Source organism: Streptomyces sp. NPDC002403, from assembly GCF_053593015.1.
Genome location: NZ_JBSFBQ010000029.1, coordinates 1 through 55,350, shown reverse-complemented (window position 1 = coordinate 55,350; position 55,350 = coordinate 1). Strand labels below are relative to the sequence as shown.

The window sequence follows — 55,350 nt, the reverse complement described above, 5'->3', positions numbered from 1 at the left end:
GGTCTCCAGTGTCGTGGGCCTCACCGTCCTGGACGCCTTGCGCAACGAGGACCTCCAGGGCAACGCGGTACGCGTCGGCGGGCACTTGAAGCGCCGGCTCGAAGCCCTGGCCGACCGCTACGACGTCATCGGCGCCGTCCACGGTTCGGGCCTGTACCTCGGCCTCGAACTCGTCCGGGACCGCACCACCCTGGAACCCGCAGCGGAGGAGACCGCCGAGCTCTGCGACCGCATGCTCGACCTCGGGGTGGTCGTCCAGCCCACGGGGGACCACCTCAACATCCTGAAGATCAAGCCCCCACTGTGCATCGACACCGCCGCGGCCGACTTCTTCGCCGACATGCTCGACCTGGCCCTCATCCAACTCGGCCAGGGCCACACCTTGTGACACCGGGCTCGACGCCGGCGGTTCGCGATGCGGCGCCGAGGCGATGCTCGGTCTGCCGGCCGGCGACCCCGCCGAAGCACCGCGCTCGATCTCGTACGCCGCTCCTTGCCCCGACATCATCGACGGTACTGATCGGGGCTGGGTGTCGTGACTGGCAGCCCGGACGGAGCCGTCTCGTGCATCGAGGCAAGGACAGCGGCGCTGGGATGCGGCGGGCGCCCCACGTCCACGGCGACGTCACTCTCCGCAGAGGAGGTGCTGGCGGAAGCACGTCGCGCCGACCGGTGAGAGGTCGTCAGCGGTGGGTACGGCTGCGCGGTGGCGTACTCGGCCTGTCCGGGTGTGCGGCTTCGCTGTCGTCTGCACGTGTGCCTCCGACAGCTGACATGCAGATCCAACCTTGAGCACCTGAAGAAGAGAGAAGATGATGGAGACCATCGTCGTCGGCGCGGGTATCGCCGGCATCACCGCAGCTCGGCTGCTCCACGCCGCAGGACGACGTGTGGTCGTGCTTGAGGCGCGAGACCGTATCGGCGGGCGGATCTGGACGGACCGCACGGCAGGGTTCTCCGTCGACCGTGGCGCCTCATGGATCCACGGCCTCACCGGCAACCCGCTCACGGGCCTTGTCACCGCGCTCGGCATGGAGACACGCGAGTTCACCGTGGGGAGCTTCCAGGCCGGCGGGCGGCCGATCGCCGACCACGACGAATCGCGGCGTCTGCTGGACGACGACGCGACACGGAGGTGGACCGTCGACGTCGACACGGCAGATGGCCTTTTCCAACTGACCGTCGCAGCGTCCGGCCCGGACGAGAGTTACGCCACCGCGGCCGAGCGCACCCTTGCCGCGACCGGATGGGAACCCGAACGCGCCGAGAGGGTGCGCGCGTTCTATCGGCATCGCACGGAGGAGCAGTGCGGCGCGGAGATCGAACAGGTCGCCGCTCACGCCCTTGACGAAGACGCCATCGAAGGTGACGAAGTGATCTTCCCGGGTGGCTACGACGTGCTTCCCCGGGCCCTCGCGGAAGGCCTCGACGTGCGTTCGGGAATGACCGTGACCGCCATCACCAGGTCGGCTACGGGAGTGCGGGTCGACACGGAGGACGAGTCGTTCGACGCCGCCCATGTGATCGTCACAGTGCCGTTGGGCGTGCTCAAAGCAGGGGCGATCGATTTCACGCCCGCTCTGCCCGACGCCGTTGCGGGACCGATCGCCCGACTCGGAATGGGCGTGTTCAACAAGGTCTTCCTTCAGTTTCCGGACCGGTTCTGGCAGGACGACGTCTACGCGATCCGGCAGCACGGCCGGGCCGGCGTCCCCTGGCACTCCTGGTACGACGTCTCCGTGGTGAGCGGCAAGCCGATGCTGCTGACCTTCGCCGGCGGCGCTTGGGGGCGGGAGATCGAGCAGAAGACCGACGAAGAGGTGGTCGCGTCGGTACTCAGCTCCCTCCGTGGGCTCTACGGCGACTCCGTCCCCGGGCCCGTGGCGCACTGGGTCACGCGCTGGGGCACCGACCCTCTCGCCTTCGGCTCATACTCCTACGTCGCCGTCGGCTCCTCGCACGACGACCACGATGCGATGGCAGGACCCGTCGACGGCGTTCTCCACTTTGCGGGAGAAGCGACCTGGGGGCGCGATCCGGCTACTGTCCACGGCGCGCTCCGGTCAGGGCATCGCACGGCCGAGCGGATCCTCGGTTCGCCGATCTCCCTGGCCGAGCTCACACGGGGCGTGAACCCTTCGGGGTGACGCAGCCGATCCAGCGGTAGGACCCACCATCGCGAGCACAGGCCCTGGGGTACGACGTCCCGTCAAGTCTTCGTGCCCGGAGCGGACAGCCGAGGCCCGTGACCGCGGGCACGCTCGCCACCCTCGGCGCACAGGTCTGTCCCCTCCCCGGCCTGGGCTTCGGCACTTGACGGGAGGCAGGACCGCCTTTGATTCCCGCGCATGGATGCATCATTGTGCTCGAAACAGCTGTACGGCTTGCCGTATATGCAAAGAGAGAGGTGCTTCGTGGACGACATCGACCAGGCGATCCTGCGGGAGCTACAGGTCGACGGCCGCATCCCCTACTCCGACCTCGGGCCGAAGGTGGGGCTGTCGCCCTCGGCCGCGAGGCTACGGCTGCAGCGGCTGGTCGACAGCAAGGCGGTCCAGGTCGTCGGAGTGACCGATCCGATGACCATGGGGCAGCAGACCATGGCTCTCCTGGGTCTGCGCGTCGACGGCGATCCCCGGGCGGTCGCCGATGAACTGTCCCGGCACGACGAAGTCGTGTACACGGTTTTGACCGCAGGGAGTTTCGACCTGTTCGCCGAGGTGGTCTGCGGCCGGCCGCACGATCTCCTCGACTTCGTCAACGACGTCGTACGCGCCGTCGAGGACGTCGCTTCTGTGGAGAGCTTCCCCTACTTCGCGATTCACACCCACCGCTTCTTGTGGCACAGCGACTGAGCTTGTCGTCTAGGCACTGCCCGGCGGATCATGCGACTGTCGGATTGCTGGCTCGTCGTTCCAGGCATGGGGCCGGGTGATCTGACGAATGCCGAGTGGTACCGGTCGGAGCCGCACTTACCGGCGTCGGGGCAGCGTGACGGGCGGGCGAGCGATCACCGCCGGGTGATCAACGGGATCTTGTTCCGTGCGCGAACGGGCATACCGTGGCGGTACCCCCCGGAGCGTTTCGGCAGCTGGAAGACCGTCTATGAGGGGCACCGGCGCTGGTCGGCGGACGCACGTGAGACCGGATTCTGCGTGCCATCCAGGCGGACGCCGACCTCGCGGGCCGGATCGACTGGAGCATGGTCAGCGTCGATTCGACATCCTGCCGTGCCCATCAGCACGCGGGCCCTCGACCCCGAAGCGTCATCCGCCGGACAGCGCCTAACCCGTGCCCTCGAACGGGGTCTCGTACTTGTTTCCCTCACCTGGGGATTCATTGGACGTGAGGGTGGCCTCCGCCTGATTCTGCGCTCCGACCAAGGAGCGCACGTGAAACATGCGGGGGCCGCGCGTGACGAGTCTGCTGGGCGGCGCTGGAACCGCGGCCCGTTGACGCAGGTACCTCCGCATCCCACTATCACCACATGGTCACAATCGCCGGACCCGCACCCGTGATACCCGCCTTCATGCTCGCTGTCAGCGTTGTCTTCATCTGCCTTGGTGTCTTCTTCCTCTCCGCGCGCGATGCCGCCTGGGCCCGCGACCGGGTCGAGAGGCAGCGCGAGAGCCGGGTCGCGACGCATCCCGGTCCGTCGCCATGGACGTACGGCCGCGAAGCCCGGCTCACCCGCCTCCCCGCTCTCGTCTGGGTGGTCGCGGGCTCGGCCATCGCCGTCATCTGCGCCATCGTGCTCGCCCTCGGATGAGCTGCCCTTACCCAGGCGTGGAGCAGCACGCCAGCTGCGTGCCGGCCTGGAAGCAGCCAACTGCAAAAGATTGAACGACAAGTTGAGAAGGCCGACCGGCTCGGGGCCGCAGGGCGTCCACGGTGAACGGGGTCCGGTCGGTTGTCCTGCTGTCCCACGATTCCTCGTCGACCGCGTTGCCCTCCTGCGGATTCCCGGTGGTGGTCCCACTGCCCATCGGCCACAGCATCCTTACGAATTCGGCCCGCTGATCCCTGATCAACTGGTGCACCTGACCGGGCCATGGCCCGGTCAGGTGGCGACGCTACCGATGAGATTCCGAAGCCCACTCAGATCGGGTCGCCGGGCCGGATTTTTGGCGAGGCACGCCGCGGCGATCTCACCCACCACAGGAGGAAGCCCGGACGGATCGGCCTCGGTATACACGATGCTGTGAAGCACACTCTGGGGCGAGGGTCCCGCGAACGGGCTCGCGCCGGTACAGGCCATGACCAGCACGGAGCCGAGTGAAAAGATGTCGCTGGCGGGTGTGATCACATCTCCTGCGATCTGCTCGGGGACATGTAGGCAGGAGAGCCGACCGGCCACCCCGTCTGCGTCATCCTGGTGCTGCCTGTCGCGTCATCGGTGGCCAGTGAGATACCGAAATCGATCACACGGACACCCGCGTCGTTGCGAAGCGCCCACGGCCGTCACGGTCAAACGAGGTCGTCGCGGGTGTCGCCCACGACGACCACGATCCGATCGGCCTCCCCGGCATGCGCTTCTGATCCACAGACCGGGGTGAGCAGACAGTCGCCCGCAGGCGTCGGCTCCCATGCGTCCGGACCGGTCCGCAAGGACGTAGCCTGTCTCGGCCGTCGGCCCGGAATCCGGGTTCGTCGATGCCGTCGGACCCGCGAGCGGTATCGACGGCGGCGACGTGCTCTACCGGATCGTGAGCAGGGCGGCTAGCCTCCTTCCCTCCGCACGCCGATGAGCCAACAGGAAAGGACAACATGTCCATTCGTTCTCGGGTCGCAGCCGTCGCCACATCTGTCGCGCTGGCCAGTGCAGGGATGCTCGGCCTCGCGTCTCCTGCCTCGGCCGGCACCACGGCGCTCATCTGTCCGAGCTATCCGCAGTTCATCGACGGCAGCGGCGGTCACAAGGGGGCGAGGATCTCCTGCACCGGCGGAACGTCGTTCTTCCTCGCCATCAGGTGCGAGACGCTGGATGCCAGCAAGTACAGGTACTGGCACTACGGCAACTGGGCTGCCTCCGGCGGCACGTCAACGGTCTGGTGCGACCTCAACGCGAAGATCATCGCAACTGAGCCCCGCACGTCATGAGCTCTCCTCTGAAGGGTCCAGATACCGCGGGCTGACGGGTCGGCCGCAGCCACTCTTCGCGGCAGCGGCAGACCGAGGAAGGGGCGACCATGCAGCGATCGGGCACAGCCCCTACGCCACCGCTCCCCGCCGGTGCTGTGCTTCATCAGGATCGCATGCGCTATAGTCGATCTTGAAAGTTCGCGGCAACTCGCGGTGGCTGACACTGCGTTGGTGGTCCAAGGAAAGACGCCCCGCTTCCCGCGGGGAAATGCAGGTGCAAGGCCTGCCCAGCGCTCACTCACGAAGCCCTTCCCCCACCAGGGAAGGGCTTCGTCATGTCGCCCTGATGCAACCTCCGGAGAGCGTTGCCGACGAGGCTGGCGTGGATCGGCGCCTCGACATCGGTGAGGGGCTCCAGGAGGAAGGCGCGGTGCTCGGTGTACGGGCGACTTCGGCAGTCGCCGATCGCCGGGTCCGGGTGCTGCAGGAACCTCCCGGTGGACGTAGGAGGCCAGCACCTGGCCGCCAGGGCGCGGGCCCGGGTCACGGAACGCAGCCCGTAACTGCGCGGCCGCGAGAATCGGAGCAATTGTCAGTTCCTGTGAATCACTGCAGGGAGCCTCAAGTGGCCCGCAGCCATTGATCGAGGACTGTGAAGTCATTGCTGGTGAGGCCGCGGGACGACACGATGCGGTGGAGGAGGGCCGGGGTGGGGTGGTGGGTGGACACCCAGTCTCGGTCGGCGTCGGTGATCTCGTCGTCGACCCAGACGAACGGGCGTCCGTCCGCCCATGCCACCAGGGTTCGGGTCTTCCAGTGAAGCCCGAACCACTTGTCCTCGCGTTCATGCGCCTCGGAAGGTTCCGGCCAGGTCACGACCGGCAGGGGCGGCAGGCCGAGCCGCGGTGCCATGTCGGTGTTCGCCTCCTCCTCCCAGGTGGTGGCCCAAACCAGCTCGCACGGCAGTGCCGCGAGGCGAGGCCCGATGCGCGCGTCTAGCCGCGCCAGGTGCGAATCTGTCGCGGTGCTTGACGGTTCGCGCTGCGAGCCGTCGCCGAACGGCAGGAGAGGTCCGTCGACGTCCAGGAACAGCAGCGGGCGTTCCTTGCGCTCACTCATACCGCAGCCTCCTGCTCACGCTCGATCAGGACGCCGCGTTCGAAGCGGGCGCCGCTGCGGACGAGGGCGACGAGGTGGGGTGCGGTGATCGCGCGCCAGCGGGCCCGGGCGGACTCGGCGAGTTTGAACACACAAACCACCAGACAGCGACCGGCCTCGTCCCGCTCGCCCACCAACCCGGCTATGCGCAGGTCGACTTCGGCTTCCAGGGCCGCGGCGAGCATCCGACGGGCGCCCTCACGGACGATGTCGTCTGCCAGGGAGCCGCTCTGGGTGGTGCCGTCCTCGTTGACTGCTCCCGGCACGGGCGTGCCTTCCCGGCCCGCGCTGCAACGCGGGCCCACTCGATGACCAGAAGTCGATCACTCGGGAAGGTACGCCCTCCGCGGCCCGCGAGGTACCCCTCCCGAGTCCGATCCACAGGTCTTGAGCATTGCTCGCGAAATCGAGCCGGCCATCCCGTCAGGGCACCGCCCACCGTCCAGAACCGTGCCGGGGCGCAGAGCCACGCCGGTTACGGGCAGGTCCGTCCCGTGCTCGGTGACGACTCTGCCGTACCAGGCGTACAGCACGACGGTGTCGTCGGTACGGCGCAGCACGATTCTGTGACCGCCGTTCTCCAGACCTGGCGGTTTCTCATGAGACACCGTGATCGGACTGTGGGCCGGACACACACCCAGTTCTGAGGTGCAGGCCGTATGCGCCCTCGACCGGAACTGGTCCGTGGACATGCCGTAGGCGCCGCCGGACGGCTGTGCGACCGCTCACCGTGGCCCGTCGGACTCGGCGGCGCCCCCGAAGACGAGCTCGGCTCACGGTCCACGCCAGACGTTGGCGAAGGCCGCCTTCTCGATGGTCCGCCTCTGGCGTACGGCCTCCAGCTCCATCACCGCGTCGTGGACGGCAGCCACCACGGTCGTCACCGCCTCGTCGTCGAGGCCGGTCTCATCGTCGGACCGTTCGTCGTCGATGCCCACGACCGAGGCGAGGGCGGCCAGGACGGGCTCCTTCTCTTTCCAGCGGTCGGCTGCATGGCGGCGCGCGGCCGTATCGACCGGTTCCACTCGTTCCGAGCCGAAGGACAACCGGCCGCTTCGCTGTGGTTTCAGCTCACCGTTCTCCTCCAGCGCGGCCTGGTACGCGGCCGAGAGGTCTCGGCCCCGGCGCCACAGCCAGTCCTCGATCCGCTCGTAGGGTGCCTGCCGAGTGAGCCCTGCCGCAGCCTCGCTCATGAACCGATCGTCCAGTGTCGGCGGCACACCCGGCACGATGCGGTCGCCGTCCACGGCGACCGCTTCAGCGCCGATGAGATCGATCAGCTCGGCTCCCGCGAGTGCGAGGGACAGGTCGCCCTGTCCCACGGGGTGCCTCAGGTCCATGGCGGTGATGAACAAGTCTCTCGCCGTGGTCATGAACGGCTCCCCTCGGAAACATCGACAAAGGTGCGTCCCCACCGACCGTGCCCGCGTCCGAAGCCGGCCCGGCGACGGGGTGACTGTCACGACCAGTATCGCCCCGTCCGAGCGGCCGGAACCATTTCGCAAGGCGGCGCGAGTGGGGCGCAGCAGCAGCGAGTCGTTGCGGTTCGCGCCGGCCAGAACCCATCCCAACGGCAAGGCCTCCGCAGTCGACCAGTACCGAACGCTTCAGCCCGCCCTTGTCGCTTGGGCAGCAGTCCTGGAATGAACCCGATCCCGACGCAGACTGCTACCCCGGTCGCACCGCCCAGCTGGTCAGCCGCGCGCTGAACACCCGACGCGATCCCGGCTTCACCCTCGGTGATGCCGATGACTGCGACGTACTGCAGCCCCACGATGCCGAACCCCATCCCCGCCGCGATCAGGAGCATGGTCGGGACCATCGCACCTCCGCCTGCCTGCAGGGCCGAGACGAGCGCGATCGCGGCCATCGCGGCCGTGGTGAACCCGATGCCTGGAAGCACACACACGCGTGCTCCCCAGCGGCCCAAGAGACGCGGCGCCCAACAGGCCGGTGCCGGGCAGCACGCGCCGCCGCCCGATCAGGTCGCCCAGCCGGCCACCGAGCGTCAGCACCCCGCCACCGGTGACCGTGTACCCGACCACGACCCAGGTCAGGGCGACGAATGTGCGGCCCGGCCGCCTCACCAGCGGAACTCTGCTCGCAAAGAGCGGCGGTCCGTTGGAGTGCGAGGCGCCCCTGACGCCAGCGGGCACGCTGCACGCTGAGCCGGGCATCGGGGCGTCGGCCATTGACGATGGTCGGTGAGGGCGGGGCGAGGTGGCCGTGGGCGGTGTGGTGGGCGCGGGCGTGACGGATGAGCTGCTCTTTGGTCTGGTCGCGGGTACTCCCGGACCATGCCGGTCTCGCCGAGTGCGTCGATCCGTTCTGCGCGAGGCGTCCCGAAACCGGTGGGCGCCGCCGGGAAGCAGGACGGGTATGCGGGACGGTCCGTGTCGGGTGCGGCTCCTTGAAGGGACCGCGGGAATGTGTCACGGCGTACGGCGCCGCGCCAGCCGTTTGACCTGGTACGAACCGAACCCGGCGTGGGCGAGGGCAAGCAGCGTGACGGCCGCCAGCAGCACCGGCGTCGTCGTGACGTGGCCGAGGAGTGTGAGGACGTACGGAGTGAACATGCCGAGGTACGCCGCCGTCCAGAACCGGGCTGTCCAGCGGGCGAGTTGGTGGGGCGGGGCGAGGGCCGCGGTCCGGGTGAGGCCGTGGGCGAGGGCCAGTCCGTAGCCCGCGCCGAGAACGATCGCGGCGAGGAGGGCGAGGGGCTTGTTCCCCGTCGCGGCGGCGACTGCGGCGGTCGCCGTGCCGGCCGCGACGACCAGGAGGCCCGCGGTGGGCGTGGACCGGGCTCGCCGTGCGGTGAGCAGACCGGTGCCGGGGACGACGGCCGTCGCGACGCCCGTGAGGATCAGGCCGGTGTGGAGGGTGCTCGGCAGCGTGACGAAGCCGATGGTGGGGGCCGCAAAGACCCAGGGCGCCAGCGGCAGGACCGTACGCCGGAAGCGGCGGCCGGTGTGATCGTGGGCGGCTTCGGAGCTGTGGACCGGGACCGATCTGCCCGTCTCCGGTGCGGCCAGTGCGAGCCACCCCGCCACCGCCCCGAGGACGACGTGCGGGACGTACGCCGTCACCATCGGCCAGGGCGCCCACTGCGCGATGAGCGCCGCCACGAGGCCGCCCGTCGCGAAGCCCGCGGAGACGAACAGGCCGGAGCGGCGCGGCGAGTCGGAGAGTTCCTTGATCCAGGCGCTGCCCGCGGCCAGCAGCGCGCCCGCGCTGACACCGGTCAGGAAGCGGCCGGGCAGCAGCAACCAGGCACCGCCCCACGCGCCGCCCGCCATCAGGAGCAAGGTGGAAAGGACGTTGAGGGCGAGGGCCGTGAGCGCCACCCGGCGCCGTCCTCTGCGGTCCGCGAGCGGGCCCGCGACCAGCAGGGCCGGGATCAGGCCGACGACGTACACCGCGAACAGACCGGTCACCGTGGACTCGGTGAGGCCGAGGTGGCTGCGGTAGGCGCCGAGCAGGGCCGAGAACTGGTTGGCGCTCCAGCCGGAGGCCAGCATGATCCATGCGGCGCGGGCGCCCCGGGTGCCGGTGGCCGCGGGAACGGCGGCGACGGGGGCGGTGACAGGGGGTGTGGTCATGCTTCCATTCGTACGTGCCCGACCGTTCGGCCCGCGCCGTACATTCACGATTCGTGAACGGCCCGCGCCGCCTGCCCGGCTCCCCGTCTACCCTGGTCGTATGGCGCTTGACCTGCGACTGCTGTCGTCGTTCCTGGCGGTCGTCGAGGAGGGACACTTCGGGCGGGCCGCAGCGCGGCTCTTCCTGTCTCCGCCCGCCGTCACCCAGCACGTACGCCGCCTGGAGAGCCAGGTCGGCGCGCGGCTCCTCGACCGGTCCGGCTCCCCCGTCGTACCGACGCCCGCCGGGGTGCGGCTCGCCGGACACGCGCGCACCCTCCTCGATGCCGCGAATGCCGCACTCGACGACCTGACGGACGTCACACAGGGGACTGACAGCGGGCGGCCACTGCGGGTGGGAATCATGGGTCACGGTTCGGCGGAGCTGACGCCCGCGGCCATCAACGCCTACCGGCGGGCCCGGCCCGAGGTGCGGGTGGAGATCCGGCAGCTTGACTTCACAGAGCATGTGACCGCGCTGGTGGAGGACCGGGTGGACGTGGCTTTCGTGCGGCCGGGCCCGGACGACGAGCGACTCGTCGCGGACGTCCTCACCACCGAGCAGCGGATCGTCGTCGTGCACGAACGGTCGCCACTGGCCGACGCCCGGTCGTCCGGGGTCGGCGTAGCGGACCTCGCCGAGCTCCCACTGTTCAGCGTCCCGGGGCACACCCCGCACTCGTTCACCGAGTATCTGTACTTCGACGACCGCGCCCAGCGCCGCAGCTCCGAGTTCGCCGTCACCCCGCAGGAAGTGCTGACCGGCGTGGTCACCGGGCGGTCCGCAGGCTCTGGCCTGCGCTCATTCGCGCGGTACTACGCGTGGCCGGGCGCCGTCTTCGTACCCGTCCTCGATGCGCGGTGGGAGAGCAGCCATCTCGCGGTGCGGGCCGGTGACGACAACCCGGAGGTGCGAATCTTCCGGGCGCTCGCGGTTGCCCTCGCGAAGGACATGGGCCCCGGGATCAATTCCCGTCCGCTGGGCTCCGATTGACGAGCACGTCGTCCAGGAAACCGGTCATGTCAAATGCGTCACTCGGCGCTGCCGGTGCCGCGGTCGGCGTTCTTGGCGGTCAGGACGTCGTACTTGCCGCCGGCCTTCTTCTGGTCTGCGGTGGCGTGACCGTTGGTGTCCAGGTAGCTGCCGGCCGAGTACAGGTTCCGCAGGGTGGTCAGATCCCCGCCGGCCACCGGCGTGCCGGTGGCCTTGCCCTCGGCGGACGCGATCTCCCACGTCCCCGTCCCGGTGCCACGGGCCGGGCTGTCCGCGGTGGACACCCCGTAGACGGCGCTGTTCGCGGAACTCGCGTCGTTCGTGTCGAGATAGCCGCCGCCCCCGGTGCCGTATCCGTTCTGCAGGTGGACACGTTCGCCGTACTTCAGTGCTTCAGCCATGAGAGAGCTCTTCCACCCTGATGGGGTGGGTGTGCCGAGCCGCCCGCGAGGCGAGCGACCCGACTGATCATCCGCACCCCGACGTCCCGGCCGTTGGGCATCCCCCCACCGATGCACCCGATCGAGTGGCACAGCCCCTCAGCCCGTGTCCGGAAATGTGCACTGACCAGGCCGAAAAGCCGCATGCCCCGTCCAGAACCACGCCCAGACCCGTGGGACGCCCCGGAGGAGGTCTGCGGTGCGTCGCCTCGGTGTCACATACGCACGTACTCCTCGGTGTCCTCGGCGAAGTCCTCCAGTGCCTGGTCGGTGAGTGTGGGACGGGTCTGCGCGATGGCCTGGAGGTAGTCCTCCGTGCTGGCCGGGGCACCCTGTCCCTGGGCTACTTCGCGTTCGAAGGCGATCTGGGCGCCCTTGCGGGCGGCGAACTCGATATCGGCCGGTGTGAACATTTCGCTCGCCTCCACCAGGCGGTGGAGATCGACATGGCCGGTGGCTGGCCCGAGGTATCGCCGCCAGACCGCTGAGCGGGCCTCCGGATCCGGCGGGCCGACAGGGATGACGTAGTCGAAACGGCCGGGGCGGAGGAACGCCGGGTCGAGGGAGCGCACGGAGTTCGTGGCACAGATCAGGAGGCGGCCGTCGTGGTCACGGAAGCCCGGGATCAGCTTGAGCAGTTCGTTGGTGACGCCATGACTGGGATCGGCAGCCGTACCGGAGCGGACAGAGGCGATCTCCTCGACCTCGTCGATGAAGAGCACCACCGTCTCCAGCTCGGCCAGCTCGCCGAACGCCTCCCGCAGCGAGGCCGCCAGTCCTCCCTCCCCGGTCGAGGCAAGCCGGGAGGGGAAGAGTTCCACGAACGGCCACTGCAGCCGCGAGGCGACCGCCCGGGCGAAGCTGGTCTTGCCGGTGCCCGGCGGCCCGAAAAGGATGACCGCCTTCGGCGGCCTCACCCCGTACTGTTCGGCCAGCTCGGGCCGGGCCAGCGGCAGCACGATCCGCCGCTCGATGGATTCCTTCGCCGCTCCCATTCCCGCAAGGCTGTCCCACAGCCCCCCGGGAAGCATCCGTCCCCCCAACTCTGCGAGCAGGCCCGCATCGCTCGCACCGAGGTGCTCGACCTTCTCGTAGAGGACGAGCCCGGCCCGGGAACGGTAGCCGGAGTTCTCCAGCGCGGCGCTTCCCGTCGCCCCCGGCGTCAGGAGTGCCCCGATCCGGCGGACGCCCTGCGCCCGCAGGCGGCGCTCAAGCTCGGCGACCAGGGAACTCCCGATACCGCGGTTGCGCCACGTCCCGGCAAGGGCGACCAGGGTGATCCAGCCCCTCTCGCCGCACGCCTGCGCCACGGCCACGCCCACCAGCTCGCCCCCGACCACCGCCACCACGGCCGGCCCTGCGGACCTGGCCGCAGTCACGACCTCCGATACAGGGAAAACGGCAGGCGCCTCGTCCACCTGCTGGTTCTGGTCCCAGATCTGGATGGCACGGTCCAGATCATCGTCGTGGAAGTCCCGCAATCGCCACGCCGGCATCGCCGCCACCTTCGCGAACGGGGGCCAGCACCGCTCCCCGGGATGGGCGTGGTGCTCCCCGGCCATGAACCCTTTGCTCCATTCTCCGCATGCACGCCGCCCGGGCGCACATCGAATGGACCCCTCGCGGGCGCTGCCCCACGCGGAAGCCGGGGCGGGACCGGCGGGTTTCCCCTCGGGCAGTGAATCGTCGAGCAGCGCCGTGTCTGCGGGGCCGGGGTGCTGGAAGCCGGGCGGGTGGCCGAGCTGGAGCGGCTCGGAATGGTGTGATCCGAGCAGGAGGCGACGGGGGCGGACGGGGTCGCCGTTGCTACGGAGTACGCCGCCGCCCACGGCCACTCCCTCCCCTCGACCGCAGTCCGGGACGGGCTTCCCATCGGGGTGTGGGCAAAGAACGCCCGGGCCGCGGCCCGTAGGACACGGGAGAAGGAGGAGCTGCCCCCGGCCGAACCCGACATGAGCGAGGAGCTCCAGAAGGAGGGCGCGGCGCTCGGTGTACGGGCGGCTTCGGCACTACCTGTCGCAACTCACCCTGTCTCTCTGGAAGAACAAGGCGCGAGAGGGCGTCTTCGCTTCGAATGCCCTCGTATACATCAATTCTTGAAGTGGTGCGTCAGGACATGCCTACGCGGCCCGCTTGCCGTCCCTCGTTCACGTCCTGGCTCCAGCCGGTCCTGGTCGAGGTGCTGGGAGTCGTTCCTGGGACAGCGGAAGCCAGTCTCCGGCGCCCTCTTTCGAGGGAAAGATCACCACTCTGTCCGCACCGTCCCGGATGGTGCGGACATACTTCCGATCATGAAGATCTGGAAGAGGGCAGCCGTGGGCATTGCGGCATGGTCCCTTGTGGCTGCGCCCAGCCTGCTCGCTTCGACTCAGGCGACCCATCCGGCCGCGATGGCCCACACCTCCTCTCGAACCACTTTGCTGGACGTATTCGTGCCGCCCGTAACCTCTCCCACCGCGGAGTCGGTCTGGATGGTCGGCCAGGCGGTTGAGGTCACCTGGGACACTGCCGACCCGCCACAGCACATCACCAACCCCAAGGGCGCGATCTACTTGAGGAAAGGCGACAGGACTGGCCCCATGCTTGATGAGGGCTTCAGCATCCTGAAGGGAAGGCAGGAAGTGGTCGTGCCGGACGTTCCTCCTGGGAACGACTACAGGATCGTCCTCTTCGGCGATTCCGGTAACTTCTCCGCCCCGTTCACGATCACGGAAGCGCCGACCGACTCCTAACCAGCTGATGCACGGTTGGCGTGAGACGTCGAGACCTTGATGGCCGATCATGGTCGGGTGGCAGGGAACGCGGCTCGCACAGTGATCACGAGTAACCGGCGGATCACGAGTCCGAGGCCGGAGTGATAGCCGAACTCGCTTGCGACGTAGGCCCGTTGCGGCAAAAAATCACCAGACCAGGCTTGCCTCCCGACCACGGAAGCGGGCCATCGGCGCTGGCGCAGACCACGGGCTGGTGTTCGTCGACCGGCTACTGGCTACTCTCGTCCATCTTTGCCATGGGACAACTCACGACGTGCTGGCCTGCTGCTTCGGCGTGGACCGCTCCACCATCACCCGGGCCATCACCGAGGTGCGGACCTTGCTCGCCGAATGAGGCTGCACCGTCAGCCCCGACCTGCGGCTGGACACCGTCCAAGCCATCGCCGGCCTGCTGTCCACCAGCAGACAGTGGACCTGAGCTCGACACGGCCGATGTGAACGCGGGCCACGCCGAAGACCTCGATGTCTCACCGCCAGCCGTGCAGCAGCTCGCCAGATGCCCAGGCGAGACGCGCGGTCGAGGCGTCCGCAGCCCATGCTTCGCCACTGATCCGGGGCACCGGTACGACGCCGCCGACGCAGAGCCATCACCGTGCCGCAGCTTCCGCCGTCCAGTCAACGCCCATGCACAGACCCGGCAGAGGGCACCATGCTGTCCGAGCTGTTCGGAGAGATCCGATACCCGACCACGCCATTGGCGGTCTACTCTGCCGAGACGATCGAGGCCCACCGGGCTGTCATCGCCGGTCGTCGCGCCGCCCTCCCCAGCGAGGAGTACCGGACCCCGGCCGAGGAAGAGCCGGACGTCTTCCTCCCCCACTTCGAGAAGCGCAAGGTGTTCATCGGTGCCTGCGCACGCGCCTTCGGGACCCCGTGCGTTCATGAGGGCGCCCCGTTCACTGAACGAAGCACGCTGATTGTGCAGTTCAGGTCACAGGTGAGGCAGTCGCCCAGTACGGTCTGCGGTCGTGATGAACGATTGTGTGCCCGAGCGGGATCTGTCGAGGTTGGCCGTTCCTCGGTGGGGTCGGCTGGTGGCGACCGATGACCGGTACGAGCCCTATCGGCTCGTTGGCGGCGACGGTGCGGCCGTGCCGTCGGTCGCGGTGTTCTCCCAGGAACTGCTCGCAGCCGGGAGAGCGGCGGCTGGCTCCCGGCGTCGGCGCCCCGAACCCGGTGACCGGGAAGACGAGCCTTGGGCTCGGCTATGCCCCGTCCACCGTTGCCCACAGCGAGACAGTGCTGTGCAGGTTCTACGGTCTGCACCGTGATGCCCGGTCTGGGCCGCTGATCAACCCGTTCCCACTGGACCTGGCGTGCCGCTCCGGTCGCATGCACTCACATGAGGAGTATCGCCTCCTCAATGCCACCATCCTGGCCGATCCTTGGCCGGCGGCCCTGGATTCCTGTCATTGCCCGGACTCCACCGAGCGGGCCGCAGCAGTCGGCGTCCAGCGGTCAGGTCGGGGGGCTCAGTGCCTGGTTTCCGTTCTGGCAAAGAGTTCGGCGCACTCGCCGGCGAAGGAACAGAGCTGATCCACGACCTGCCGGTACTCCTGCGGATCCCGCGCCGTGTTCGGCGTGGCATCGGCCCACTGCTGCCACAGGCCATCGGCGGCAAGGTATGGGGCTGCTCGCTCAGTCCCAAGGACGGCATCGAGGTGAAGCAGAGTACTGAGAGCCTCGGTCTGGTCCCAGCGGAGGTCGGGTTGAGGCAGGTAGCGATCAAGGTAGCTGCAGACCAGATCGGCGTCCGCGCTGGTGCCGAAGGTGGCAAGAGCGATGCAAAGAGCCCCGCGGTAGGGGCCTCCGCTGGCCAGCAGGAGTTCGCCGATGCGGCTGCGGAACTCGGTCCTGCCGGCTACAGCAACCAGCCAGCAGGCAGTCCTGCGCTCTCGCCACCCGCCCTCGAAGAGGATGCCGAGCTCAGCGGGAGTGATCTCCCCGGCAGCCTGGACCAGCTCCCTCACGAACAGCTCGCGCTCAGGCCCGCTCAACCGCAGTGAGCTTCCACCCAGCCGAAGGTACCGCCGACCGGGCGTGACGAATCGTCGGACCAGGTCCATCAGCTCGGGGTCGGTGTCGGCATAGCGCATGGCTGCATCCTTGCCGAGCGAGGACGCAGCTGCCAGCGGTTTACCCAGGGGCCCCGAGCAGCGATGGCCGGCTCGGAGAAACTCGTGTCAGATGCTCGCTCCTTCGGCCGGATCCGGCACAGCGGGCACGACTGGCCGGGATCCACGACGACCTGATCGCCCGAATCACCGGAGCAAGCCGAGAGGGATGGCTCGGTGAAATCGAAGGGCTCCAAGTCAGCCTCGCCGGCGCAGGGGAGAAGCTGGCCCCGTTCGATGCCGGACGGCTCCCTCAACGTCAGGTGACTGATCTCGGCATGCCTGACTCAGCCAGATCGCGACACAAATCAGTACAGCAGGACGACCTTCAAACTGCTGACCCTTCAAGTGTGGTGTCGTGGAACTGGCGGATGGTGATCTCTACGGAAACGACGTCTCGTCGGCCGATTCCCTCGCGCCTCGTGCCGGCGACGTCACAGGCCGAGGCCCAGCAGACATGACCGATACCCTGGGCGGCCGGGCACCGTGATGCTGGTTGATTCGATCATCGTTGGCGTATCTGTCGCCATAGACGGTTCCCCGGCACCCTGATCCAGTTGCATCCGATGGGTCTGGGCGGGCCGGATCAGGGTAAACGTTCCGTCAGTCCTCCAGGCGGACCGGCATCAGGATCGAGAAGGTGTCCTCGTCGTCGGGCCTGCGGATCGCGATCGGCGCTGTGGGGGTGCCGAGCTCCAGAATCAGTCGGTCCCGGGCCCCGGCGGTCAGCGCGTCCAGCAGGAACTCACGGTTGACAGCGACGCGGTTCGGGTCTTCGGCACCGTCGGCGCAAAGGGTCACCATGCCGCCATCCTCCACCCCGAGCACGCTGAGGTCGTACGCTCCGGCTTCTCCCGAACGGACAGGACCGGACGTCAGGGCCTTCCGGAAGGCCGCCACCTCGACGACGGTGCGACGCCCTGCGGCCCGGGGAAAGAGACGACGGTAGTCGGGGAAGTCGTGGTCGAGGCACTGACCGGCCGCCTGCCTGCCCCAAGCATCCAGTTCCACGCGGTCACCATCGACAGAGAGCCGCACGGGCCCCTCGCTGTCCAATAGGGCCCGCATCGCGTCGGCGAGCGGGGTGGGCACGATGACCTGCACCCGACTCCCGTCGTGCCCGGCGATACCGGCCTGCGCGACAGCCATCCGGTACCGGTCGGTGGTCACGACGTGGAGGCTCTCGCCCTCGATGTCGAACAGAACCCCGCCGAGCATCGGCAGTTCCGGGTCGGTGCTCGCCGAGAAACGAACCGCGTCCAACGCAGCTGCCAACTCGGGTCCGGCGATGGACAGCCGGACAGTGGCGACGCGGAGCGAAGTCATGACATTCTCCCTGTGATCGAGAAGCGCTCGGAGTGCGGAGAACTCGCTGCGGGCTTCGGACAGTCCCTGTTCGAGGCGGCGAAGGTGCGCCTTCAGCAGTTTCCGGACCAGATCGGTGTCCACGCCGGACCAGCCGGCCAGCACCAGCCGGACGTCCGCCAGCGGCATCCCGGCCCGGCGCAGGCTGGCCAGCAGCCGGGCCTCTTGGAGCTGCTCGGGTTCGTACCAGCGGTAACCGCTCGCCGGATCCACCCAGGCCGGGACCAGCACACCGGCACGGTCGTAGAACCGCAGGGCGCTCACGCCCAGGCCGCCATCGCGGGCCATCTCGCCGATGCTTCGCATGTCGTTCTCCACACCCAGCACTCTGGGCCCTGCACAAGGTCGAGGGTCAACCCTGCTCCGGAGCGGATCGTTCGACAGCGGAAGACGGGTGCTGCGGGTCGACGGCACTGCACCATGCTTTGAAGGCGGACGACAGGTGCTGCACCCGTGGGCCGATGGCCGGTTCCATCTGATCTTCAGCGATGTCCAGGACCTCGCGCTGCCCGTACCCGTCCGACACTGGGCCATGCGATGTCGTCAACGGCGAGAAACGGCTCGCCGGCAACGGTCGCAGGGGTCGCCCCGGTGAACGCCCTGACGTCCCGATGCAGGTGCGACTGGTCGGCATAGCCGGTGTCGGCCGCGACTCGGGCCGCGCGTTCACCGGCGACCAGTCGGTGGGCGGCATGATCGAAGCGGACCAGTTTCACGGCCTGCTTGGGCGGCAGGCCGAGCTGCGACCGGAAACGGGACCACAGCCGTTTTCGGCTCCACCCGACCTCGGCCGCCAGTCCGTCGACCCGGGTCAGGCCACGGCTCACGACGATCTGACGCCAGGCCCAGGCCACTTCCGGGTCCACCGGCGGCACTGCCACGTGCCGACGGGCGAGCAGCGCGTCCGTCAGCAGGAAGCGATCCTGCCACGACGAGACCTCGCCGAGTTGCTGGCACAGCCTTGACGCTTCCCGGCCCCACAGGTCACCCAACGACACGACGGCGCCGCCGAGGTCGGCGGGGGAAGCGCCCAGAATCGCTTGTGCGATCACCGGGGACAGGCGTACCTGCACGCATTCGACGTTCACTCCCCACGCCCGGACCGCTCCTGCGGACCCGAGCCCGGGCCCGGCAACCATGCTTCCCCGCTGCTGCCCTGCGGCACAGTCAAGAACGGGCGAACCGGCACCGAACTCCAGGAGCAGCGTCACAGCCGGGTGCGGGACTATACGAAGCGCTTCCAGGTCATGGACACGGAACCCTGCCATGGTGACACCGGCCACCCGGCTGGGCAGCTCCGGACGTTCGACGCCCCACATGGCCGCACCGCGCTCGAAAGCCCGCATGTTCCCATGCTACGTGAGCCGGCTATGGGGAACATTCGTCCAATCCACCGGCACATACCGGTGGAGACAGTGGGCTCATGACTGTTTCTGACGGCGGTTCGTACGTGAACGGCGGCGCCCAGGCCGCCGAGAATTCAACCCGGTCGCTGGATGACAGCGACATCTACGTGTGCCAGGACGGCCCCCGTGACGCACCCGCGATGCTGCTCATCCACGGGTCCGCATCCTCGGCCCGCTCGTGGAACCCGATGGTTCCGCTGCTGGCCGGATCTCACCGCGTCATCCGGATCGACCTGCTCGGGCACGGCCGGTCGGCCAAGCCGGCCGACCGCAGCTATGCGATCCCGGACCAGGCACACCGGGTTGGTGTGGCACTGGACAGGCTCGGCGTCGAGCACGCCGTGGTCGTCGGCCATTCCAGCGGCGGCGTGGTCGCCACCGCCCTCGCCGAACGGCGTCCCGACCTGGTGACCGCACTCGCGCTCGTCAACACCGGCCCCAGCCTGGACGCCTTCATCGCACCGGAACCCGCCGCCGCAAGCGGGCCCTCGCAGTGGCCGCCGACCGACGAACAGCTCCGGCAGATCGCGAGCACGGGGTTCAGCCGCGCGGGCTACCGGATCCCGGAAGAGCTCCTGGACGATGTGCGCGGTATGACCTACCACACGTTCACCACGACAATGCGGGCCACCCGCTCCTACCTGGAGCAGCAGGCGCTGCCGGATCGGCTGATAGCCCTGGGCAAGCCATTGCTGGTGATCTTCGGCGAGGACGACCGCAGGTGGCGATCCTCGTCCGCCTCCGATTTCCGCGCCGCTCCGGGCGCGAAGGTCGAGTTGCTGCCAGGTCTCGGGCACTCGCCCCTGCTCGAGGATCCGCTGCGGACCGCCACTCCCCTGCTGGCCTTCACTGCGATCCACGCCGTACGGGAGGACTGAATGAGAACGAGAGGTGCCCTGCGAATTCTTGTCTCGGGCGCCGGCGTCGCCGGTCCGGTTCTGGCCTACTGGCTCACCCGGCACGGCTTCTCCGCCACCGTCGTCGAGCGCGCGCCGACTCTGCGCAGGACCGGCGGCCACGCGGTCGACCTGTTTCGGCCCGCGATGAACATCTCGGAGAAGATGGGCGTGCTCCCGCGTATCGAGGAGCGGTCCACCGGCACGAACCGAATGACCGTCTACCCGGAGGGCTCACGGCGTGCCGTCCGGGCGGACCTCTCCAAGGTCTTCAGCGCCGCCTCCGACCGGCACGTGGAGATCATGCGCGACGACCTGAGCGAGATCTACTACGACGCCGCACGGGAGGACGTCGAGTACATCTTCGGCGACTCGATCACCGCGATCTCGCCCGACGGCGAGGTTTGGTTCGAAAACGCCGCGCCGCGCCGCTTCGACCTCGTCGTCGGCGCGGACGGGCTGCACTCCAACGTACGCCGCCTCGTCTTCGACGAGGAGTCCCGCCTCAACGCCTTCATCGGGGCCTACCTCGGGGTGCTGACCCTGCCGAACGTCTCCGACCTCGACGGCGAGCTCCTCATCCACGTCGGCGTCGGCCGCACTGCCGGTATGTACGGCGCGCGGCACCTCGGCGAGGCGCGGGCGTTGTTCCTGTTCCGGAGCGAGCGCGAGCTCGACTATCACCACCGTGACGTGCCCCGGCAGAAAGAACTCCTGCGCGGTGCCTTCTCCGGCATGCATGTCCACGTGGACCGCTGGCTGGTCGAGCTCGACCGCACCCCGGCCTTCTACTTCGATTCGATCACCCAACTCCGCATGGACACTTGGTCGCAGGGGAGGGTGACACTCGTCGGCGATGCGGGCTACTGCCCCGGTCCGGCCGTCGGCGGCAGCACCAGCCTGGCCGTCGTCGGCGCGTACGTCCTGGCCGGAGAGCTGGCACGGGCGGGCGGCGACCACGGGCGCGCCTTCCCCGCCTACGAGCGCGTGATGGCGGAGCACGTCCACGGCAGCCGCGCGGTCGGGCTGAGCGCGGCGAAGACCCTGATCCCCACGTCCCGCCTCGGCGTGTGGGGACTGGCCCAGGGCGCGCGCCTGATCTCCGCCCTGCCCGTGGGCCCCAGCCGCGCCCTCGTTCGCCTCACCACCAAGAGCGCGCGCCTCCACAACTCCGTGACCGTCGACGACTACTCGCCGTCGCCCGCCGGATAAGGAGGTCAACAACGACACCAGAGCCTCCCGGCCTTGCTCGGTCGGATGAGCATTCCCGAGCTACCGAGAGGCCCTGCCCTCATGCGCCGACCGGCCGTAGATCACCCGCGCGGGAACCCTGTTCGACCCGCACGTTCCAAAGCCGGTTGGGACAAGGCTTCTCAGTCCGCGGTCTCCGGCCTTCTTCGGATCTGACGGACGCGAAAGTGTTCACCGCGCTGTTGGAAGGACTGATGGCCAGGGCCACGCAGCAGAGGAAAGCGGGCCTGTCGCTGGTCGACGTGGATTCCACGGTCATGGCGACACGACTGGCTGCGGCTGCAGTGCGGTGTGCCACGTGAACGCTGGGCCGCTAGTGTCACTGAATGCCTGAGGGGATCGCCTGGATAGGCGCACACAGCTGCACGAACGCGGGCGGCGTGCCCGGGATGCGAGGTCGCATCTCCCTGACAGCGGCCCGCGGTATCGGGACCGAAGAGTTCCTGATGGCTCTTGGTGCTGACCTTGGGCAGCTGGAGGACGGAACGCCGTACAAGGCTTGGCGGACGCTGACCGCCAACGGAGGCACGGCCCTGGCCTGTGCCAATCGGGCGATGTACGGCATGCACGGAGAGTGGGTGTACGTGCTGGAGGACTGGGGCATGTCGACCTGGTACACAGGCTTCAGGAAGGTCGAGGGAATGGCCCCCTACCCGGACGAAGAGATCATCTGCCTGACGATGAACTCCCACTGCCCGCCGAGGCGGATCGTTCACGCGCCGGGGGACGGCGACGACAGGCAAGCCGAGTTCGGGGAAACCACAGGTTGCGGATCGGCGCTGGACGAAGCGCTGCAGACCGCGGGCGCGGTGCTCCTGCCACGGCCGGATGCCCGTGACGAGGAAGCAATCGCGCGCTATGAAGCGGGGAACGAGGCGCTGCCGCGGGCGGTGTTCGCCGCTGCCGGGAACTGCACGGGACTCGTGATCGACCAGGCCGCAGTCGAAGCCGGTGATCTGCCACTGGCCGTCCTGCCCATGGTGATGTGAACTGGCGCCCGGCAACGACAAGGGGCGCACCGCGACATGCGGTGCGCCCCTCGGCCTGCGGCGGGCCGCTTCCAGACGTTCGGCGTAGTCCGCCGCAAGGTTCCCCGGCAGCGACTTGTCGAGCGTTCCGGCAACACGGCGCTGCGGCGCCCAGACCGCCGCATCGTCGACGAGACGACTGAGGTCCGTCATCTGCACCTGCTCCGGCCGGTCCCACAGGACCAGCGCCTCATCCGGCGTGAGTTGATGAAGATCTCCACGGTCTCCTGCTGCTGACGGCGGTCTCCTCCAGCTCCTCGCGGGCGCGGCTGCTACTTCCTGCCCGGTCGGCCGGGGAGTGGGGCTGGACCCACCCCATTGTGCGTCCAGGCCCGTACCGGGGCGGACAGGCGCTTCGTAGCGTCGTAGCCATGGAAACCAACACGCACCCCACGACCGAGGCAATGCCCGACCGCACTCCCCGCACGCTGCGAGCCTTCGGCACGGCGATGAACAGCATCAAGGTGTACGGCGCGCTTGGCGCCGTCGCCTTCCTGGCGGTCGCTGTGGCAGCGAGCAGCGGTCACATGGTGAACACGTTCATGTGGGTCCGGGCGGTCCTGCTCCCGGTGTCCGCCGTACTGATCTACCGGATGACGGTCTCCGCCTCCCGGGGATCTCGACGGGCTTTCGAGCGCATTGGCACCCTCGCCGTGATCATGCCGATCGCGATCATCGGCGTCGACCTGATCCCCGGTGTCTGCCCGCTGTGGTACGCCGCGATGCAGGCCGTCTGCATGCTGCCCGTCATCCGCGTCGCCTTCATCACCCGCGGCTCCGCACTGCGCGCCGCCTTCCCCAAGGGACGCCGACCTTGAGAGCACCATGACCACGGCGCAGCTCGTGACGGCGTGAACGCGGTCCAGCGGCGCCAGGCCCTCCACCGCTCAAGGTCCCATCTCCTTCGCAACGACTCGGTGTACAGCCGTCATCATCGCCAGTTCGGTCTCCATGGATGCCAAGGCCGCCATCACGTCGAGCTCCCGCACCGACATGGACGGTTCCCCCGGCTCGCCTCGCCACTCGCACTGCCGGGCGTGCGCAGCGAGCGCCGGGGCGTGGTGCGGGGCCGACCCGGTCTTCTCCCCCGGCGCTTCGAAGCGGGTGCAGTCGGCCCGGCGTGATGTCCGGCGACGGTTGGCGGTGCCTGCGTCCGTGACTCCATCGCTGCTGGGGCTCCGGCGTAACCTCCCCTGGTAGATATCGCTGACTGAGTCGGTCCCTCGGCAGACTGTGGAACTCCGGCTGACGGACCGCGCGTACTCGGTGTCAGTGCTCTGCGATAGACACTCCGGTAGCAGCGTAAGCGCGACCGCGGAAGAGGGACCCACCATGGCAGAAAACGCAATCTCGGACACCACGCGGGGAGAGAGCGTGACGGAACCAGAAACCGGGCTGACCGGGCGCATCGGCGTCGTCGGCGGTATCGAGTCGCTGGTCCTCGACGGCCGCCGCCTGTGGTTCGGCTTCGACTTCACCTCCGACCAGGTGCTCTCCCCTCTGATCGACGACGCTGGGGCCATGGCGCGGTACGCCGCACGGCACATGCGCCAGCGCACAGGTGCCCACGACGAGTCCTACTGGGCCCAGCTCGTCCAGGCCGCCGTGGAGAACTCGGACTTGGTGCGGTATGACCAGCAGCGCACCTTCACCACGCAATCACTGGAGGCAGGGGACGCCGGCCCCGCACACGGGCACCTGCTGTACCTCCTCGACGCGGCAACGGAGGACCCTGACGGCGACCTTGTCCGCACCGGGGCCGGGTCCCATGGGCCGGCCACCGAGTCCGGTCTCCGGCCCGCCGCGGTGACCCCCGATGACGAGGACGGGGAGCCGGGAACGGCACTGGCCCGGACCACGGTCGGCAACTGGTCGCTGCTGTTCGCGCCGTACGCCCGCAGCGCACATACCGCCTGACCGCCGACTCGGACCCGTCGCTGTGTCGGCCTGCGGATCAACCGGACCGTCTACGACTTCGAAGCCGACGGGGTCAGAACCCGACGCACCAACTGAGCAAGGCACCCGACAGGAAGCCTCCGCCGCGGCAAGAAGGCGGATGCACTCGGTGCCCGCCTCCCGTTCCAGCGCGGTGACGCCGAGGACACCCACCGAGCCCTTGGCCGGAAAGGGCGTCCGCCGTCCAGACGCTGCACGGACCGTATGACCTCCGCGTCGCCGTCGGTGACGCGGAGGATTCGAGATCAGTCAGCCGTGAACCCCGTCGCCGACATCCATGGACAGAACGTCTAAGGCTTGTGGTCCGGCACTGACTCGGGCAGTCCTGCATACCAGCCCTGGACGGCCAGCCAGAATCCGGCCAGCACTATGGCGACGAGCGTGACGCGGCCTGCGTACCCGACAACGGACAGTCCGATCATCCACCGCCGGGGCAGCAACCACGCTGACAGAGCGGCTACCACTCCGACGAGAACGGTCAGCGGCAGCTCCGCGTACAGCACGCTCCAGTCCGGCCCTGCTTCGAATCCGGCGCGCGCCCGTGGTTCGGCGTCCGCGGCCCATCCCAGCAGCCCGACGAATCCACCGGCCAGGGCCACCCCGGTACCGCTCAGTGCTTCAAGACGTTCCCTCATGATCACTGGAGACGTCGGCCGGCTCGTGGGGGTTCCCGCGGAAGGATCTCATCGTCGGTCCCGGGGGCCGGGCACGACAGCCTGGACACGTGCTGCGAGAAGCAGGTTCTCGTAGGTGTGGTGGCGGCGCGTAGTGGTGCGGTGGTGCAGCAGGCCTGCCGCGCGGGCGTGTTCCCCCGCGTCGACGAGGGCGCGGGCGAGGGTGTCCTGGATGATCTCGCGCTCCACCCGCACCCCGCCGATCTGTTCCGTTTTCTCGCCCAGACCGCTCAGCAGGTTCACCGCCGCGCGGGGACGGCCCGCGGTGATTTCCGCCAGTGCCCGCACCACGGGGGCCAGGACCTCGTGGAACTCGGGGCGTGCGTCGGTGGCGGCCCGGCGGGCCAGGATGTGCAGGTCGTCGGTGGCGGCCTCCACGGCCAGGGCCAGAGCCAGGTTGAAGGTGTGGAAGACGTCCGCCATTCCGCCCGGTGCGGCGAGCAGTTCCCTGACCTGGTCCGGATCGCTGCGGCCGGCCGGGGACTGCCCGGCCAGGAGCAGGCGCCAGTTCGTCGCGGCCAGCATGCCGACATCCGTACGCGCCAGTGCCGCATCCGCCCGCCGGCGCGCATCCGGGAAGTCTCCACAGGCGATGGACTGCAGAGCGGCGTGCCAGCTCAGGTGCCGTGACTGCATCGCCTGCGGGTCCGCCCGCAGCCACTGGTCCAGGAAGTCGGTGCAGGCGCGGCCGGCCCCGAGTTCGTGTTCTGCGTGGGCCAGGGCGTGCGCGGCCACACCCGAACGGGGATACAGAGTCAGTGCCCGTCCGGCCAGTTCATGTGCCTCGCGCACCCGGCCCTGCTCCGCCCTGGCCGATGCCAGCCAGCTCATCCAGGGCCAGCTCTCCGGGCCGGCCACCGTCGCGTGCTGCTCCATCAGTGCATTGCCGTGCGCACGGTAGGCGGCGTCCCCGCACTCGAAGAACGCGCCCACCATGAGGCCGGCCAGCTCATCGGCGGGCCACCGGTCGAAGTGCCCCACCAGGTGGTCGGCCGTCATCCGGTACTGCCGGTGTGTGTGAAGGAACACTCCGTACACCAGGCTCGCCTCCCGTTCACCGGCGGCCGACGCGTCCTTGTGCGCGATCACCAGCTGTTCCTTCAGTACGGCGTCGTCCCAGCGGTCTCCGGTCGCCAGCGCCAGCAGCGCCCGCGCCACACCGCAGTCCGGGTCCGACCCGACCCACTGGCGCAGCAGAGGCAGCGCCTGCCCGCTCAGGGAGAGCAGCGCTTCCACCGCCCGCTGGTCCATCGGCGCACACGCTGCTGCTCTGCTCACCGTCGTCCGGCGGTTCACATGCCCGTTCACACGCTGGACATGAACACGGCTGTGCAGACAATGCCGCTGTTGCCGCAGTGATTGCGCGGCAGGCTCAACGGCAGGCCGACCCGATTTCCGCTGCCCACCCTGCTCCCGGCCACGGTGACACCCTCGGCCCGGGCGCTGCCCTGGTTGACACAGGTGTTGCCGAATGCCGCGTTCCCAACCCCGATCACGCTCGCGTGAGCGGCACCCGCCGGAAGCAGTACCGCCCCCGCAACCGCGCCCAGCACCACGGCCCGCGCACCCGCGCGCCCCGCACCGCCGCCTGTACCAATCGTCTCCGCACCCATCGTGCTCCTCCTCTACCCGGGTTCCAGTCCCGGTGTCCGTACAGGTCCTGCCCGGCCGGACGAACCCGGACCGCACTCCCACCAACGAAAGAGTCCGGCTCCCGACACGTGGAAACCCGCCGGGATCACTGAGAACGGTCCCAAGACGGTCCTCGGGTTGACCACGACCCGATACCCCACCCCGCAGCCCATGCCATGAACCTGGGCAATCGGGCCGGAGCCCCCCATCGGCGGCGGGACGTGCCGGCGCTCGGCCGACCGGGAGGGCCCGGCTCGTACGGCGCGCCGCCGGGTCTCCCGCTACGGGTGCAGCACAACCTTCGTATAGCCCTCGATCCGCTTGTCGAACTTGTCGTACGCCGAGGGAGCCTGGTCCAGGGGCAGTTCATGCGAAACGACGAAGTTCGGCTGCGCCCGGCCCTCGATGATCATGTCGCGCAGGTACCGGTTGTAGCGCTTCACGTTGCACTGCCCCGTACCCACGCGTAGGCCTTTCTCGAAGAGCTTGCCGATCGAGACGAGGAGCATGCCGTGCTTGGCCTGCTCGTCGGGGCCTCCTGGGTCGGACGGAACGTAGAGGCCGGGCACGCCGAGCGCCCCGGTGGCCCGGACCGTGCCGACGAGCGAGTTCAGGACTGTCGCCGGTTCCTCTCGGTCGGTGCCGCGCGCCGCCGCCTGGTAGCCGACGGCGTCGACGCCCTTGTCCGTGCCGATGCCTTCGGTCTGCTCCTTGATCTGCTCCACGGGGTCGCCCTCGGCGAAGTTGACCGGAATCGCACCGATCTCCCGGGCCTTTTCCAGCCGCTCGGGAACGCGGTCCACGACGAAGACCTTCTTCGCGCCGCGCAACAGGGCCGAGTAGGCGGCCATGAGCCCGACCGGCCCGCCGCCGTACACGGCGACGCTCTCACCTGGGCGGACCCCGGCGAGTTCACAGCCGTGGTAGCCGGTGGGGAAGATGTCGGCAAGCAGCATGAAGTCGGTCTCGTGCTCGTTTCCCGGCGGCAGCTTCAGACAGTTGAAGTCGGCGTACGGAACACGTAGGTATTCCGCCTGGCCGCCGGGCCAGGGCCCCATGGCGACATACCCGTAAGCACCTCCCGCAAAGCCGGGATTGACGGTCTGACAGAATCCGGTGAATCCCTCGACGCAATTGGTGCAGAAACCGCAGGCGACATTGAAGGGCATGACCACGCGGTCGCCCGCCTTGAGCGAGGTGATGCCCTGACCGGTTTCCTCGATGATCCCCATGTTCTCGTGGCCGAAGACGATGCCGGGTTCGGCTGCGGTACGACCCTCGTACATGTGCAGGTCCGAGCCGCATATCGCGGTGGAGGTGACCTTTACGATCACGTCGTTCGGGTGCTGGATCCTGGGCTTCTCGATGTCTTCGACCGCCACGGTGAACGGTTCCTTGTATACGACGGCCTTCATGGCTGCCACCTCCGCTCGGCGATGCACGTCCTTTTTCGCGCCGCCCCCATCTGCTGTATTTCGCGTGACCCATCTCTCATGATTCTCCGGCCCGAGCAAATGGACAACCCAGTAATATCGGGATGAATATTCACCACTCCGATATTCCACTGAAATCGGAAAGGAAAGGCGCAAAGTGGCTGCACAACGCCTCGGGACCCTGCTCGTCCCCGTGCCCGGCCTGTCCGGCACCACGTACCCGCCAGGAACGACGGTGACTGTCCGCGGTCGCGGCGCAACTGTCGATGCCTTCATCAACGGCGACTGGCTACCGCTGTCGTGGTGGGAATTCTCCGACGGCCTCCGCGAGGACATCGCCGACCGCTGACCCCGGTGCGGACGGTGGTCCGCGTCGGCGCCCCGGGCTCGTGATCATTCATCGATGCCGGAGCGCTCCGCGCCCGCGACGATGTGGCGCTGGAGTACCAGGAAGACCACCAGCAGGGGCAGGATCGAAACAGCGGCCGCGATGAACAGCTCGTGCAGGTTGACCGTCTGAGCCGTGGTGAAGGTGGCGAGCGCAACCTGCACGGTCCAGGCGTCGCGCTGCTGGCCGATCACCAGTGGCCAGAGGAACGAGTTCCACGAGCCGATGAAGACGATCGCCCCCACGGCGGCGAAGACCGGCCGTGTGTTGGGGACGACGATCCGCCAGTACGTACGCCAGTAGCCGAGCCCGTCCACCCTGGACGCGTCCTCCAGCTCCCGGGGAAAGCCCAGGAAGTACTGCCGGAAGAGGAAGGCTGCGAACGCGCTGAAGAGGGTGGGGACGATCAGTCCGCGCAGGGTGGAGATCCAGCCGAGCGACGAAACGAGCACAAAGCTCGGGACGAAAGTGACGGCGGACGGGATCATCAGGGTGACCAGGAACGCGTAGAAGACCTGGCTCGCATAGGGATACTCGATGCGGGCCAGCCCGTAGCCGGCCATCGAGGCGAGCAGCAGGGTGCCGACGGTCGTGAGTACGGCGATCACGGCCGAATTCCACAGTGCGTGCAGCATGGGGACACTGCTGTCGTTGAACAGTTCCCGCAGGTTGCCCCACTGGAGGCTATGCGGGAAGAACGTCCAGTCCGCCCCGGTGATGTCCGCCTCGGTGGCCAGGCCGTTGCGCACCAGCAGGTAGAACGGGACGAGGAAGAGCACGGCGAGCGCGATGAGCAGCACGAGCCGAAGTCCGCGCACGAGCCGTCGGAAGGCATGCGCCATGGAGAGCCCCGTGGGTTGGTCCGTCGAGTGCTGTCGCATACGTCAGTCCTCCTGGCGTCCGAGGCCGAACCAGCGTGCCTGTACCACCGCCACGACCGCGATGATCAGTGCGAGGATCACCGCGCCCGCGCTGCCGAGGCCGAGGTTCTGTCCCTGTCCCAGCGCCACGTAGTACAGGTAGACCAGGGGCGGCCTGGCGTAGGGCGGGTAGCCGCGTGCCGTCGACAGCAGGTTGTAGAACTCGTCGAAGGCCTGGAAGGCGTTGATCACCAGGAGCAGGACGACGGCGACGGAGGTCGCGCGCAGTTGCGGGAAGGTGATGTGCCTGAAGACCTGCCAGCCGGGGCGGGCGCCGTCGACGGCCGCCGCCTCGTAGAGGGTGCGCGGGATTCGCTGGAGTCCGGCCAGCAGGATCACCATGTAGAAGCCTGCCTGGAGCCACAGGCGCACGGTCACGATGACCAGCCAGTACCAGGGCGGGGTGGTGGTCGACAGCCAGGCGATGTCCGAACCGCCGAACCATCCCAGCACCGTGTTCGCCAGCCCGAACCGTACCCCGTTGAAGATCGACAGCTTCCAGATCATTGCGGCGACGACGTACGAGCAGGCAGTCGGCAGGAAGAAGACCGACCTGAAGAAAGCCTGGGCGAAGCGCAGTCTGGCAACCATCAGAGCGAGGGCGAGCGAGAGCCCGTAGGTTGCCGGAACGATGAAGAGCGAGAAGACGCCGAAGGTGACGAGACTGGAGATGAAGGACGGATCGCCAAGGATCTCGGAGTAGTTGTCCAGGCCCACGAAGTCGGTCGGTGTCACCGTGTTGTGGGCGTCGAAGAAGCTGAGCCACACGCTCCACAGCAGCGGTACGTATGTGAAGAGGGCAAGCCCGGCGGCAAAGGGACCGACGAAGACCCAGAACCACAGGTAGCGGTTCTGGGGACCCAGCAGTCGCCGCCCCAGCGGCTGTTTGGCGCCTTCAGACGTCTGCGTGGCTATGACCGCACCCGCTTCAGTTCGGCGTTCGCCGTCGCGACGACCGACCTGATCTGGGCGTCCGGGGCGGCGCCTTCGGTGATGATCCGGCTCAGGGCGTCCTGGTAGGCGGTCTGGCTCCTCTCGGTCCACAACAGGGGTTGCGCGTAACCGTGTTCAGTGGTGAAGCGGACGGCTTCGGCCGCCGCGCCCCTGGCAAGTGCGGCCGCCTTCTTCGCCAGCGAGATCCGGGCGGGAATGTGGAAGCCGTAGGACAGCGCGAAGTCCTCCTGGTAGTCCGTCCGTTCCACCCACAGCCACTTCACATATGCCTTCGCCGCGTCGATGTGACTGCTGTGCGCGCTGACGGCCGCCCCGTAGGCGCCGACCGGTACGGAAGGCCTGCCCTGTACCCCGTCGCGGGGAAAGGGCAGGACGCCGAAGTCGTCGCCCAGCGCCTTCTCGATCTGTGGAAGGGCCCACAGTCCCGTCCACTGCATGGCGGTCAGCCCCTGGAGGAACGCGGACGGGTCGGACCAGTCGGTGGGGGCTCCGAGCAGCAGGGAATCGTCCTTGTGGAACCGGTGCAGTTTGCCGAGGGTCCTGGCGGATTGCGGGTCGTCGAATCCGACCGCTCCGTCGGAGGTCACCAGTTCCAGGCCCGCGGCGCGAAGCGGAGTGGCGCCGAGCACGCCGGCTCCCCCGTCGTTGCCGAGGAAGAGGCCTTTCACGTCCTTGGTCGTCAGGGCCCTTGCAGCGTCGACCAGTTCGTCGAGGGTCTGTGGTGGCCGGACTCCGGCCGCGGCCAGCAGACTCTTCCGGTAGTAGAGCATCTGCATGTCGATGGCCTGGGGGATCCCGTAGACCTTGCCCTTGTATGTCTTGGGGGTGAGGACCGCGGGGTTGAAGTCATCGCGTGCCCCGTCCAGGAGGTCGGTGAGATCGGCGACCTGCCCACCCCGGATCTGGTCCAGGGTCGGACTGCCCTCGAAGACGTCCGGTGCGTTCTTGGTCAGCAGTGCTGCGGCCGTCTGCTGGTCGTAGTTGCCGGGCCGCCACTCGATCGTGATCTCCGCCTTGCGGTACGCCGCCGCATATCGTTTCACCGCCTGTTCGGTCCCAGCCTCGCCGTACTGGTGGTACCACTGGTCGAGAGCGGGGTGACCGCCCGCTCCGCCGGCACGGCCGGTGTTGGAACCGCAGGCGGCGGTGAGTGCGAGGGCGCCCGAGGCGGCCAGCAGATACCGGCGGCTGATGCTGTTGGCTGTGGTGCTTGAGTGGGGCATGGTTCATCAGTGTGACGCCGATACGTGTACGAGTTGTTGCCCACCCATGAAACGGCCAGTTTTGGCCGAAAGGGCGGTTCGATCAGCGTCTTCAACAGTCAAATACAGCCAGGGATGTTCAGACCGTCCTCGTCATGAGCCGATGGCTCGGCTTTGTGAACGCCGAGCCGAAGAGGCAACGGCATAGAGGCCGTACGGCGCCAAGAGGCCCTGAAGGTCGTTCCCCGTGTGCGTGGTGATCGTTCCCCGAGGCCGCGGATCGGCCTCCAGCTCTCTCAGGAGCGGCGGTGATACGTCTTGTTGGCGATGCGCCAGCTGTCATCGACACGGACCAACAGGAAGATGTCGGTGAACGTGTCCGCGCCGTGCCAGAGCGTCATGGTGGCGGTCGCGATCGTGCCGTGGACGTCCGTGACGTCGATGCGGCGGGAACGGGTCGGTTCGTCCGAGGCCGGCCGGCCCTGGAAGAGGGCGCAGTACTCGTCCAGATTCCACGAGACGAATACGCCGTCGCGGATTCCCTCGATGTGGGCGGTGGCCAGAAACGCGTCGCGGAAGTGAGTGGGGTCACCGGTGGCATGTCCCCGGATGTAGGCGCGGAGCGGTTCCAGTACGGCTTCCTCCACGGCGGGGACCGTGGCGGCGGCGGCAATGTCGGCCTCAGGAGCGGCAGGGGTGTCGGCCAGGCCGATTGCGCTGCGCAAGGGAGTGTTGGACGCGGCGGCCAGCAGTGCCATGTCCTTGGCCAGCGCACCGATGGTGAACTCGGCAGTGCCGACGGCGGACCCGTCGGTGAGAAAGGGGCGTTTGCGGGTTACGAGCGTGCCGAGCTGCCCGAGTTGGAGGACATCCAGCACCTGGGCACGGGGCAGGCCGAGTGCGTCGGCCTGCCTCAGGGAGTCGCGCAGCGCGAGGACGGCTCCGGCGAGACCGTTGTTGGCGATCAGCTTGAGCGCGGCGGCGGTGGAGGCATCGTCGACGCGTCGCACGGTCCCGAGAGTTTCCAGAACCGGTCGGACTCTGCCGAGCGTGTCCCGGTCAGCAGCGGCAAGGATCTGCAGGGTGCCGGCAGCAACAGCCGGTACGGAGCCGAGCACGGGGGCGTGGACATAGGTCGAGCCGAGTTGCCGGGCCAGTGCGGACGCCTCCGCGGGGGCGATGGTGCTGGTGTTCACCACGACCGTGTCCGGGCGCAGCGAATCGTGGACGTCGTCGAGGACTTGCCGGCAGGCGGGTCCGTCGAACAGTGACATGAGCACGAGGTCGGCCCTCGCCACGGCGGTGTTCGGATCGCTGGTCACCCTGACGGTGCCTGACGCCCGCCCGGAGCGTGTCCAGCCGACGACGTTCCAGCCCTGGGCGACGAGTCGTGTCGCGAGCGCGGCGCCCATGCGCCCCAAGCCGAGAACAGCAAGGGTGTGTGGTGTGTGCGGTGCTGTCATACGTGCCAGAGTGGTGCACGGCGACAGTTGCGACAAGCGCAGATCTAGCAGGTCAACCATGCGAGATACGCATACCGATTGGGCATACTGGCGTGATGGAACTGTCTGTGTGGCGAACCTTCGTGACCGTGTGCCGTCTCGGGTCGCTGTCGGCGGCGGCCAACGAGCTCAATCACACGCAATCGGCCGTCTCCCGGCAGATCGCCGGGCTGGAGCGGCAGCTCGGCGTAGCACTGGTGGAGCGCCATGCGCGCGGTGTGCGCCCGACGCCTGCCGGCGAGGTCTTCCGGCATCACGCGCTGGCCACGCTCAATGAGGCCGATCGCGCCGTACGCGCCGCACGAGACGTCCGTGACGGGGCGTTCAGCCGGCCGCTCTCTGTCGGCGCCGCCCCCTCTCTGGCCTCCGGGATCGTCCCCGAGGCCATCCGGGACCTGTTGAAGCAGGCCGGATCCCTCCGGTGGAGTCTGGTCCCCGGCCTGAGCGCTCAGCTGCACCAGCGCGTGATCGCCGGCGATATCGACATCGCGGTCGTCACTGATGCACCACCAGGGCTGCCCCATGACCCGCGGGTGGATCGACGGTTCCTCGGGCTGGACGGCATGGTCGTCGTCATGCCCGTCGGCCATCCGCGGTCCGGGGGCGGCCCGGTACGCATTCAGGCGCTCGCAGATCAGACCTGGGTCGAGGACAACGACGGCTCGGCGGCGCTCCTGCGCCAGCATGCTGCCCGTGCCGGAGTCAGCGCCCGCATCGACCTCACCGCGGCCGATCTGCACGGCAAACTGGCCCTGGTCGCAACCGGCCTTGCCATCGCGTTGGTACCCGGTGTGCTGACGCGGGCGCTTCGGACCGACGTCACCACCGTGGATCTCGTGGACCCCCCGACCCGCGGCATCTACACGATCACACCGCGCCGCGACCCCCACCCCTGTGCAGCGACTCTCCACGACCAACTCGCTGCTGCGTTCGCCCCGGCCCGTGCGGCCCAAGCCGCTCATCAGCCGACCAGGACGGGCTCCCATCACCCTCACGCGCCCGCTGACCAATCCCCCGCGTAACAAACCCACACCTGATCCCGGCCGGTCCCGGAATCCCGGGGACGGCCGCGATGCCTTCAGCAGTCTGCGACAGCTGGTCGGACCGGTGCTCCGGGTGAGGTTCGTCAGAGCTGCGTGGCGGCCCGGCGGACTTCGGGGTGCGTGTCTCGGGTCGCGGCGTGGAGGAGCTGTCGGCCGGCCGCCGGGTCGATGCGGTGAACGACGCGAAGGACCTCCCATTGCCCTGGTGGAGCCCGGCGCGTATCCCGCAGCGGATGCGCGGGCGTTTGAACTGGTGGAGCCAGGCGATACTCCGCTCGACCACCCGACGGGTTCTGCCCAGGCCGGAGCCGTGTGGGGCACCCCGCAACAACCCGTTGGCGGACCACGGCGGCCACTGATACCTTTCCGGAGGCCGTGCGAGAGAACGAGGAGGTGGTACCCGTGAACGCAGTATCGACATGGGTGCTCCCCTCCGGGGTCACGGTCGGACGATAGGTCGTCCGGGAGCGCCGTCCAAGAGCACTCCCGAAAGGCACGACCATGCAATTCACTTCCGAGCAGCGCCTCGACGATGGCGTCCTCGAACGCGAATTCACCCTCGGCGAGATCCCCGGCACCCTGTGGACGCCTGAATCCGCCGCACCTGTCCCGGTGATCCTGATGGCTCACAACAACGGCCTGTCCAAGAGGGAACCCCGACTGGTGGCCCGGGCCCGGCACTCCGCGGCGTACGGCTACGCGGTGGCCTCCATCGACGCCCCCGGGTGCGGTGACCGGCCCCGCTCCGCCGCCGATGAACAGGCTCGCGCCGACCTCCGCCGGGCGATGCAGGCCGGCGAGCCGGTCGATGAGATCTTCGAGTCCTTCATCGGCCCGCTGGTCGAGAAGGCGGTCCCGGAATGGCGAACCACCCTGGACGCCCTTCTTTCGCTGCCCGAGATCGGCGGCCCGGTCGGGTACTCGGGGTGGACCGCCGTCGGCATCCGGCTGGCGGCGGTCGAGCCGCGCATCGCGGCCGCCGGTTTCTTCGCCGGCGGTTACGTGCCCCGCGCCCAGCGCGAGGAGGCCCGTCAGGTCACCATTCCGCTGCTGTTCCTGCTGCAGTGGGACGACGAAGGGAACCCCCGGCAGCGGGCCCTGGACCTGTTCGACGCCTTCGGCACCACGGAGAAGACGCTGCACGCCAATCTGGGCGGACACACCGGCACCCCGTGGTTCGAGGTGGAGGACGGGGACCGGTTCTTCGGCCGGCACCTGAAGTGAGGCCGGGCCGCCGGGCCGACAACCGACGCCAGGCGGTGTCGGCCCGGACGCCGCGATTGGGGACAGGTCCCCGGCCCCTCCTCGATGGCGGTGCCGGCAGACGCACGAACGCCCCGATCGCGGCGGTACCGGCCATCGACAGAACCGGCCGGCCGGGGCGGCGCCCGGCCGGCCGGCCTGAGTCCGTGGAGGAAGCGGTCGTCATTGAACTGTGCGACTCCCGCGGTCGGCCGCCGTGACTTCCACGGAAGCGGACTCGCCTCCATCTAAGGGTGGTAGATCTCCTCCATAGCCGTGATCCGGCTCTGGTCGTTGACACGGTAGTAGAAGTGCGGGCTGTTGGTGAGCTTGTGGTTCACCAACCACTTCGGGGCGACCGACTTCACGGCTGTGGTGTTGATATCGGTGAAGACCTTGACGGAGGCACCCGGGGCGAAGACGAACGACCGGGCGGCCCCGATCGGGGTGTAGACGACGTCTTCGTCGTTCTTCGTGTTCACGCTGCACGTCTCCGGGGTAACGCGCACGACAGTGCTGCCCTGGAAGCTCTTGGCGGATTCGAGCTTGAAGAAGTGCTTGTACCCCGCGGGCAGGTGGCACGGCTGCCATGCCGTAGCCCCCGTGATCCTTGCCTGGGCGTTGACGGCGGTGGGCACACCCGGACCGCGGGTGGCCGAACGTCCGGCGTCGGCCGGGCCGTGAGGTGTACTCCCCTGGCTCGAAGCGACTGAGGAAGAGGCTGAACCGGCCGCGGTCGACAGGGCCGTGGCGCTTGCCGCCACGTGCGGGCTGGCGCTGGAGGACCCGCACGCGGCGGCGAGGAGCGCGGCGGTGGAGGTGAGGACGACGACGGCGGAGACGTAACGGTGGTTCATGAACATCCTCTGTGCCGAAGATTGGCTGACACCAAGGGAGATACCGGACCGCAGGCAAGGGTTTCGCCGAACGCCGGCTGTGACCGTCCGGTGACAAAAAGTAATTTCTCGAAGTCGGTCGGCCGCCCGGCACTGCTGGTCCAGGGCGCCCCGCAGCCCGCACAGTCATGAGGCATCAGAGCTTCCTCAGGTGTGGCCGCGGTGCTCGTGGTGCCGGTCGAGTTCTTCGTCGAGGGAGGGGAGGCCACGACCTCGGCCGAGGGCTGGTGACCGGGCCGGGCGGCCTCCCACGACGGGTGGCCCCGCCCGGCCGGTCAGGGCCTTCCTGCCGATGTGCTTGCTGGTGCGCGCGTCCAAGATCGTGGTGAACTCCGGCACGTCGCGCCGATCCCTCGTCACCCTCCGGGCGTGTGTCCCTTCGTCCGCCGGGTGGCGGGGGCGGGTCTCACCCGGTTGCGATGCCCGGGTCGCTCACACCGGCTTGACCGTTCTCGACGTGCCCGGCCAGGCGCCGCAGGTACCCGGCGTTGCCCTCGACGACGACCGTCAGGTCGTACCAGCGCTTGGTGGCGCGCAGGTCGATGCTCTGCTCAATGGTGGCGCCTGCGCGGACCGTGCAGGTCTGGCGCTCGCCGCCGTACGCGTTGGTCACGGTGAGGTGTGCGTCGGCGGCCGACGGGTTGGTCAGGGTGAGCTTCACGTTGCCGGCGTCGTGGCGTGCTGTCACCTCCGGCTCGGCTGCTTTGTTGTTGCCCTTGAAGGTGCGCAGGAAGCCGTTCGGTCCATGGACCGTGAGATCGTAACTCCCGCCGGAGTAGACCGAGTTCCAGCTGTCGGAAACGGGCTTCCCGGCGGCTGCCGTGTACGTCCACGGGCCGTCGGTGCGCTTCTGCGAGCGCACCTGGAAGGCACCGCCCGCCTGGTCCCCTGCGCTGAACGTCAGCTTGTACTTTCCGGTCGCGAGGTCTGCGGCCCCGTCGACGTAGGGAGCGTAGGAGAGCGGACGGCTCGGCCGCGCCCCGGCCTCCTGCCGGGGCAGGGTGCCCTGGGCGGGTGGCTTCGGGACGTAGCTGTTGTGGCGGTCGCGGTCCGGCGGGGCATACCCCGTGGTGTCCGGCAGGTCAGCCGGGTCTGTCACCCCGAGGGAGAAGTCGAAGGCGGATGTGAGGTCACCGCAGATGGCGCGCCGCCATGGCGAGATATTGGTCTCCTTCACTCCGAACCGGTTCTCCATGAAGCGCAGGATCGAGGTGTGGTCGAAGGTCTCGGAACAGACGTATCCGCCGGTGGACCACGGCGAGACAACGATCATCGGGACGCGCTGTCCGAGGCCGTAGGGGCCTGCGGAGTATCCGATACTGCCCTTGTAGTGGTCGAGCGCGGTGTCGACGGTGGACAGGCCCTGACTGGCGGAGGCCGGTGGGTAGGGCGGCACGACGTGGTCGAAGTAGCCGTCGTTCTCGTCGTATGTGATGAACAGGGCGGTCCTGCTCCATACATCAGGGTTCGAAGTCAGCGCGTCAAGGACGTGCGAGATGTACCAAGCGCCGTAGTTTGCGGGCCAGTTGGGGTGCTCCGAGAACGCCTCGGGGGCGGCGATCCAGGAGATCTGCGGGAGCCTCGCGGCCTTGACGTCGGCTTTGAGGATGTCGAAGTATCCGTCTCCCGCCTTGGCGTTCGTGCCGGTGCGGGCCTTTTCGTACAGGGGGTCACCGGGCTTGGCATTGCGGTAGTTGTTGAAGTACAGCAGTGAGTTGTCGCCGTAGTTGCCGCGGTATGCGTCATTGATCCAGCCCCAGCCGCCGGCCGCGTCGAGACCGTCGCCGATGTCCTGGTACACCTTCCAGGAGATGCCTGCCTTCTCGAGGCGTTCGGCGTACGTCGTCCAGCCATAGCCGGCTTCCTGGTTGCCGAGGACCGGGCCGCCGCCGGTGCCGTCGTTTCCGACGTGTCCGGAGAGCATGTAGTAGCGGTTCGGGTCGGTCGCACCCATGAACGAGCAGTGGTAGTCGTCGCAGACGGTGAATTTGTCGGCGAGGGCGTAGTGGAACGGGATGTCGTCCCGTGTCAGGTACGCCATGGTGCCGGTGCCCTTGGCGGGGATCCAGTTGTCGTACTTGCCGTTGTTGAAGGCGCTGTGGCCGCCGGCCCAGTCGTGGTCGAGCCCTGCGATGAACTGCATGCCCAGGTCGCTGGCGTCCGGGTGGTAGGGCAGGGTTTCCTTGCCACCGCTCGTCTGGTGCCATACCGGTTTTCCGCTGGGCAGCGTCACCGGGCGGGGGTCTCCGAAACCCCGGACGCCCTTCATCGACCCGAAATAATGGTCGAAGGAACGATTCTCCTGCATGAGGACGACGATGTGTTCGATGTCCTGGACGGTTCCGCTGCGGCGCGCCGCGGGGATGGCTGCGGCGCGGTCGATGGAGCCGGACAGGGCGGCGAACCCCGTGGTGGCTCCGGCGATTTGAAGGAAGCGACGCCGATTGATTCCGGTCATGGCTGTGGGGATCCTCCTGTTGCTTCGGTGATGTCCGTCCACGAAGAGGGGCAGACGGAGTATTCAAGAGGATCCGGGCTTGAGGAAAGTGGGATGAGGTGACGGTCCCGCAAAATGTGGGCGGATGGTGTGCGGGCCATCAGCGCGCCGCGCGTTGTGCCACAAGTCCCGTTCCGCTGTCCCCTGGATCGGCTTCCGTTCGGCAGGCCCGGGCGTCGCACACCGTCGAGGCACCGATTCGGTCCGGAGCGTACATGCACGGGTGGTGAATTCCCTGGCCATCCTGCTAGAATGCCGATCATCACGTGAGCCTTCTCGGTGCGGACTTCGATCCGCCGGGGAGGCTTTTTTTGTGTCCGGGTCCAGCGTGCCCCGGCACTGGTGGCTGCGCTTCGACGGTGCTCACTCGCCGTGTGCCCTGAATGCGCCGCGCCGCCCATCCGATCCTCGATACCGGCCTCCAAGAGGAGATCCATGTCATGAACCCTGGAACGAACAGCGCAGCGCCCACGAGCACTTGGCAGCTCGGTGACCTGACCGTCAACCGCGTCGGGTTCGGCGCGTTGCGCCTGACCGGTACCGAGCCCTTCGACCGCGGCGTGCCGCGCGACCGCGAGCGGTCGATCGGCGTGCTCCGGCGGGCGGTCGAGCTCGGCGTGAACCACATCGACACCGCCGCGTACTACTTCTCGGCGACGCGCTCCGCCAACGAGCTGATCAACCGGGCACTGGCGCCGTACCCTGAGGATCTGGTCATCACCACCAAGGTCTGGCCGGGCCGCGACCCCTCTGGCGCGTGGTGGTGGGCCACACCGGCACAGTTGCGCGGCCAGGTCGAGGAGAACCTCCGCCAACTCGGCCGCGATCACCTGGACGTGGTGAACCTGCGGCTGCCACCGAGTCGGCGGACCGGCTCGATCGGCGAGCACTTCGGCGCGCTGGCCGAACTGCGCGATGCCGGGCTGATCCGCCACCTCGGCATCTCCAACGTCACGTCCGAGCAACTGACCGAGGCCCTGGCCATAGCCCCGGTCGCCTGCGTGCAGAACCCTTACGGGATCGGTGCGCCGCACGAGGACCAAGCCCTCCTGCGGCTCTGCGGTGAACTCGGCCTCGCCTTCGTCCCGTTCTTCGCGATCGCCGGATCCGGGCGCGAGGCGGGTCCTGCCGCCCGTGACGGCGAGGCGGTGTGCGCCGTCGCCCGTGCGCACGGCGTGTCCGTCGCGCAGGTCCGGCTGGCCTGGACCTTGCAGCAGGGGCCGCACGTACTGGCGATACCGGGCACCGGTGATCCCGACCACCTCGCGCAGAACATGGCGGCCGGCACGCTGCGGCTCTCGGAGGAAGAGATGACGCGCCTCACGGAGGGGTAGTTGCCGGACGGCAACGGGCCCCGGCCGGTACGTCCGAAGCGACGGGTTCCGGTTTCCGGGGCCCTTGTCCCCCTTCGCCCGGATACTGTCGATCGATACCGCGATCGACTGTGAGTGCATCAGGTCGTTCTCGAAGGTGCGCCGCTCGGTCGCCCGGTCACCATGCCTCCCTCAGGGGGACGATGGGGGCGGGCCGAAGCCCGCCCCGTTCGGGCTCACTCGCCCGCGAGATCCTGAATGGTGATGTTGTCGTGCTGCATGACCCGTGTCGGTACATCTCCGTTCGCGATGCTCTGGCCGGGCCGGTAGAGACCCCACTTGATGTAGCCGAAGTTCGTGGGGTTCTCGGGGTGGAAGGTCTGCACGTTCTCGTACGTCCTGCGCAGGGTGAAACCTGATTCCCCGGGCAGACGGGCGGAGATCCTGTAGTAACCGGTCTTGTCGTCCGTCCAGCGGACGTCCACGCGGAACCTCATCCACCGGTTGATGTACGAGCGGAAGTCGTCGACCACATCGGCCTGCAGTTCGAGCGTGGGTGACCGGAAGGCGATGCTGTTGCGCTTGGCCATCAGGTAGAAGGACGGATGGTTCCCACCGGCGTGCTTCCCCTGGAAGATGATGTCGCCGCTCTCCGAATCGCCGGGCTCGTAGGTCTTCCAGTCCTTCAGGAGGACGCTGAACTCGTACCGGCGCACGTCGCCCACATGGAATATTCCCTGGGGGACGTTGTTCGTGGCGCTCTCGCTGCGCGGGGCACCGTCGGACTCGTAGCCGGGATCTCCGAGCGTCACCTTGTGCGTGACGGCGTAGTCGTCGCCGGACTTGACGACGAAGGAAGCGTCCTGCGCCGTGGCGTGCGTCGTTGTCAGTTCCGGGATTCCTGAATCGAGGCTGCCGTCCTTGTAGTCGATGTCGAGCCGTGTGGACTGCGTACTGCTCCGGGACTGCTGCGCCATGGACCGCTTCGGCCCGTCCTGGCCTGCCTCGGCGGCATTCGGACACAGCACGCCGAGAGTCCCCGCCAGGGCCAGGGCGGTCGAGGCCCGCACCATCGTCTTCCTGTTCATTCCCGTCTCTCTCCCTGTAGCCGTTCCTCACCTGCCGTACGGTCAGCGGCCCGGCCTGTCGGTGATCCGGATCAGGTTGCGGCCCCGCATGGTGTAGAGATGGCCGGCCTCGTCGCTGGTGAGGTGGGAGCCGCTGTACCAACTGCCGTTGACTGCGGGAACGACGGTGCTGACGGCGAACGTGCGGGGGTCGAAGCGGAATACGGTCGTGTCGGAGACTCCGTAGACCACACCGCGGTTGGTCGTCAGGGCGGCGAACCCGTTGCAGACCTCCCTGATGTCCGCCCGGTGCACGAGGGTGCGCCGACGGAGGTCGATGACGAAGAGGCCGCCCTTGCGTGACAGTCCGTAGAGGTGTCGTCCTCTGACCGCCAGAGCGGCCGTGCCTGCCGTCTGCTGCGGGTCGATCCGCCAGAGTTCCTCACCGCGGACGGGGTCGAACGCCACCACGGTGCTGCGTGGCCCGGTGGCGAGGGTGTTGTCACCGCCGAGGTACGCCACGCCGTCCTGGCTGGCGATCCCGCGCACGCACTGCATTGCGTCGACGGGATCGACGAAGCACCGGGATCGGCCTGTCCTCGGGTGGTACGTCCACAGCGATCCGCCGCCCTCCGTGTCGGACTGCACGCCGACGAGCACGAGGCCGTTCGTCCGGTCGAGGGTGACGTCCAGGGGCCGGTTCTGCTCATGGGGGAAGTCGGCCACCCGGCGCATCTGCTTGTCGTGATCGGGGTCGTAGCGCCAGATGCCCTGGGAGCTGTACTGGCCGGTGTACAGGGCTCCGCCGTGGACGACGCAGTCCTTGGCCTCGCCGGGTGCGCGCAGGTTGACGACCTCGCCGGTGCGCAGCGAGTGACGGGCGAGGGTGCCTGTCCCACCGACGTACACGTAGCCGTCGCCTGCGGCCAGGCCCATGGCGAGCTGCGGCGTCCGGGGGGCGCCCGCACCCTCCAGGTCGGTGACCGCCGAGGTGCCCGCACCCGGGTCGATCTCCGCGACGAAGCCGAAGGCCGAGGTGACGACGATCCTTCCGTCCCGGCTGTCGACGCCCCAGATCTCGCCCAGGTCCGGGCCGTCGAACTCGACCGGAGCGATGGTGTCGGTCCGCTTGTCGTAAGCGTGTATGCCGTCCTCGCCGGCGAAGTACACCGTGTCGTCGATCTCCGTGAACGACTTGGCGACCGTGCCGGTGGACGTCGCCACGGTGTAGGAGGACAGGTCGTCGAGGTTCATGAGGGCGACCTTCGCCGATTCCTTCGACGCGGCGGAACCGACGACGAGTGTGTCGCCGATGACCGCCAGGTCCCGGATGCTGGGGTCGCCCTCCATTTCCGGGGGCGCGACCGAGGTGAAGGTTCCCGCGGACCGGTCATAGGCGTAGAGGGTGGCCCTGCCGGTGTCGCCGCCTCCGTTGAAGGTGGTTCCGGCACCGAAGAACACGGTCGTGCCCGTCGCCGCGACCGCACGCACGAGGGTGCCCTTGGGACCGGGGGTGCCCGCGTTGCGGACCTCAAGGGTCTTGGGGTCCCACTCCCACAGGCCGGGAGCCGTCTCGGAGCCGCCGCCCACGGCGTACAGAACGCCGTCGGGCGCCACGGAGAGGGCCCGCACGTCACGGTCGCCCATGCGGCCGATCGCCTCGGCGGGGGTGCTGGGCGCGGTCAGGTCCCAGCGGAAGAGGTTGGGCTTGCCCACGTCCGCCTTCTGCAGGACACCTGCGTACAGGTACCTGCCGGTCGGGTCGGCCGCCAGGGCCTGGACGGAGTGGCCGTTGGTGAGATCGGTCCTGGCCACCACGGTGCGGGTCGGCAGGTGGAGGGCGATGACGCGCACGGGGTCGATGTTCCGTGAGCCGATGTACACGGTGTCGCCGATCAGTACCGCGCTCATGAGCGAGAACTGGACCACGGCGGGACCGAGATCGGTGATCCGGACCGTGAGCCGGTCGGCGGCCGCAGCAGGTTGTCCCGCGAGGCCGAGCGCCGCGGCCAGGCCGGCCGCACCTCCTGTCCGGAGCACGTGTCGTCGGGTGGGATGGGAGTGGGGCATGACTTCCTCCGGTGTTCTGCGGAGTGCGTGGCGGGGGTGCTGCCCGTCCCGGTGAGCGGGCGGCAGCTGGGGCACCGGGAGTCGCTGGGGATCGGTGCCGGGTCGCGGGCGGACTCGCTGGCTGTGGGCGGCCCTCGTGGGAGGGTGGTCCGCGCTGCTGCGGAGCCGCGGTCGTCCTCGGTGGTCATGCCTGTGTCACCAGGGATCGCGCGGTCACCGGTGAGACGGGCGGCAGACCCGCGGCGTAACGTTCGAGTTCGGCGAGGACCGCGGCGGTCATGGTCCTCGTCTCCGATCCCAGCGAGCCGGCGATATGCGGTGTGAGAAGCACGTTGGGCAGGTCGTACAGGGGGCTGGCGGCCGGCAGCGGCTCGGGGTCGGTCACGTCGAGGACGGCGTGCAGGCCCTCTCGGCAGGCGGCTTCGAGCGCCGTGTGGTCGATCAGGCTGCCTCGGGCGGTGTTGACGAGTACCGCGCCGGGAGGAAGCACGGCCAGTTCCGCGGCTCCGATCATGTGGCGGGTCGCGGGCAGCTCCGGCGCGTGCAGAGTCAGTACGTCCGCCTGGGGCAACACCTCCTCCAGCAGGGCCGGTTCGGCCCCCGCCGCAGCGATCTCCGCCGGGTCGACGACAGGATCGACCACCATCACACGGGCGAGACCGAGGGTGCGCAGCAGGTGGGTGACTCGCCTGCCGATGCGGGAGAAACCGACCACGACGACGGTACGGTCGCGCCCGCTCAGTTCTCCCCGGCCGTCCCGGTACGTCCAGTCCTCCCGGAATCGCCGTGCGTCTGCGGCGAGGAAGGGCGCCTTCTTGAATGCCCACAACACGGCGGCAAGCGTGTACTGGGCGACGGGTTCGGCGTTGGCGTCGGCCGCCGTGGTCACCAGGAGGCCGCGGTCGAACACGGCAGCCGATATGTGACCGCGTACGGATCCCGCCGCATGAAGGACGGCGCGCAGCCTGGGAGCAGCACGCAGCACCGGTTCGTCCAGCACCGGGCAGCCCCATGAGGTGATCAGTACCTCTGTCTCGGCGAGGCGCGCGAGAACACGGTCGGAGCCCAGGTCCTCGGCGGCGAGGGGCTCACCCAGACAGGCCGCGGCATGCAGGCGGGCCAGTTCCTCCGGGCCGAACTGCATCTCCCGGGACCGACGGCTCATCAGCAGGAGTGTTTCGGGCCTGTGCGCGGCGGTCATTTCACGCTCCCGGCGGACAGGCCGCTGCGCCACTGACGCTGCAGCACGATGAAGGCCACGATCAACGGGACCACAGCGAGCAGGGATCCGGTGATGACCAGGGGGTTGTAGTCGGGGAACTGGGGTGCACGGGTGCCCCATTGGTAGATCCCCAGGGTCATGGGGAACAGCTTGGGGTCGGTGAGCATCACCAAGGGCAGAAAGAAGTTGTTCCAGATACTGACGAACTGGAAGAGCAGGATGGTGACGAATCCGGGCAGCATCACCGGCAGGGCGATCCTCACGAAGGTGCGCAGTTCCCCGGCCCCGTCGAGCCGTGACGCCTCAAGGACCTCGTCGGGTACGGCCGCTTCGGCGAAGGTCCGTGCGAGGTAGACGCCGAAGGGGTTGGTGAGCAATGGGACGAACACCGCCCAGAAGGTGTCCACGAGTCGCAGTTGTGAGGCGAGAAGGTACAGCGGCAGGGCCAGAGCCGTGGGAGGCACCAGGACGCCGGCCAGGGTCACCGCGAACAGGGCGCGCCGTCCGGGAAAGTCGAGCTTGGCGATCGCGTAGCCGCACGCCGTGCAGATCAGCGCGCCCAGGAAGGCTCCGGCACCGGCATAGAGCACGGAGTTGCGGATCCAGTGGAGGAAGACTCCGTCCTCCCGGGTGAAGAGATCCCGAAGGTTGTTCCACAGGTTCCAGTCCGCGAACTCGAAGGCACTGCTGGTGGAGAAGTCGCCGACGGACTTGGTGGCCGATGTCGCCAGCCACACCAGGGGCAGCACGCTGTAGAGCGCGGCGAGGAGCAGTACGCCGTGGACGGCGCCTCGTGAAGTCCAACGGGACGGGGAGGGACGCCGGGGCGTGGCGGGGCGTGGCGCGGCCGCGGCTTTCGGCATCGTCGTGGGTGCGGTCATCGTGACCTCCGGGCGGACAGGCGCATCACCAGCGCGGAGAGCAGGGCCGAGGCGACTGCCAGTACGAGGGAGGCGGCGGCGGCACGCCCGTAGTCGTTGCTGATGAAGGCCGCTTCGTAGATGTAGAGGCTGGGGGTCCAGGTACTGGTCACCGTGCCGGTGAAGGTCCGCAGCACCAGTGGCTCGGTGAACAGCTGGAGCGAGCCGATCGTGGTGAACACGAGCGCGACGAAGAGCGTCGGTCGGATCATGGGGACTTTGATGGACAGCGCGGTGCGGATGGCACCGGCGCCATCGGCACGTGCGGCTTCGAGCACTTCACGGGGCACGGTCTGCAGCGCGGTGTAGAAGACGATCATGTTGTAGCCCATCCACTGCCAGGTCGCCATGTTGACTATGGAGGGCAGCACACCGCTGTCACTGAGCGGGTCGAGCGGAAGGATGCCGTTCAGTGGGCCGATGCCCGGGCTGTAGAGGTAGCCCCAGATCAGTCCGGCGATCACTCCGGGCACCGCGTGTGGCAGGAAGACGGCCAGTGACCACATCTGCCGCAGCCGTACGGCGGCGGAGTCGAGGAGCAGGGCGATGATCAGGGCACCTGCGAACATCACCGGGATGTGGACGAGCGCGTACAGCGCCACGTGGGCCGCGCTGTCCCGGAAGGCGGGGTCGCCGAGGACCGATGCGTAGTTGTCGAAGCCGGTGAACACCTCGCGGTAGCCGTCGAAGCCGAGCCCGGAGAGCCGGTCGGTGAACAGGCTGAGGCAGAAGGCGTACCCGATGGGCACGAGCACCGTGCACAGCAGCAGGAGTGCGAACGGCGCGGCCAGCGCGAGGCCGGACAGGCCCCGGCGGCTCTTCCTCCGGAACGGGCCCGCGGGCACGACGGCAGGCGCGGGCGTGGGCGTGGGCGTCGGGGAGGAAGTGACAGTTGTTGTCGTGGTCGTGGTCATGTCCGGGCCTCGCTCGTCACGGCCAGACCGCGCGTCCGCATGTTGGTCACGGCGGATGACTGGATGCGGTGCATCGCCCTGGGCATCGTGGTCGCTCCGGTCGGGACGGGCCCCAGGGCGTCGGCGGCGGCGGAGAAGACGCTGAGTGCGTTGGGGCCCCAGGTCCATGCGGGTACACGGGTCGCCGCTCCGTCCAGCACGTCGTACACCGGTTCGCCGATGAAGTAGGAGTCGTCATACGCCTCACGGGCGACACGCCTGCTGGACCGGTAGGCGGGCGAAGGGAACGTGACTGTCGCCCCGATCCGCGGAACGGCGGGATCGGTGCTCAGCCATCGCAGGAACACCAGGGCTGCCTCGGGCACGTCGCTCTCGGCCGAGATCCCGAAGGCGGAACCGCCGTGCACCCCGTTGGCCGGTTCGTCACCCCAGGTGGGCATCGGCGCGACGGCCCAGCGACCGGTGTCTTCGGGCAGGGACTTCTTCAGCATCCCCACACTCCAGGTCGCGCCCAGGAGCCCCCACAGTGCGCCCTTGTGCATGGCGGCGGTCCAGCTCTGCGTGCCGGTGCTGTCGCTGCCGACGTGACCGGAGCTGATCATGTCCTGCCAGTAGCCGGCGGTACGCAGGGTGCCCCGGCGGTCGATGCCGACCTGCCAGGCGCCTTCCTCGATCCGCCACCACGGGTCCCCGGCCTGCCAGGCCATCCCGGCGAGGAACGCGCCGTCGTTGAGGGGGAAGGTGGTGATCCGTGCGGCCGGGTCGGCCCTGCGGACGGCCGAGGCGGCCTGCCGGAACCGATCCCAGGTGCGGGGCACCCGGATTCCCGCGTCGTCGAAGAGGTCCTTGCGGTAGAAGAAGGCCATCGGGCAGAAGTCCATGGGTACGGCCCAGGTGCGTCCGTCCGGACGGACGCTCTGCCAGGCGGCGGGCAGGAAGCCGTCAGCGAGGTCCTCGATGTCGTCGGTCAGCTCGCGCAGACCGCCGGTCGTCAGGATCTGCGGCAGGGCCTGGTACTCCACGTGCAGGATGTCGGGGGCGTTGTGTGCGCGGATGGCATTGGTCTGTTGTGCGTAGCCACCCGCGACTCCGGCGGCGATCACGCTCAGTTCGACGTGGATGTCGCGCTGAGCGGAGTTGAACGCGTCGACGTACCGGTCCATCCCGGTCAGCCAGGACCACAGGCGCACCCGGGTGGCTCCGGAGGACGCGTTCACGCAACCGCCGAGAGTGCCGCCTGCGAGAAGCGCGGCGCCGAGGCCGCTGGAGGTACGCAGCAGCGACCTCCTCGACCAGTGCGTCCGAGAATCGCCTTCTCCGCCGGCGGCGTCGGGTGGAATGCCGAGCACCATGTGTTTCCTTTCGCGCAGCGAGCTGTTCGCACACTTCAGCGCCGGACGAATTCCTGGTCAACGGAAGCGAAAGAAAACGATCAATATCGATAGAGAACGAAGATCCTTGGTGGAACCGAACTCCGACGCGAACGACGCACCGGGCCGCACGACGGTGACCGGTCTTCCATCGAAGTGCCTGATGACCGGCCCTGAGTGCGGGATGAGCGGCGACTCCGCCTTCCGCGCCGCCGGGACGATGCGATAGAACAGGACCGGCGAAGAGAAGCTGAACAAAGCAAAACGATCACCAGAACAGCGGGGGCGACTGCATGACGCTGGCTTCGGAACGGCAGGAACTCATCCTCGCCGCTGTTCGGGAGCAGGGCACCGTGCGCCTGGCCGATCTGGTCGCACGGCTCGGAGTGACCGCGGTGACCGTCCGGCGGGACGTCACGATCCTGGCCGACCGGGGACTGGTGCGGCGCGTGCACGGCGGGGTCACCCAGCCCCACCGTGGTCATCACCCCGAGCAGCGGGCCCTCGCTGCCTCCTCCCCCTTCGGGCGGCTGCCCGGTCAGGCCCTGGTGGGCATGGTGGTCCCCACGGTGGAGTTCTACTGGCCGCCCGTCATCCAGGGCGCCCAGGCGGCTGTGGCCGCCGCGGGCGGAAGACTTGTGCTCCGCGGCTCCGCCTACGACGCCGCGGAGGACCGGCGGCAGGTCTCCGCACTCCTCGACCGCGGTGCACGCACCTTGCTGATCGCCCCCACGACCACCGGAGAGGCCGGCCTGGATCTCCTGCGCTGGCTCGGCAGCCTCACCGTCCCGGTCCTGCTGGTCGAGCGTCTTCCGCCACCGGCACTGCCCACACTGCCGCTGGACGCGGTAACCACCGCGCACAGCCTGGGGGCAGGCCAGGCGGTACGGCACCTTGTCACACTCGGACACCACCGGATCGCCTTCATCACCGCCCGCTTCAGCCCCACGGCCCAGGCCCTGCTCGAAGGATGGCGGGAGACCGTCGTCTCCCTCGGCCTGCCCGGCTGTGACGACCTCGAATTCGACGTACCCGCCTACGGGTCCCCCGGCTGGGCCGACGCGTACGACGCCGTGCTGCGCCGCTGCCACGACGCGGGGGTCACGGCGCTGTTCGTGCACTCCGACAGAGAAGCCATCGGCCTGACGGAGCGCGCCCGCGACCGGGGGCTCAGCGTCCCCGAGGACCTGGCCGTCGTCTCGTACGACGACGAAGTCGCCGCGGCGTCCGACCCTCCGCTGACTGCTGTCCGCCCGCCCAAACACCGGCTCGGCTCGGTCGCGGCCGAGATGGCCCTGGCACGCATGGCCGACCCGACCGAACGCCCCGTGCACCGCGTGCAGTTGTGGCCCACTCTGGTCGTCCGCGCGTCCTGCGGGAGCGCCGGGACCGCTTCGGCACCAGTCGGCTGGTGAGCCGTCCGCCAACCGTCACGCAGGACCACACCACGCAGGCCTTCGCCGGCCGTCGTAGGGATTCCACTCACGCCCCCGGAACGATTCGAGCCACTACTCGTCGATGAACTGCCGCTCGACCTCGTGAACCGCGCACAACCCCGCGATGTCGATGACGTCATGGCCCTCATGGCCGGCGATGCCGACGTCGATGCCGGCGTAGTCGTCGCGGTGAGTACCCAGGGCGCGAAGACACAGAACGACTGGCCATGCCCGCAGCTCGCATGCCTGTCCCGGTGTCCCCGCAGCGCGGGGGTACTCCCCCATCCGCAGAGGTGGCCGCACGCCTCGTCATGGCCCAGCGCGCCGTGGGGAAGCACCGGTGCACGCGGCAGGTCCACGAACGGGGGTGGGCGCATATCTGACCGGATGTGACGGTCCCGTCAGGACGAGCGGAGACCGTATCCCAGGGCACACCTCAGCGCGATGTGGGTGAGCCAGGCCGTCCCGAAGGTGAAGGGAGCGGCGGACCCGACCGCGGATCGGGGCGCCTCCCGGCCCCGTTGTCCGCTGTCCGCTGTCACCCAGCATTGTCATTCACCCGAGGCGGTCTGACAGCGAACGCAGTCGTCACGGCTTCCTGGGCTGCCGACCTGGTCGTGTCAGGCGAGCGACGGCGGCCGGGCCGGGGTGATCTACGACTGATTCTCCGGAGCGGCGTGGTCGGCCGGCCGCCTGAGGGCAAGGGTGATCAGCAGAACGAACGCGGCGAGGGCGGTGAGCGTGCGCAGGTCGTTGAACAGTTCCCAGCGTCGCAGGATCTCCGCGTGATCGGCCGGGGCCGAGGTGAGCGCCCATTCCTTGATCCGGCCGTTGATCGGCACATTGCCGAACCGGGTTATCAGGAAGGAGGCGAGGGTCAGCAGCCCCGCCGTACCCGCGATCAGCCGGGCGCGGCCGCGTGTCAGGGCCGCGAGGGTGAGCGAACTGAGCGTCGACACGGCCATCGCCGTCTGCATGGTGATGCCGTTCATCTTCATCAGCTCGGCGTGGAATGACAGCCGCATGTCGAGTGGTACAGCGTTGAAGGTGGGGACGAGGTTGGCCGCGCCGTAGCCGAACGCGCCGGCGAGGAGTCCGGTGGCGAGCAGGGCGAGGCCCAGGAGAAGTCGGACGCGCATGTTCGTTGGCTCCAGTGCATAGGTGCTTGTGGGGGTCAGGCCCGGTCAAGCCTGAGTGGTGGAGGACACGCACCGGACCTGTGGTCCGTTACTGGCGGTCGTCGTGTTCGGTCGTGGGTCCGGCCGCCTGGCAGCCGGTGACTGCCGCGACGTGACAGTTCTCCGGCTGTCCGCTGCATGGGTTCGGGCGACTTCAGCTCGTACTGGTTCTGCAAGGCGTGCAGGGCGGAGCGGGTTGCTGCCTGCGGTGTCGCCGTCGTCCGGCGGGTGTACCGGTGACCGTCCGGGGGTGCCGCGGTCACTCCTGCGCAGCGAGGAAGCGGCCGCCCGGTTCGCCACGGAGGTGTCCTGGGGGAAGCCGCCGGCCGTACGCGAGCAGGAGGAGATCCTGCGCGGCGCCGGACAGAGGTGTTCCGGTGCCGAAGGACCAGTCGAGGTCGTCGGCGCGGAGTTCGATGCCGCCCAGGTCTGCTCCGAAGAACTTGAGCGTCCTGGCGTTGACGCTCCCCAGGAGGATGCGCACACGGTCTTCGGGAACCCGGCGGTCGAGGCCCAGTGCGACCGTGATGTCCAGGCCGTGGATCACGTCGTGGCCCAGGGCCGCCTCGATCCCGCCGACCGGCGGCCTCCAGGGGTGGTCCGCGTTGTCTCGGAGCAATGCGGCGAGCTCATGCGTCGAATGGGCGGCCGCGTCCTTGCGGGCGCATCGATCGGTCATCCGGTGGAGATTGCCTCGCGATCCGATCAGTTCCCATGCCGTCTTGGCGAGCGAGTACCGGAAACCCATCGTCATGTGGGCCGCGACTTCCCGTACCCGCCATCCCCCGCACAGGGTCGGTGCGTCCCATTCCTCGGCCGACAGACCATCCAGCATGGCTGCCAGCTCCCGGCGTTCGGCCGCTATCGCGGCTCTGATGTCCGCCGCCGGCCTGCGGTGTGTCGTGTTCCCCATGGCTTCAAGGCTCTCGACAGGCCCACCATAAGTCCAATAGTTTGGATGTCTCACAACTAGAATGATTCGTTATGGACATTCGGCAGCTGAGGTACTTCGTCACGGTCGTGGAGGAAGCCAACTTCACCCGCGCAGCTGCCCGGCTGCACCTGGCTCAGCCAGGAGTGAGCGCCCAGGTCCGGCAGTTGGAGAAGGAGCTCGGGCATCTGCTGCTCGACCGCTCCGGCAGGTCGGTGACCCTGACGGAGGTGGGCGAGGCCGTGCTGCCGTACGCGCGGGCCGCGATCAGCGCCGTCGAGGCGGTCCGCCAGACCGCCGACGAGTTCACCGGGCTGCTCCGCGGCCAGGTCACGCTCGGCCTCGTCTCGGGGGCGGCCGCAGCAGCCGAGGAGTTCGACCTGGCCGCCATCCTGGCCCGCTTCCACGCGGACCACCCCCAGGTGGAGATCGCGCTGACCGAGGACACCTCGGAGTGGATGCTCGGCGCGTTGCACCGGGGGGAACTCGACATCGCCGTGATCGGGCTCGCCGACGAGGAGCCCCCACCGGGCATCTCCCTCCAGGTCCTGGTCGACGAGCCCCTGGTCGCAGCCGTCGCCCCGGACGACCCCGCTCTCACCTCCCCGGACCGCACGAGCATGACGTTGGCCGAGCTCCGCGGTCGCCCACTGATCTGCCTGCCACGTGGCACAGGTATCCGCGGGGTACTCGACCGCGCGTGCACGCAGGCGGGATTCCAGCCTCACATCGCCTTCGAAGCGGCCGCCCCACTGTTCCTCGCGCAGCTCGCCACCCGCGGCCTCGGCGTGGCAGTGGTTCCGGCCCTGTCCGCCGACACCGCGTCAGCCTTCGGGCTAAGGACGCTGGAGATCACCGAGCCACGGCTGCGCGGCCGGGTCGCTCTGACCTGGCGGACAGACGGTCCCTCCGGACCCGCGGCCACCGTCTTCCTGAACCTGCTGCGCACCAGTCTCACCGCGCCAGGGACCGACTGACCGGTCAGGGCTGAGCCTCCGCCTCCACCCTGGGGTGTAGCTCGCCTGTCCACCGCAGAGCCGATCCGTTCTTGGGAACCTGCGTGCTGGGATATGCCTGTGCCTACCTCGTTGCCCCGCATGTGGCCCAGCCCGTCCGGCAAGCCGATCCCACCGGCGGGGACCGCTGACGTCTTCCGCGCTTTTGCCCGTGACCTGGCCGCTGATCGCCGCTCCTGGGACGGCGCGACAGCCTGCTTCATCGCCGCTCAGTTCGATCAGCTGGCCGATGAGTGGGACACCACCCGTGCCACGGGCCGGGACGAGCCTCTGCGTGATGCCTTGGACCGCGGCGGTCCTTTCCCCGAGGGCGTCTGTCTGGAACTGGGTTCCGGAACCGGCCTGTTCACCCAACTGCTCCGTCGTGTGTTCCGCCGCGTGATCAGCGTGGACCTCTCCGAGGAGATGCTGCGTCGAGCTGCCGGACGCTCACCGGCACGTGTGCGTGCGGATGCCACGGCCCTCCCGCTGGCCGATGGCCAGGTCTCGGTCGTCGCCGCGATCGACATGCTGTTGTTTCCCTCGGAGACCGCCCGCGTACTGACTCCTGACGGCGTATTGCTGTGGATCAACCAACTCGGCGAGGACGGTCCGCTGCACCTGCCCGCCGCAGACGTCGTCGCTGCCCTGCCTGGAGACTGGCAGGCCGTCGAGGCCGATGCCGGATGGGGCAGCTGGGCCGCCGTGCGACGCGCTTGCTGAATGAACGGATCCGGGATCGACGGAGGCTCTACGCGCTGACTCCAGCCGCCGGTCGGGGCTGGAGTCGAGCGCAGTGGTTCGTTTCGTACCCGGGGGCGGGAGGTCTCCGATCGCGCTGTGAAGGCGCTGGTCGCCGGACCTGTCGCCCCATTGCGCGGATCGCCCGCGCAGGATCCGCGGCTACCGCACTCCGGCGGAGGCATACGCCGCCCTCCTGAACAGCGGTGACGCGCTGACCACTTGAGCTCGCCACCGACGGCCGACACTCTGAACCCCCCTTGAGCGCAATGCGTCGGAGCTCCTTGGAGGCCCGGGCCGATCCGGTCAGGGGCGCTGAAGCGGTTTGCCGAGGATGCTGGAGAGCTGCCCCCGCTCCGTGGGGCTGAGTGCGTGGAAGGTCCGGCTGCGGTCGGAATGCCGATCCAGGCAGCCGGAACCCTGCTGCTCCTGCGGTGCGACCGGCCGTTTCTCACCGCTCCGCGCCGCGCTCGCTTCCATCGGCCTGCGCGCCCGCTTCACGCACGAGGCCCAGACCCGTACACGAATCCCGCCCGCAACCACATCAGCCGACGCCGAGAAGGTTCCAGTGACCGTGGACCTGACCCCCGACCAACTCCTGTCCACCACCCGCGCGGTGCGCAAGCGCCTCGACCTGGACCGTCCGGTCCCACGGTCCCTGATCGAGGAGTGCGTCGATCTGGCCACGCAGGCGCCGACGGGGCGCAACCGGCAGCGCTGGCACTTCATCGTCGTCACCGACCCCGACCGGCGCCGCCTCGTCGGGGACATCTTCCGCCGAGCGCTGGCGACCGGAGGTGGGCAACCTCCGACCGAGCGGGACCTGCCGCGCATGTTCGCCCACCCCGGCTCCATGGAACGGATCTCGGACGGCCTGCGGCACCTGCACCACAACATCCACCGCGTGCCCGCCTTCGTCGTGCCGGCCATCGAAGGCCGCACGGAAGGCGCCTCCGTGCTCGACCAGTCCATGACCTGGGGGTCCATCCTCCCGGCGGTGTGGAGCTTCATGCTCGCCGCCCGTGCCCGCGGGCTGGGCACCGTGTGGACTACGGCGCAGGGCCCATGGGAAGCGGAACTCGCCGACGCGCTCGGCGTACCCCATGACGAGGTGATGCTCGCCGCCTTCATTCCGCTGGCGTTCACCATCGGTACCGATTTCAAGCCGGCCGGTCGGATTCCTCGGGAGCAGGTCCTGCATTGGGAACAGTGGTAGCGGAGAACCGAGCCCCTGTCGCCCGCGTCAGCACGGCTGTCGCTCGCGGAGCGGCGAGAAGCGGGCGGGGCCGGCACCTCCCCCCGGGAACCGGAGTCGTTGCCCGGGGTGAGGTGTCCAGGCCCGGGAGGGATGACGAGCGCGAGTACATTCAATGTGAGAGTTGACTCTCACATTATACGAGAGGACACTCTCACATCATGGATTCCAGGAATCGGCTAGGCGATATCGAGATCACCGATCCGCAGGCGATGCGGGCGTTGGCACATCCAGTGAGACTGGCGATCCTCGACCGTCTGCACCGGCACGGGCCTGCGACGGCCACGCAACTCGCGCCCCATGTGGGAGCAACCCCCTCGGTGACCAGCTGGCATCTGCGGCACCTGGCGGGTTTCGGACTGGTCCGGGATGCCGAGCCCGGACAGGACCGCCGGCAACGGCGGTGGGAGGCGGTGGCGCGCGGTTTCCGGTTCGAGGCGCCAGAGGACGAGGAGGGCAGGTCGGCGGCGCGGGCGCTGTCACGGGAGATGTTTGTGCGCTACGGAGATCTGCCAAGCAGGTGGGTGGCCGAAGTCGAACCCGGCCTGGACCCGTTGTGGCAGGGGGCTGCCGGTCTCGCCGACACCCGTGTGGTCGTTTCGGTGGAGGAACTCACGGCGATTCAGGACGAGATCGAGCGGGTGCTCGCCCCTTACGTGACACGCGACCCTGCCGAACGTCCGGCCGGAAGCCGCGGCGTCCAACTGATGCGTTATGCCCTGCCGGAGCAGGACGAGGAGCAGGCGGGCGGAACACTGTGAGCGCCCCGGAGGCGGGCGGCCCGATATCTCTCTGGCGTGACCGGCGCTTCCGCCGTTTCTGGGCAGGGCAGTCGATCTCGGAGTTCGGCGACCGGATCACCGAACTGGCACTGCCACTGATCGCCGTGACAGCGCTGAGCGCCTCGGCCGACCAAGTGGCGTGGCTGACCGCGCTCATCTGGATCCCGAATCTGCTCGCGATCATTTTGGGGGCCTGGGTCGACCGTCGGGTCCACAAACGCCGCCTGATGGTCCTCGCCGATCTGGTGCGCGGTGCGGTGCTGCTCAGCCTCCCCGTCGCGTACCTGCTCGATGCGGTGAGCCTCGGTCAGCTGTATGCCGTGGCGGTGCTGACCGGCGCCGCGGCGGTGCTCTTCAACACCGCCTACCCGCCCTTCTTCGTCAACCTCGTGCCCCGCTCGTCCTACGTCGAGGCCAATAGCAAGCTCAGTGCCAGTCGGTCGGTGTCGCACGTGGTCGGCCCGGCGGTCGGCGGCGGTCTCGTCCAAGCGTTGACCGCGCCCGTCGCTGTCGTTGTCGATGCCTTGTCGTATGCGGCGTCCGCCTTTCTGATAGGGCGGATCCCGCTCGGTGAATCCCCTCCCGGGCACGTCGAAGGAGGCGGTGGGCCCCACCGTGCCAGAGCCCGGGGCGGGGTGTGGGTTGTCGCCCCCCCACCCCTGAGGGCAGCA

54 protein-coding genes and 4 pseudogenes (1 of these 58 only partly in view) are annotated in these 55,350 nt (G+C 68.6%); 26 read left to right on the top strand and 32 right to left on the bottom strand.

Going from position 1 to position 55,350, the window contains the following annotated elements:
* The 5 genes and pseudogenes from ACWCPY_RS27455 to ACWCPY_RS27435 form a co-directional block, all read left to right on the top strand.
* On the top strand, positions 1–388 hold the final stretch of the coding sequence (locus tag ACWCPY_RS27455; protein WP_451269300.1) for an aminotransferase. Its footprint begins 2,576 nt before the window's first position; only the last 388 of its 2,964 coding nucleotides appear in the window; its start codon lies beyond the left edge, outside the window; the stop codon is at positions 386–388.
* Positions 389–812: 424 nt separating this feature from the next.
* Entirely contained in the window at positions 813–2,147 is a 1,335-nt protein-coding gene (locus ACWCPY_RS27450; protein WP_451269298.1) for a flavin monoamine oxidase family protein, read from the top strand.
* 267 nt (positions 2,148–2,414) lie between these two features.
* On the top strand, positions 2,415–2,855 hold the full coding sequence (locus tag ACWCPY_RS27445; RefSeq protein WP_451269296.1) for an Lrp/AsnC family transcriptional regulator: 441 nt from the start codon (positions 2,415–2,417) through the stop codon (positions 2,853–2,855).
* A gap of 66 nt (positions 2,856–2,921) precedes the next feature.
* Positions 2,922–3,247 (top strand): annotated as a pseudogene (locus ACWCPY_RS27440) (transposase); the annotation flags it as partial.
* Positions 3,248–3,487: 240 nt separating this feature from the next.
* Entirely contained in the window at positions 3,488–3,769 is a 282-nt protein-coding gene (locus ACWCPY_RS27435; protein ID WP_451269294.1) for a hypothetical protein, read from the top strand.
* 291 nt (positions 3,770–4,060) lie between these two features.
* On the opposite strand, the gene ACWCPY_RS27430 is transcribed toward ACWCPY_RS27435, so the two are convergent.
* Positions 4,061–4,357, bottom strand: a complete 297-nt coding sequence (locus ACWCPY_RS27430; protein ID WP_451269292.1) for a protein kinase — start codon at positions 4,355–4,357, stop codon at positions 4,061–4,063.
* 410 nt (positions 4,358–4,767) lie between these two features.
* Between ACWCPY_RS27430 and ACWCPY_RS27425 the strand changes: the two genes are divergently transcribed.
* Positions 4,768–5,100, top strand: coding sequence for a hypothetical protein (locus ACWCPY_RS27425; protein ID WP_451269290.1), 333 nt, complete (start codon positions 4,768–4,770; stop codon positions 5,098–5,100).
* A 603-nt stretch (positions 5,101–5,703) separates the two neighbouring features.
* On the opposite strand, the gene ACWCPY_RS27420 is transcribed toward ACWCPY_RS27425, so the two are convergent.
* From ACWCPY_RS27420 to ACWCPY_RS27400, 5 genes and pseudogenes are all read right to left on the bottom strand, one after another.
* The gene (locus tag ACWCPY_RS27420; RefSeq protein ID WP_451269288.1) at positions 5,704–6,201 is read right to left on the bottom strand and encodes an HAD domain-containing protein; all 498 of its coding nucleotides are present in this window, start codon (positions 6,199–6,201) and stop codon (positions 5,704–5,706) included.
* 134 nt (positions 6,202–6,335) lie between these two features.
* Positions 6,336–6,506, bottom strand: a pseudogene (locus ACWCPY_RS27415) (IS256 family transposase); the annotation flags it as partial.
* Positions 6,507–7,013: 507 nt separating this feature from the next.
* Positions 7,014–7,613, bottom strand: a complete 600-nt coding sequence (locus tag ACWCPY_RS27410; RefSeq protein ID WP_451269286.1) for a GOLPH3/VPS74 family protein — start codon at positions 7,611–7,613, stop codon at positions 7,014–7,016.
* A 260-nt stretch (positions 7,614–7,873) separates the two neighbouring features.
* A pseudogene (locus tag ACWCPY_RS27405) lies at positions 7,874–8,179 on the bottom strand (MFS transporter); the annotation flags it as partial.
* Between the two features lie 493 nt (positions 8,180–8,672).
* Positions 8,673–9,839 carry an MFS transporter gene (locus tag ACWCPY_RS27400; protein WP_451269284.1) on the bottom strand — a complete coding sequence of 389 codons (1,167 nt, stop codon included), beginning with the start codon at positions 9,837–9,839 and terminating at the stop codon, positions 8,673–8,675.
* 100 nt (positions 9,840–9,939) lie between these two features.
* Between ACWCPY_RS27400 and ACWCPY_RS27395 the strand changes: the two genes are divergently transcribed.
* Entirely contained in the window at positions 9,940–10,872 is a 933-nt protein-coding gene (locus ACWCPY_RS27395) for a LysR family transcriptional regulator (protein WP_451269282.1), read from the top strand.
* A 38-nt stretch (positions 10,873–10,910) separates the two neighbouring features.
* Here the strand turns inward: ACWCPY_RS27395 and ACWCPY_RS27390 are convergent, their stop codons facing one another.
* Positions 10,911–11,273 carry a hypothetical protein gene (locus tag ACWCPY_RS27390; RefSeq protein ID WP_451269280.1) on the bottom strand — a complete coding sequence of 121 codons (363 nt, stop codon included), beginning with the start codon at positions 11,271–11,273 and terminating at the stop codon, positions 10,911–10,913.
* 254 nt (positions 11,274–11,527) lie between these two features.
* Positions 11,528–12,808 carry an ATP-binding protein gene (locus ACWCPY_RS27385; RefSeq protein ID WP_451269378.1) on the bottom strand — a complete coding sequence of 427 codons (1,281 nt, stop codon included), beginning with the start codon at positions 12,806–12,808 and terminating at the stop codon, positions 11,528–11,530.
* A 795-nt stretch (positions 12,809–13,603) separates the two neighbouring features.
* Here ACWCPY_RS27385 and ACWCPY_RS27380 point away from each other — a divergent pair.
* The 3 genes from ACWCPY_RS27380 (at position 13,604) to ACWCPY_RS27370 (ending at position 15,134) form a co-directional block, all read left to right on the top strand.
* The gene (locus ACWCPY_RS27380) at positions 13,604–14,044 is read left to right on the top strand and encodes a hypothetical protein (RefSeq protein ID WP_451269278.1); all 441 of its coding nucleotides are present in this window, start codon (positions 13,604–13,606) and stop codon (positions 14,042–14,044) included.
* Positions 14,045–14,279: 235 nt separating this feature from the next.
* On the top strand, positions 14,280–14,420 hold the full coding sequence (locus ACWCPY_RS27375; RefSeq protein ID WP_451269276.1) for a helix-turn-helix domain-containing protein: 141 nt from the start codon (positions 14,280–14,282) through the stop codon (positions 14,418–14,420).
* 315 nt (positions 14,421–14,735) lie between these two features.
* The gene (locus ACWCPY_RS27370; protein WP_451269274.1) at positions 14,736–15,134 is read left to right on the top strand and encodes a hypothetical protein; all 399 of its coding nucleotides are present in this window, start codon (positions 14,736–14,738) and stop codon (positions 15,132–15,134) included.
* Positions 15,135–15,558: 424 nt separating this feature from the next.
* On the opposite strand, the gene ACWCPY_RS27365 is transcribed toward ACWCPY_RS27370, so the two are convergent.
* From ACWCPY_RS27365 to ACWCPY_RS27355, 3 genes are all read right to left on the bottom strand, one after another.
* Positions 15,559–16,182, bottom strand: coding sequence for a DUF6000 family protein (locus tag ACWCPY_RS27365; RefSeq protein ID WP_451269272.1), 624 nt, complete (start codon positions 16,180–16,182; stop codon positions 15,559–15,561).
* A 621-nt stretch (positions 16,183–16,803) separates the two neighbouring features.
* Positions 16,804–17,871 carry a DNA polymerase III subunit beta family protein gene (locus ACWCPY_RS27360; protein WP_451269270.1) on the bottom strand — a complete coding sequence of 356 codons (1,068 nt, stop codon included), beginning with the start codon at positions 17,869–17,871 and terminating at the stop codon, positions 16,804–16,806.
* Positions 17,872–18,047: 176 nt separating this feature from the next.
* On the bottom strand, positions 18,048–18,911 hold the full coding sequence (locus tag ACWCPY_RS27355; protein WP_451269268.1) for a helix-turn-helix domain-containing protein: 864 nt from the start codon (positions 18,909–18,911) through the stop codon (positions 18,048–18,050).
* Positions 18,912–18,988: 77 nt separating this feature from the next.
* On the opposite strand from ACWCPY_RS27355, the gene ACWCPY_RS27350 reads away from it, so the two are divergent.
* The 6 genes from ACWCPY_RS27350 to ACWCPY_RS27325 all read left to right on the top strand — a co-directional run bounded on the left by ACWCPY_RS27350 (position 18,989) and on the right by ACWCPY_RS27325 (position 24,063).
* Positions 18,989–19,849: an alpha/beta fold hydrolase gene (locus ACWCPY_RS27350; protein WP_451269266.1), complete on the top strand. Its 861-nt coding sequence runs from the start codon at positions 18,989–18,991 to the stop codon at positions 19,847–19,849.
* Complete coding sequence (locus tag ACWCPY_RS27345) at positions 19,850–21,079, top strand: FAD-dependent monooxygenase (RefSeq protein ID WP_451269264.1); 1,230 nt, start codon at positions 19,850–19,852, stop codon at positions 21,077–21,079. It abuts the gene before it with no gap.
* A gap of 617 nt (positions 21,080–21,696) precedes the next feature.
* Positions 21,697–22,107: a hypothetical protein gene (locus ACWCPY_RS27340; RefSeq protein WP_451269262.1), complete on the top strand. Its 411-nt coding sequence runs from the start codon at positions 21,697–21,699 to the stop codon at positions 22,105–22,107.
* A gap of 36 nt (positions 22,108–22,143) precedes the next feature.
* Positions 22,144–22,383, top strand: a complete 240-nt coding sequence (locus ACWCPY_RS27335) for a hypothetical protein (RefSeq protein WP_451269260.1) — start codon at positions 22,144–22,146, stop codon at positions 22,381–22,383.
* A gap of 134 nt (positions 22,384–22,517) precedes the next feature.
* Positions 22,518–22,964, top strand: coding sequence for a hypothetical protein (locus tag ACWCPY_RS27330; protein WP_451269258.1), 447 nt, complete (start codon positions 22,518–22,520; stop codon positions 22,962–22,964).
* 556 nt (positions 22,965–23,520) lie between these two features.
* Positions 23,521–24,063, top strand: a complete 543-nt coding sequence (locus ACWCPY_RS27325) for a hypothetical protein (RefSeq protein ID WP_451269256.1) — start codon at positions 23,521–23,523, stop codon at positions 24,061–24,063.
* Between the two features lie 329 nt (positions 24,064–24,392).
* Here ACWCPY_RS27325 and ACWCPY_RS27320 read toward each other — a convergent pair whose 3' ends face one another.
* From ACWCPY_RS27320 to ACWCPY_RS27305, 4 genes are all read right to left on the bottom strand, one after another.
* A complete protein-coding gene (locus tag ACWCPY_RS27320) occupies positions 24,393–24,737 on the bottom strand; it encodes a hypothetical protein (protein WP_451269254.1) in 345 nt (114 codons plus the stop codon).
* 48 nt (positions 24,738–24,785) lie between these two features.
* On the bottom strand, positions 24,786–26,027 hold the full coding sequence (locus tag ACWCPY_RS27315; protein WP_451269252.1) for a hypothetical protein: 1,242 nt from the start codon (positions 26,025–26,027) through the stop codon (positions 24,786–24,788).
* Positions 26,028–26,080: 53 nt separating this feature from the next.
* On the bottom strand, positions 26,081–26,389 hold the full coding sequence (locus tag ACWCPY_RS27310) for a chaplin family protein (RefSeq protein ID WP_451269250.1): 309 nt from the start codon (positions 26,387–26,389) through the stop codon (positions 26,081–26,083).
* Between the two features lie 300 nt (positions 26,390–26,689).
* The gene (locus ACWCPY_RS27305) at positions 26,690–27,823 is read right to left on the bottom strand and encodes a glutathione-independent formaldehyde dehydrogenase (protein WP_451269248.1); all 1,134 of its coding nucleotides are present in this window, start codon (positions 27,821–27,823) and stop codon (positions 26,690–26,692) included.
* A gap of 175 nt (positions 27,824–27,998) precedes the next feature.
* On the opposite strand from ACWCPY_RS27305, the gene ACWCPY_RS27300 reads away from it, so the two are divergent.
* Entirely contained in the window at positions 27,999–28,190 is a 192-nt protein-coding gene (locus tag ACWCPY_RS27300; protein ID WP_093545857.1) for a hypothetical protein, read from the top strand.
* Positions 28,191–28,234: 44 nt separating this feature from the next.
* On the opposite strand, the gene ACWCPY_RS27295 is transcribed toward ACWCPY_RS27300, so the two are convergent.
* The 4 genes from ACWCPY_RS27295 to ACWCPY_RS27280 all read right to left on the bottom strand — a co-directional run bounded on the left by ACWCPY_RS27295 (position 28,235) and on the right by ACWCPY_RS27280 (position 32,768).
* On the bottom strand, positions 28,235–29,071 hold the full coding sequence (locus ACWCPY_RS27295; RefSeq protein ID WP_451269376.1) for a carbohydrate ABC transporter permease: 837 nt from the start codon (positions 29,069–29,071) through the stop codon (positions 28,235–28,237).
* A gap of 42 nt (positions 29,072–29,113) precedes the next feature.
* Positions 29,114–30,028: a carbohydrate ABC transporter permease gene (locus tag ACWCPY_RS27290; RefSeq protein WP_451269374.1), complete on the bottom strand. Its 915-nt coding sequence runs from the start codon at positions 30,026–30,028 to the stop codon at positions 29,114–29,116.
* A 32-nt stretch (positions 30,029–30,060) separates the two neighbouring features.
* Positions 30,061–31,326 carry an ABC transporter substrate-binding protein gene (locus ACWCPY_RS27285; RefSeq protein WP_451269246.1) on the bottom strand — a complete coding sequence of 422 codons (1,266 nt, stop codon included), beginning with the start codon at positions 31,324–31,326 and terminating at the stop codon, positions 30,061–30,063.
* 275 nt (positions 31,327–31,601) lie between these two features.
* Positions 31,602–32,768, bottom strand: coding sequence for a nuclear transport factor 2 family protein (locus tag ACWCPY_RS27280; protein WP_451269244.1), 1,167 nt, complete (start codon positions 32,766–32,768; stop codon positions 31,602–31,604).
* 95 nt (positions 32,769–32,863) lie between these two features.
* On the opposite strand from ACWCPY_RS27280, the gene ACWCPY_RS27275 reads away from it, so the two are divergent.
* On the top strand, positions 32,864–33,829 hold the full coding sequence (locus tag ACWCPY_RS27275) for a LysR family transcriptional regulator (protein WP_451269242.1): 966 nt from the start codon (positions 32,864–32,866) through the stop codon (positions 33,827–33,829).
* Positions 33,830–34,052: 223 nt separating this feature from the next.
* On the opposite strand, the pseudogene ACWCPY_RS27270 reads toward ACWCPY_RS27275, so the two are convergent.
* Positions 34,053–34,175: pseudogene (locus tag ACWCPY_RS27270) on the bottom strand (IS5/IS1182 family transposase); the annotation flags it as partial.
* Positions 34,176–34,351: 176 nt separating this feature from the next.
* Between ACWCPY_RS27270 and ACWCPY_RS27265 the strand changes: the two are divergent.
* On the top strand, positions 34,352–35,074 hold the full coding sequence (locus ACWCPY_RS27265; protein ID WP_451269240.1) for a dienelactone hydrolase family protein: 723 nt from the start codon (positions 34,352–34,354) through the stop codon (positions 35,072–35,074).
* A 266-nt stretch (positions 35,075–35,340) separates the two neighbouring features.
* Here ACWCPY_RS27265 and ACWCPY_RS27260 read toward each other — a convergent pair whose 3' ends face one another.
* From ACWCPY_RS27260 to ACWCPY_RS27250, 3 genes are all read right to left on the bottom strand, one after another.
* On the bottom strand, positions 35,341–35,949 hold the full coding sequence (locus ACWCPY_RS27260; protein ID WP_451269238.1) for a hypothetical protein: 609 nt from the start codon (positions 35,947–35,949) through the stop codon (positions 35,341–35,343).
* A gap of 186 nt (positions 35,950–36,135) precedes the next feature.
* Positions 36,136–36,327 (bottom strand): hypothetical protein, encoded by a 192-nt coding sequence (locus ACWCPY_RS27255; protein WP_451269236.1) that lies wholly within the window; start codon positions 36,325–36,327, stop codon positions 36,136–36,138.
* Positions 36,328–36,394: 67 nt separating this feature from the next.
* On the bottom strand, positions 36,395–38,446 hold the full coding sequence (locus tag ACWCPY_RS27250; protein WP_451269234.1) for a phosphocholine-specific phospholipase C: 2,052 nt from the start codon (positions 38,444–38,446) through the stop codon (positions 36,395–36,397).
* A 479-nt stretch (positions 38,447–38,925) separates the two neighbouring features.
* Between ACWCPY_RS27250 and ACWCPY_RS27245 the strand changes: the two genes are divergently transcribed.
* Positions 38,926–39,819, top strand: a complete 894-nt coding sequence (locus tag ACWCPY_RS27245; protein WP_451269232.1) for an aldo/keto reductase — start codon at positions 38,926–38,928, stop codon at positions 39,817–39,819.
* Between the two features lie 215 nt (positions 39,820–40,034).
* Here ACWCPY_RS27245 and ACWCPY_RS27240 read toward each other — a convergent pair whose 3' ends face one another.
* The 6 genes from ACWCPY_RS27240 to ACWCPY_RS27215 all read right to left on the bottom strand — a co-directional run bounded on the left by ACWCPY_RS27240 (position 40,035) and on the right by ACWCPY_RS27215 (position 47,208).
* A complete protein-coding gene (locus ACWCPY_RS27240; protein ID WP_451269230.1) occupies positions 40,035–40,886 on the bottom strand; it encodes a heparin lyase I family protein in 852 nt (283 codons plus the stop codon).
* Between the two features lie 42 nt (positions 40,887–40,928).
* On the bottom strand, positions 40,929–42,905 hold the full coding sequence (locus tag ACWCPY_RS27235; protein ID WP_451269228.1) for an outer membrane protein assembly factor BamB family protein: 1,977 nt from the start codon (positions 42,903–42,905) through the stop codon (positions 40,929–40,931).
* Between the two features lie 214 nt (positions 42,906–43,119).
* The gene (locus ACWCPY_RS27230; RefSeq protein WP_451269226.1) at positions 43,120–44,100 is read right to left on the bottom strand and encodes a hydroxyacid dehydrogenase; all 981 of its coding nucleotides are present in this window, start codon (positions 44,098–44,100) and stop codon (positions 43,120–43,122) included.
* A 32-nt stretch (positions 44,101–44,132) separates the two neighbouring features.
* Positions 44,133–45,038, bottom strand: a complete 906-nt coding sequence (locus ACWCPY_RS27225) for a carbohydrate ABC transporter permease (protein WP_451269224.1) — start codon at positions 45,036–45,038, stop codon at positions 44,133–44,135.
* Positions 45,035–45,991, bottom strand: coding sequence for a carbohydrate ABC transporter permease (locus tag ACWCPY_RS27220; RefSeq protein WP_451269222.1), 957 nt, complete (start codon positions 45,989–45,991; stop codon positions 45,035–45,037). The genes ACWCPY_RS27225 and ACWCPY_RS27220 overlap by 4 nt, the downstream gene beginning before the upstream one ends.
* On the bottom strand, positions 45,988–47,208 hold the full coding sequence (locus tag ACWCPY_RS27215; RefSeq protein WP_451269220.1) for an extracellular solute-binding protein: 1,221 nt from the start codon (positions 47,206–47,208) through the stop codon (positions 45,988–45,990). Before ACWCPY_RS27215 ends, ACWCPY_RS27220 begins: the two co-directional genes overlap by 4 nt.
* A gap of 446 nt (positions 47,209–47,654) precedes the next feature.
* Between ACWCPY_RS27215 and ACWCPY_RS27210 the strand changes: the two genes are divergently transcribed.
* On the top strand, positions 47,655–48,776 hold the full coding sequence (locus ACWCPY_RS27210) for a substrate-binding domain-containing protein (RefSeq protein WP_451269218.1): 1,122 nt from the start codon (positions 47,655–47,657) through the stop codon (positions 48,774–48,776).
* Between the two features lie 93 nt (positions 48,777–48,869).
* Here ACWCPY_RS27210 and ACWCPY_RS27205 read toward each other — a convergent pair whose 3' ends face one another.
* The 3 genes from ACWCPY_RS27205 to ACWCPY_RS27195 all read right to left on the bottom strand — a co-directional run bounded on the left by ACWCPY_RS27205 (position 48,870) and on the right by ACWCPY_RS27195 (position 50,888).
* Positions 48,870–49,082 (bottom strand): hypothetical protein, encoded by a 213-nt coding sequence (locus tag ACWCPY_RS27205; RefSeq protein ID WP_451269216.1) that lies wholly within the window; start codon positions 49,080–49,082, stop codon positions 48,870–48,872.
* Between the two features lie 368 nt (positions 49,083–49,450).
* Positions 49,451–49,936, bottom strand: coding sequence for an anthrone oxygenase family protein (locus ACWCPY_RS27200; protein WP_451269214.1), 486 nt, complete (start codon positions 49,934–49,936; stop codon positions 49,451–49,453).
* Positions 49,937–50,234: 298 nt separating this feature from the next.
* Positions 50,235–50,888: a maleylpyruvate isomerase family mycothiol-dependent enzyme gene (locus ACWCPY_RS27195; protein WP_451269212.1), complete on the bottom strand. Its 654-nt coding sequence runs from the start codon at positions 50,886–50,888 to the stop codon at positions 50,235–50,237.
* Between the two features lie 71 nt (positions 50,889–50,959).
* Between ACWCPY_RS27195 and ACWCPY_RS27190 the strand changes: the two genes are divergently transcribed.
* The 5 genes from ACWCPY_RS27190 to ACWCPY_RS27170 form a co-directional block, all read left to right on the top strand.
* Positions 50,960–51,883 carry a LysR family transcriptional regulator gene (locus tag ACWCPY_RS27190; RefSeq protein WP_451269210.1) on the top strand — a complete coding sequence of 308 codons (924 nt, stop codon included), beginning with the start codon at positions 50,960–50,962 and terminating at the stop codon, positions 51,881–51,883.
* Positions 51,884–52,003: 120 nt separating this feature from the next.
* Positions 52,004–52,624, top strand: a complete 621-nt coding sequence (locus tag ACWCPY_RS27185; RefSeq protein ID WP_451269208.1) for a class I SAM-dependent methyltransferase — start codon at positions 52,004–52,006, stop codon at positions 52,622–52,624.
* A gap of 586 nt (positions 52,625–53,210) precedes the next feature.
* Positions 53,211–53,858 carry a nitroreductase family protein gene (locus tag ACWCPY_RS27180; protein ID WP_451269206.1) on the top strand — a complete coding sequence of 216 codons (648 nt, stop codon included), beginning with the start codon at positions 53,211–53,213 and terminating at the stop codon, positions 53,856–53,858.
* A 200-nt stretch (positions 53,859–54,058) separates the two neighbouring features.
* Positions 54,059–54,658, top strand: a complete 600-nt coding sequence (locus tag ACWCPY_RS27175) for an ArsR/SmtB family transcription factor (protein WP_451269204.1) — start codon at positions 54,059–54,061, stop codon at positions 54,656–54,658.
* On the top strand, positions 54,655–55,350 hold a 696-nt coding region (locus ACWCPY_RS27170), incomplete at its 3' end, for an MFS transporter (protein ID WP_451269202.1). The genes ACWCPY_RS27175 and ACWCPY_RS27170, both read left to right, overlap by 4 nt.

Bases quoted from the DNA above. Each gene is read 5' to 3' on its own strand.
- ACWCPY_RS27195 (WP_451269212.1), bottom strand. From the start codon at position 50,888: ATGGGGAACACGACACACCGCAGGCCGGCGGCGGACATCAGAGCCGCG.
- ACWCPY_RS27425 (WP_451269290.1), top strand. From the start codon at position 4,768: ATGTCCATTCGTTCTCGGGTCGCAGCCGTCGCCACATCTGTCGCGCTG.
- ACWCPY_RS27265 (WP_451269240.1), top strand. From the start codon at position 34,352: ATGCAATTCACTTCCGAGCAGCGCCTCGACGATGGCGTCCTCGAACGC.
- ACWCPY_RS27410 (WP_451269286.1), bottom strand. From the start codon at position 7,613: ATGACCACGGCGAGAGACTTGTTCATCACCGCCATGGACCTGAGGCAC.
- ACWCPY_RS27245 (WP_451269232.1), top strand. From the start codon at position 38,926: ATGAACCCTGGAACGAACAGCGCAGCGCCCACGAGCACTTGGCAGCTC.
- ACWCPY_RS27200 (WP_451269214.1), bottom strand. From the start codon at position 49,936: ATGCGCGTCCGACTTCTCCTGGGCCTCGCCCTGCTCGCCACCGGACTC.
- ACWCPY_RS27450 (WP_451269298.1), top strand. From the start codon at position 813: ATGATGGAGACCATCGTCGTCGGCGCGGGTATCGCCGGCATCACCGCA.
- ACWCPY_RS27395 (WP_451269282.1), top strand. From the start codon at position 9,940: ATGGCGCTTGACCTGCGACTGCTGTCGTCGTTCCTGGCGGTCGTCGAG.
- ACWCPY_RS27240 (WP_451269230.1), bottom strand. From the start codon at position 40,886: ATGAACAGGAAGACGATGGTGCGGGCCTCGACCGCCCTGGCCCTGGCG.
- ACWCPY_RS27315 (WP_451269252.1), bottom strand. From the start codon at position 26,027: ATGGACCAGCGGGCGGTGGAAGCGCTGCTCTCCCTGAGCGGGCAGGCG.
- ACWCPY_RS27390 (WP_451269280.1), bottom strand. From the start codon at position 11,273: ATGGCTGAAGCACTGAAGTACGGCGAACGTGTCCACCTGCAGAACGGA.
- ACWCPY_RS27350 (WP_451269266.1), top strand. From the start codon at position 18,989: ATGACTGTTTCTGACGGCGGTTCGTACGTGAACGGCGGCGCCCAGGCC.
- ACWCPY_RS27280 (WP_451269244.1), bottom strand. From the start codon at position 32,768: ATGACAGCACCGCACACACCACACACCCTTGCTGTTCTCGGCTTGGGG.
- ACWCPY_RS27370 (WP_451269274.1), top strand. From the start codon at position 14,736: ATGCTGTCCGAGCTGTTCGGAGAGATCCGATACCCGACCACGCCATTG.
- ACWCPY_RS27250 (WP_451269234.1), bottom strand. From the start codon at position 38,446: ATGACCGGAATCAATCGGCGTCGCTTCCTTCAAATCGCCGGAGCCACC.
- ACWCPY_RS27345 (WP_451269264.1), top strand. From the start codon at position 19,850: ATGAGAACGAGAGGTGCCCTGCGAATTCTTGTCTCGGGCGCCGGCGTC.
- ACWCPY_RS27385 (WP_451269378.1), bottom strand. From the start codon at position 12,808: ATGCCGGCGTGGCGATTGCGGGACTTCCACGACGATGATCTGGACCGT.
- ACWCPY_RS27275 (WP_451269242.1), top strand. From the start codon at position 32,864: ATGGAACTGTCTGTGTGGCGAACCTTCGTGACCGTGTGCCGTCTCGGG.
- ACWCPY_RS27185 (WP_451269208.1), top strand. From the start codon at position 52,004: ATGTGGCCCAGCCCGTCCGGCAAGCCGATCCCACCGGCGGGGACCGCT.
- ACWCPY_RS27380 (WP_451269278.1), top strand. From the start codon at position 13,604: ATGAAGATCTGGAAGAGGGCAGCCGTGGGCATTGCGGCATGGTCCCTT.
- ACWCPY_RS27335 (WP_451269260.1), top strand. From the start codon at position 22,144: ATGCGGTGCGCCCCTCGGCCTGCGGCGGGCCGCTTCCAGACGTTCGGC.
- ACWCPY_RS27295 (WP_451269376.1), bottom strand. From the start codon at position 29,071: ATGGCGCATGCCTTCCGACGGCTCGTGCGCGGACTTCGGCTCGTGCTG.
- ACWCPY_RS27400 (WP_451269284.1), bottom strand. From the start codon at position 9,839: ATGACCACACCCCCTGTCACCGCCCCCGTCGCCGCCGTTCCCGCGGCC.
- ACWCPY_RS27320 (WP_451269254.1), bottom strand. From the start codon at position 24,737: ATGAGGGAACGTCTTGAAGCACTGAGCGGTACCGGGGTGGCCCTGGCC.
- ACWCPY_RS27365 (WP_451269272.1), bottom strand. From the start codon at position 16,182: ATGCGCTATGCCGACACCGACCCCGAGCTGATGGACCTGGTCCGACGA.
- ACWCPY_RS27190 (WP_451269210.1), top strand. From the start codon at position 50,960: ATGGACATTCGGCAGCTGAGGTACTTCGTCACGGTCGTGGAGGAAGCC.
- ACWCPY_RS27225 (WP_451269224.1), bottom strand. From the start codon at position 45,038: ATGACCGCACCCACGACGATGCCGAAAGCCGCGGCCGCGCCACGCCCC.
- ACWCPY_RS27330 (WP_451269258.1), top strand. From the start codon at position 22,518: ATGGAAACCAACACGCACCCCACGACCGAGGCAATGCCCGACCGCACT.
- ACWCPY_RS27435 (WP_451269294.1), top strand. From the start codon at position 3,488: ATGGTCACAATCGCCGGACCCGCACCCGTGATACCCGCCTTCATGCTC.
- ACWCPY_RS27220 (WP_451269222.1), bottom strand. From the start codon at position 45,991: ATGACCACGACCACGACAACAACTGTCACTTCCTCCCCGACGCCCACG.
- ACWCPY_RS27260 (WP_451269238.1), bottom strand. From the start codon at position 35,949: ATGAACCACCGTTACGTCTCCGCCGTCGTCGTCCTCACCTCCACCGCC.
- ACWCPY_RS27230 (WP_451269226.1), bottom strand. From the start codon at position 44,100: ATGAGCCGTCGGTCCCGGGAGATGCAGTTCGGCCCGGAGGAACTGGCC.
- ACWCPY_RS27355 (WP_451269268.1), bottom strand. From the start codon at position 18,911: ATGCGGGCTTTCGAGCGCGGTGCGGCCATGTGGGGCGTCGAACGTCCG.
- ACWCPY_RS27310 (WP_451269250.1), bottom strand. From the start codon at position 26,389: ATGGGTGCGGAGACGATTGGTACAGGCGGCGGTGCGGGGCGCGCGGGT.
- ACWCPY_RS27285 (WP_451269246.1), bottom strand. From the start codon at position 31,326: ATGCCCCACTCAAGCACCACAGCCAACAGCATCAGCCGCCGGTATCTG.
- ACWCPY_RS27360 (WP_451269270.1), bottom strand. From the start codon at position 17,871: ATGCGAAGCATCGGCGAGATGGCCCGCGATGGCGGCCTGGGCGTGAGC.
- ACWCPY_RS27420 (WP_451269288.1), bottom strand. From the start codon at position 6,201: ATGAGTGAGCGCAAGGAACGCCCGCTGCTGTTCCTGGACGTCGACGGA.
- ACWCPY_RS27175 (WP_451269204.1), top strand. From the start codon at position 54,059: ATGGATTCCAGGAATCGGCTAGGCGATATCGAGATCACCGATCCGCAG.
- ACWCPY_RS27210 (WP_451269218.1), top strand. From the start codon at position 47,655: ATGACGCTGGCTTCGGAACGGCAGGAACTCATCCTCGCCGCTGTTCGG.
- ACWCPY_RS27305 (WP_451269248.1), bottom strand. From the start codon at position 27,823: ATGAAGGCCGTCGTATACAAGGAACCGTTCACCGTGGCGGTCGAAGAC.
- ACWCPY_RS27205 (WP_451269216.1), bottom strand. From the start codon at position 49,082: ATGGGGGAGTACCCCCGCGCTGCGGGGACACCGGGACAGGCATGCGAG.